The organism is Sphingomonas sp. 2SG (genome assembly GCF_005503285.1).
Lineage (GTDB): Bacteria > Pseudomonadota > Alphaproteobacteria > Sphingomonadales > Sphingomonadaceae > Sphingomonas > Sphingomonas taxi.
Genome location: NZ_SCMZ01000026.1, coordinates 1 through 57,671, shown reverse-complemented (window position 1 = coordinate 57,671; position 57,671 = coordinate 1). Strand labels below are relative to the sequence as shown.

The following is a 57,671-nucleotide window of genomic DNA, read 5'->3' as shown; positions in this document are numbered from 1 at the left end:
CCGCCGCTACGAGGCGCGCTACGCTTGGCGCGCCGCGGCGCTGACCGCGTCGGCCGACGATGCGACGCGGCTCGCCGCCAAGGCGGTGCAGGGGCTGCCGCGCAAATGATCGTCGAGCCGGCGCCTGCCAAGATCAACCTCGCGCTCCACGTCCGTCGTCGTCGTTCCGACGGCTATCACGAGCTGGAGACGCTGTTCGTCTTCGCCGCCGATGGCGATAGCGTGACGGTGGTGCCCGACGCGACCGACCGGTTCGCGATCACCGGGCCGTTCGCCGCCGCGCTCGCCGGTGCTGCGGAGGCGGACAATCTGGTGATCCGCGCCGCGCACGCCTTTCGCGCGGCCTTCGATATCGCGCAGCCGCATGCGATCACGCTCGACAAGCATCTGCCGATCGCCTCGGGAATCGGCGGCGGATCGACCGATGCGGCGGCGACGCTGCGGGCGCTCGCCGGGCTGCACGGCATTGCGCCCGACGACCCGCGGCTGTTCGTCATCGCCGAGGCGCTTGGTGCCGACGTCCCCGCCTGCCTGCTCGGCCGCGCGACGCTCGGCACGGGGAAGGGCGAGGCGTTGCTGCCGGTCGACGGGCTGGCGGGCATGCCGCTGCTGCTGGTCAATCCCGGCGTCGCGGTGAGCACCGCGGCGGTGTTCGCGAGATGGGATGGCGTGGACCGCGGCGGCATCGCCGCCGACGGCGATCTGCTCGCGCGTGCGCTGGTCGGGCGCAACGACCTGCAGGCGCCGGCGGTGGCGATCGCGCCGGCGATCGCCGCGGTGCTGACGCTGCTCGACGCGGCGGCGGGTGTGCGTCTGGCGCGGATGTCGGGCAGCGGTGCGACCTGTTTCGCGCTGTTCGAGTCGGTCGCGGCACGCGACGCCGCGGCGGCGCGCGCAGGCGCCGAGGGGTGGTGGACGCTGGCGACGACGCTGACCTGAGCCCGTTCTTCGCGGACGCCTTGCCTGCGCTGAATGGCGAAACACCCACAATCCTGCCGCGGCTTAGCGTTCCCCTCTTGTTCCAAGAGAACAAACGCCGTACATAGCGAAACAGACGCGTTGCCCCGGTGGCGCGCTTGCTCTAGCGAGGAACCTCCCGATGGCCGCCAATCTGAAAGTGATCGACACCGGCATGGCAACCGCATCCACCGACCGGCAGAAGGCGCTCGACGCCGCGCTGGCCCAGATCGACCGCGCCTTCGGCAAGGGCTCGGCAATGAAGCTCGGCGCGAAACAGTCGATGGAGGTCGAGACGATCTCCACCGGTTCGCTCGGTCTCGATATCGCGCTCGGCGTCGGCGGCCTGCCGCGCGGCCGCGTGATCGAGGTCTATGGCCCCGAATCGTCGGGCAAGACGACGCTCGCGCTGCACGTCATCGCCGAGGCGCAGAAGGGCGGCGGCACCGCCGCCTTCGTCGACGCCGAACATGCGCTCGATCCCGTCTATGCCAAGAAGCTCGGCGTCAACATCGACGAGCTGATCGTGTCGCAGCCTGACACCGGCGAACAGGCGCTCGAGATCGTCGACACGCTCGTCCGCTCGAACGCGATCGACGTGCTGGTGGTCGATTCGGTCGCCGCGCTCGTGCCGCGTGCGGAAATCGAGGGCGAGATGGGCGACAGCCACGTCGGCCTGCAGGCGCGTCTGATGTCGCAGTCGCTGCGCAAGCTGACCGGTTCGATCAGCCGCTCGCGCTGCATGGTGATCTTCATCAACCAGCTGCGCATGAAGATCGGCGTGATGTACGGCAATCCGGAGACGACGACGGGCGGCAACGCGCTGAAATTCTACGCCTCGGTCCGTCTCGACATCCGCCGCACCGGCGCGATCAAGGACAAGGAAGAGGTCACCGGCAACGCCACCCGCGTCAAGGTCGTCAAGAACAAGGTCGCGCCGCCGTTCAAGCAGGTCGAATTCGACATCATGTACGGCGAGGGCATCTCCAAGATCGGCGAGATCCTCGATCTCGGCGTCAAGGCCGGGCTGGTCGAGAAATCGGGTGCGTGGTTCAGCTACGACAGCGTCCGCATCGGCCAGGGCCGCGAGAATTCGAAGACCTATTTGCGCGAGCATCCCGAAATGGCCGACCGCCTCGAAAAGGCGATCCGTCAGCGCACCGAAAAGGTCGCCGAGGAGATGATGGCCGGACCGGAAGCCGACGACGACATCTGATGCCGGCGCATCGATAAGCACGAAACGAGAGGCTCGCCGGCAACGGCGGGCCTCTTTTGCTTGGCGAAGGACGCCACCCCTCTCCGGAGACTGCCGATGACCACCCATATCGACTGGATCGGCCGCGTCGGCACCGTCTGGGCGGAGGAATGGCGCCGGACCGAGCGCGCCTTCGCCGATCTCGCTCCACGGCTCGACGCCGCGATCCTCGCCGCCGCGCCGGCCGGCGCGATCAATGCGCTCGACATCGGCTGCGGCGCCGGTGCCACCGCCGCCGCGCTCGCCGCGGCACGCCGCGACGCGCGAGTCACCGGGGCCGATCTGTCACCCGACCTCGTCGCCGTCGCCGAGGCGCACCATGCGCGCGCCAACCTCAGCTTCCGCACCGCCGACGCATTGGTCGCCGCTGCCGGGCTCGCGCCGCTCGACCTGATCGTTTCGCGCCACGGCGTCATGTTCTTCGCCGATCCCGTCGCCGCCTTCACCCGTCTTGCTGCCGCGACCCGGCCCGGTGGCCGCTTGGTGTTCAGCTGCTTCGCCGCCGTCGCCGACAATCCCTGGGCGACGCTGATCACCCCCGCGCCGCAACGCTCGGCCAGCTACGTGCCCGGCCCCTTCGCCTTCGCCGATCCGGAGGCGGGCGCTGCGGTCCTCGCCGCCGCCGGCTGGGCCGACGCGACCGCCGTTCTCACCCGCTTCAGCTATCGCGTCGGCGCGGGGGAGGAGGCGGTAGAGGAGGCTGTCGCCTTCCTCACCCGCATCGGACCTGCCGCCTCCCGGCTCCGCGATGCCGCCGCGGAAGACCGGCCGGCGCTTCTCGCCCGCCTGCGCGCGGCGCTGACGGCGCAACGAAATGGCCCTGTCGTGGATTTCCCTGCGGCGGCCTGGCTATGGACCGCCCGCGCGACAGGGGAGACCGTATGATCATCGTCCACCATCTCGAGAACAGCCGCTCGCAGCGGATTTTGTGGATGCTCGAGGAATTGGGCCTCGATTATCAGATCAAGCGGTATCAGCGCGATCCCAAGACGATGCTGGCGCCGCCCGAGCTGAAGCGCGTCCACCCGCTCGGCAAGTCGCCGGTGATCGAGGATCTCGACGCCAATGGCGGCCGGGTGATCGCGGAGACCGGTGCGATCGTCGAATATCTCGTCGAGAAGGCGGACGGCCGGCTCGGGCCGCCGGCGCATCGCGAATCGGTGCTGCGCTACCGCTTCTGGCTCCATTATGCCGAGGGCTCGATGATGCCGCCGCTGCTGCTCAAGCTGGTGCTCGGGCGCATCCCGCTGATGGGCAAGGCGGCGGTCAAGCGCATCCAACCGATGATCGACGTCCATCTCGACTATGTCGAAGCGGAGCTCGCGCAACGCCCGTGGTTCGCCGGCGACGTGATGACCGCCGCCGACATCATGATGAGCTTCCCACTCGAAGCGGCGCGCAGCCGCGCCGGCCTCGATGCCTCGCGCCCGGCGACGATCGCCTGGCTCGAAAAGGTCCATGCGCTGCCGGCCTATCAGGCGGCGCTGGAGAAGGGCGGCCGCTACGCCTACGCCTGATGGCGGCTAGTGCCGGAAGCTGGTCGCCGCCGGTGCCGCCGGCCCATCGGCCACCGCGGGGTCGATCGTCGCGGGCTCGCGCGGATCGAACCCGCCCTCCCATTTCGCCACCACCGACGCCGCGACCGCATTGCCGATCACGTTGGTCGCGGTGCGCCCCATGTCGAGGAAATGATCGATCGCGAGGATCAGCAGCAGGCCCGCTTCCGGGATCTTGAACACCGGCAGCACCGCCGCGATCACGACGAGGCTGGCGCGCGGCACGCCGGCGATGCCCTTGGACGAGATCATCAGGAACAGGAGCATCGCGATCTGCGTGCCGAGCGGCAGGTCGATGCCATAGGCCTGGGCGATGAACAGCGACGCGAAGGTCATGTAGATCATCGAGCCGTCGAGGTTGAACGAATAGCCGAGCGGCAGCACGAAGCTGGCGATGCGCGGCGGCACCCCGAACTTGTCGAGCGCCTCCAGCATGCGCGGATAGGCGGCTTCCGACGAGGCGGTGGTGAAGGCGACGAGCAGCGGCTCGCGGACGTAGCGGATCAGATCGCGGATGCGCGGCCCGATGAACAGGAAGCCGATGCCGAGCAGGATCGCCCACAGGCACAGCAAGGCGAGATAGAAGCTGCCCATGAAGAAGGCGAGCTGGCCGATCACCCCGGCGCCGCGCTCGGTCAGCGTCGCCGCCACCGCGCAGAACACCGCGAGCGGCGCGACGCGCATGACGTAATCGGTGATCCGCAGCATCACCGCGACCAGCCCGTCGATCGCCCGGGTCAGCGGCGCGGCGCGCTCGCCGACCGCGGTGATCGCGACGCCGACGAAGATCGAGAAGACGACGATCTGCAGGATTTCGTTGGTCGCCATCGCCTCGACCATCGAGGCGGGGACGATATGGGTGATGAATTTGTCTAGGCTGAACGCGGCGGTGGCGATGCCGGCATCGGCGTCGACCGGCGGCAGCGGCAGGTTGATGCCGACCCCCGGCTGGATCAGATTGACCAGGATCAGCCCGAGCCCGAGCGACAGCAGGCTGGCCGAGACGAACCAGCCGATCGCCTTGGCACCGACCCGGCCAAGCGCCGACGTATCGCCCATCTGGGTGATGCCGCTGACCAGCGTGGCGAAGACGAGCGGCGCGATGATCATCTTGATGAGCCGCAGGAAGACGGTGGTGCCGATCGCGAAATAACCGGCGATGCCCTTCAGCCGCGCCGCCGCCGCGGCCGAACCGTCGTCGAGCCAGCCGTTGATCGCCAGTCCCACCACGATACCGAGCAACAGGCCGATCACGATAAACAAGGTCAGCCGTTTGGCCATGCACGAAACTCCAGGATTTGCCTCTAGGGAAGGGGATTGCGGCCGCCGGGTCAAGCGCCGTATCGCTGCATCATGGTCTTCAGCCCCTCGCGCCGTTCGCTCCTCGCCGCCGCCGCGGCGGTGCCGCTCCTGTCGTCGGGGCTGCTCCGCGCCGCCGAACCCGATCTGTCCGCGTTGCGCGACATCACGACGGGCGCGGTGCCGATCGGCCGCGACGAGCGCGCCCGCCGGCTGGCGCGGGCACAGGCGCTGATGGCGGCGAGCGGACTTGGCGCGGTGCTGATCGAGCCGGGCTCGTCGATGCTCTATTTTACCGGCGTGCGCTGGGGGCGCAGCGAACGGCCGACGCTGGCGATCCTGCCGCGCGAGGGCGAACCGCTGATCGTCACGCCCTTCTTCGAGGAGCCGTCGGTCCGCCAGACGCTCAGCGTCCCCGCCGCGGTGCGCGTCTGGCAGGAGGACGGCAACGCGCTGGCCGTCGTCGCCGGCTGGCTGAAGGAGCGCGGGCTCGACCGGCTGCCGATCGGCATCGAGGAGACGACGCGCGTCTTCATCCCGGCCGACCTCGCCCGTTTCGCCCCCGATGCACGACAGGTGAGCGCCAATCCGGTGGTGCGCGGCTGCCGGATGATCAAGACGCCCGCCGAACTCGCCTTGATGCAGTGCGCGACCGAGGTGACGCTCGCCGCCTATCGCTGGCTGGCGCCGCGGGTCGAGGCGGGGATGACCGGCAGCCAGATCGGCGCGTTGATGACCGCCGCGACCACCCGGCTCGGCGGCGATCCCGAATTCGCGCTGGCGCTGATCGGTCCCGCCGCCGCGCTGCCGCACGGCAGCCGCGAGGTGCATCGCATCGCCGCGGGAGAGATCCTGCTGATGGATTGCGGCTGCACCGTGCAGGGCTATCAATCCGATATCTCGCGGACCTGGGTGCCGCAGGGCAGCGCCACCGTCGCGCAGCGCAAGGTCTGGGATCAGGCGGCGCGCGGCCAGCAGGTCGCGCTCGCCGCGGCGCGGATCGGCGTCACCGCCGGTAGCGTCGACGATGCGGTGCGGCGCTATTACACCGGGCTCGGCTACGGCCCCGACTATAAGCTGCCCGGCCTGTCGCACCGTACCGGCCACGGCATCGGCATGGACGGCCACGAACCCGTCAACCTCGTTCGCGGCGAGACGACGCGGCTGGCCGCCGGCATGTGCTTCTCGAACGAGCCCGGCATCTACCTGCCCGGCCAGTTTGGCGTCCGGCTGGAGGATTGCTTCCACATGACCGCCGAGGGGCCGCGCTGGTTCAGCACGCCGCCCAAGTCGATCGATCGGCCTTTCGGATGAAGGACCAGCATATGCGGCTTTCCTGCGCTTACGCCCTTGCTCTGCTGTCGCTTGCAGGACCCGCGGTCGCGGCGCAGCCGCCGGGCTTGCCGAAGCGGGTCGGGACATGCGTGTTCAGCACGGTGCGCAACGTGTCCGCGCGGCTGGAGGATGGGTCGGGCCGGCCGGTGCCCGAGAGCGGTACGAGCATATCCCTTGCCAATGGCCTGTACGGTGTCTCCTACAGCCGCGTCGCGGCGGCACAGAATGCGCGGCGGGGGGATCGCGTGCTCGCCTGTCTCGTCAGCATTCCACGGCATTGCCCGCCCGGCGACGATCGCGGCCGGATCTATACGACGACCAACCTGCGCACGATGGAATCGTGGACGCTGCCCGACTCGCAGCACATGTGTGGTGGCGCGTAACGACGCTTGAGGGCGGGCCGTCTCTCGCCTAAGTCGCTTGGTCTATGACCTCGACCAACGACATCCGCCGCGGCTTCCTCGACTATTTCGCGAGCGCGGGCCATGCCATCGTGCCCTCCGCGCCGCTGGTGCCGCAGAACGACCCGACGCTGATGTTCGTCAACGCCGGGATGGTGCCGTTCAAGAACGTCTTCACCGGCCTCGAAAGCCGGCCCTACACCACCGCGACCAGCAGCCAGAAGTCGGTGCGCGCCGGCGGCAAGCACAACGATCTCGACAATGTCGGCTATACCGCGCGGCATCACACCTTCTTCGAGATGCTCGGCAATTTCTCGTTCGGCGATTATTTCAAGGAACAGGCGATCCACCACGCCTGGACGCTGCTGACGAGCGTCTGGGGTATTCCGGCCGAGAAGCTGACCGCCACCGTCTATCATACCGACGACGAGGCGTTCGGCCTGTGGACCAAATATCTGCCCGAAGAGCGGATCATCCGTATCGCCACCAAGGACAATTTCTGGGCGATGGGCGACAGCGGTCCGTGCGGCCCCTGTTCCGAGATCTTCTACGACCATGGCGACCATATTCCCGGTGGCCCTCCCGGTAGCCCGGACGAGGATGGCGACCGGTTCGTCGAGATCTGGAACCTCGTCTTCATGCAATATGAGCAGGAGGCCAATGAGATCGTCGGCGAACTGCCCAAGAAGTCGATCGACACCGGCATGGGGCTGGAGCGGATCGCCGCGGTGCTGCAGGGCGTCCACGACAATTACGATACCGACACGTTCAAGGCGCTGATCGCCGCCTCGACCTCGCTGACCGGCACCGATGCCGAGGGGCCGCGGCGGGCGTCGCATCGCGTCATCGCCGATCATCTGCGCTCGTCGGGCTTCCTCGTCGCCGACGGCGTGCTGCCTGCGAACGAGGGCCGGGGCTATGTGCTGCGGCGGATCATGCGGCGCGCGATGCGCCACGCGCATCTGCTCGGTGCCAAGGAGCCGTTGATGCATCGGCTGGTGCCGGCGCTGGTCGCCGAGATGGGCGCCGCCTATCCCGAGCTGGTCCGCGCGCAGCCGCTGATCGAGGCGACGTTGCGCCAGGAAGAGACGCAGTTCCGCAAGACGCTCGACAAGGGGCTGAAGCTGCTCGACGAGGCGACCGTCGACATGGCTGAGGGCGCGACGCTCGCCGGCGAGACCGCGTTCCGCCTCTACGACACCTTCGGCTTCCCCTACGACCTCACCGAGGATGCGCTGCGCGAGCGTGGGCTGACCGTCGATCGGGCGGGCTTCGACGCGGCGATGGCCGAGCAGAAGCGTGCGGCCCGCGCGGCATGGAAGGGCTCGGGAGCCAAGGCGTCGGACGATCTGTGGTTCGACATCGCCGAGGAGACCGGCTCGACCGAATTCATCGGCTATAGCGCCGACGTCGGCGAGGGCGAGGTGGTCGCGCTGGTCAGGGACGGTGCACGCGTCGATCAGGCGGCGGCGGGCGACACCGTCGCGGTGATCGTCAACCAGACGCCCTTTTATGGCGAGAGCGGCGGGCAGGTCGGCGACAGCGGCACGATCACGACCGACGGCGGCCTGAGGGCCGTGGTGACCGAGACTTCGAAGCAATTGGGCCGCGTCTTCGTCCATCATGCGGTCATCGAGGGCGGTGCGATCAAGGTCGGCGATGCCGTCCGTCTCCAGATCGACGTCGCGCGTCGCGCGCAGATCCGCGCCAACCATTCGGCGACGCATCTGCTGCACGAGGCGCTGCGCCAGCGGCTCGGCACGCATGTCGCGCAAAAGGGCTCGCTGGTCGCGCCCGAGCGGCTGCGCTTCGACGTCTCGCACCCGGTGGCGATGACGGCGGAGGAACTCGCCGACGCCGAGATCGCGGTCAACGCGCAGATCCGCGGCAACGGCAGCGTGACGACGCGGCTGATGACCCCCGACGAGGCGATCGCCGAGGGCGCGATGGCGCTGTTCGGCGAGAAATACGGCGACGAGGTCCGCGTCGTATCGATGGGCACCGAGGATGGCGGCAAGACCTATTCGGTCGAGCTGTGCGGCGGCACCCACGTCAATGCGCTCGGTGACATCGGCCTGTTCAAGGTGATCGGGGAGGGCGCGGTGTCGTCGGGCGTGCGGCGCGTCGAGGCGCTGACCGGCGAGGCGGCGCGCGCCTATCTCAACGGTCGCGACGAGCGGCTGCGCGAGGCGGCGAGCGCACTCAAGACGACGCCCGACGAGGTGCCGGCGCGGGTGATCGCGCTGCTCGACGAGCGGCGGCGGCTGGAGCGGGAACTCGCCGAGGCGAAGAAGGCGCTGGCAATGGGCGGTGGCGCCGGTGGTGCGGCCGCGGGACCGGAGCAGGTCGGCGGTGTCGCGTTCATCGGTCAGGTGCTCGACGGCTTCGAGGCGAAGGGGCTGCGTGGCGCGGTCGACGATGCCAAGCAGCGCCTGGGCGGCGCGGGCGTCGCGGTGATGGTCGCGGTCAACGACGGTCGCGCCTCGATCGCGGTTGGGGTGAGCGACGATCTGGTCGGCCGGGTCAATGCGGTCGACCTGCTGCGCCGCGGGGTCGCGGTGCTCGGCGGGCAGGGCGGCGGCGGCCGGCCCGACATGGCGCAGGGTGGCGGCCCCGACGGGGCGAAGGCCGCGGAAGCGGTCGAGGCAATCCGCGCGGCGCTGACCGAGCAGGCGGTCGCGGCCTGAAGATCGTCAGTTGGTGATGCGGCGGTGAGCGTGACGGTGCCGACGAGGCTCGACGTTCAAGCCTGAAGAAAGTCCTCCCCCTGGCGGGGGAGGACTTTGCCTGAATATTGATCCGGTCAATTCGTTTAGGTCGAAACGGGGAGGGCGGACCCTCCCCGATCCGTTACTTCGCCGCGCCGGTGGTGGCCGCCGCAAGCTGGTCGGCGGTGATGCCGGCGACGATCTTGCCGCTCGCATCGGCGCTGAAGCCGGCGATCGGCAGCTTCACGTCGCCCTTGGCGGTGGTCAGCGTGACGAATTGCGCGTCGGCCGCCTTGATCGTGCCGAGCGTCGCGCCGTTGAGGCCGGTCACCGACGTGCCGGGGGTCAGCTTGGACTTCATCGCCGCCTGCGCCTGTGCCTGCGAGCTCGCGACCGCGGCGTCGAGATCGGCCTTGGTCATCGCCATCGCGAAGCCCTTGTCGGTCTTGCCGATCGACGCGGGGGGGACGGGCACCTGCGCGGTGCCGGTGTTGAGGATCACCGCCTGCGGGGTGATGCTGGCGACGGTGCCGAGCGCCACGCCCGCACTGTCATAGATCGTCGCGCCGACGGTGGGCGCGGTGGCGGTGGCGGAACCGGTGGCGGTCGCCGCAGCGCCGGGGGCAGGCTGGGCTTGCTGTGCCAGAGCCGCGGCGGGCACCATCATCAGGCTGCCGATCGTCAGGGCCAGGGTACGCATTGGAATTCTCCCATCTTGGTCGTTGTGACGGGGTAACGATGGTGTTCCAAATGCGGTTCCGCCCGCCTTTCTCGGCGAGCGGAGCCTGAACCGGGATCAGCCGGCGATCGGCAATCGGACCGTCCCGTCCGCGGCACGCTCCAGCGGACCGTAAGCGATGACGGTTTCGAGCAGCAGCGGCTCGTAGAGATGCGGGAAAAGCTGGCCGCCGCGCGATTTCTCCCACTTCAGCGTGTCGCCGAAGCTGCCGAGGTCGATTGCGACGACGTGCAGGTCGCTCTGCCCGGCGAAATGCTTGTCAACCGTCTCGGTGAGCTGTGCCGCCGTCGACATATGGATGTAGCCGTCGGACAGGTCGACGGGCGCCCCGGCGAACTGCCGGTCCCGCTCCAGCACCGCCATCTGCTCGGCGGTCAGCACTTTATAGGCGGTGGTGGGACGCTCGCTCATGCCTCATCCCCGCTCTCGCCGTCGTCGCCGTCGTCGACCTGCTCGTCCATCGTCTGCGGGCCGGTGCCGTCGTCGACCACCAGATCGTCCCCGCCCGGCAGCGCCGGGGTGCTGCCCAATTCCTCGGCGATCACCGCCTCGGCCTCGTTCTCGGGCTCTTCCTCCTCGTCGATCCGCGCGGCCGAGACGACATGTTCGTCCTTGGCGACGCTGAACAGCGTCACGCCCTGCGTGTTGCGGCCGGTGACGCGGACGTCGCCGACCGACATGCGGATCAGCTTGGCCTGATCGGTGACCAGCATCAGTTGCTCGCCCGAATGCGCCGGGAAGCTCGCCACCACCGGCCCGTTGCGGCCGGCGGAGACGATGTTGGTGATGCCCTGGCCGCCGCGGTTGGTGCGGCGATATTCATAGGCCGAGGTGCGCTTGCCATAGCCGTTCTGGGTGACGGTGAGGATGAACTCCTCCGCGGCCTCGAACTCGGCCATCCGCTCGGGCGGCAGCGCCGCCTCGCGCTCGCCTTCCTTCCAGGCCGCGGCTTTCAGATATTGCTCGCGCTCTTCGGTGGTGGCGTGGAAGCCGCGCAGGATCGAGAGCGAGATCACCTCGTCGCCCTCGCCGAGGCTGACGCCGCGTACGCCGGTCGAGGTGCGGCTCTGGAATTCGCGCACGTCGGTGGCGGCGAAGCGGATCGCCTTGCCGTTGCGCGTGGCGAGCAGCACGTCGTCACTCTCGGTCAGCACCGCGACCCCGATCAATTTGTCGTCCGACCCTTCGTCGAAGCGCATCGCCAACTTGCCGTTCGACGGGATGTTGGCGAAGGCGTCCATCGCGTTGCGGCGGACGGTGCCGTTGGCGGTGGCGAACATGACGTGCAGGTCGCCCCAGCGCGTCTCGTCCTCGGGCAGCGGCAGGACGGTAGAGATCGTCTCGCCCGGCGCCAGCGGCAGCAGGTTGATCATCGGCCGGCCGCGCGTCGCCGGCCCGCCCTCGGGCAGGCGCCAGACCTTCTTGCGATAGACCTTGCCGAGGTTGGAGAAGAACAGCACCGGCGTGTGCGTCGAGGTGACGAACAGGCTGGTGATCGCATCCTCTTCCTTGGTCGCCATGCCGGCGCGCCCCTTGCCGCCACGCTTCTGCGCGCGGAAGGCGTCGAGCGGCGTGCGCTTGATATAGCCCTGCACCGTGACGGTGACGACCATGTCCTCGCGCTCGATCAGATCCTCGTCGTCGATGCCGTCGGCGGCAGCGGCGATCTCGGTCCGGCGCGGCGTCGCGAAGATCGAGCGGACGTCGACCAGCTCCTCGCGCATCACCTCGTAGAGGCGCTTGCGATTGCCGAGGATCTCGAGCAGCGCGGCGATCGAATCGGCGAGGCCCTTGAGCTCGTCGCCGATCTCGTCCCGACCCAAAGCGGTGAGGCGATGCAGGCGCAGATCGAGGATCGCGCGGACCTGCACGTCGGACAGGCGGTAGCTCTCGCCGACCTGGATGCCCTCGACCGCCTCGACCAGGCTGAGATAGGGGGCGATCTCGGCGACCGGCCATTCGCGCGCCAGCAGCGCGGCGCGCGCCTCCGCCGGGCTAGAAGAGCCGCGGATGATCCGCACCACCTCGTCGAGGTTGGTGACCGCGATCACCAGCCCGAGCAGGATATGCGCCCGGTCGCGCGCCTTGTTGAGCTCGAACTTGGAGCGGCGGGTGATGACCTGTTCGCGGAACTGGACGAAGGCCTGGATGATGTCCTTGAGGTTCAGCGTCTCCGGCCGGCCGCCGCGGATCGCGAGCATGTTGGCGGGGAAGGACCCCTGCGCCGGCGTGTGCCGCCAGAGCTGGTTGAGCACCACGTCCGGCGTCGCGTCGCGCTTGAGGTCGATGACGATGCGCACGCCCTCGCGGTTCGATTCGTCGCGGATGTCGCTGACGCCCTCGATGCGCTTGTCCTTGGCGGCCTCGGCGATCTTCTCGACCAGCGCGTTCTTGCCCTGCTGGAAGGGGATGGCGGTGAGCACGATCGAGCGCCGGTCGCCACGGCTCTCCTCGACGATATGGCGCGAGCGGACGATGATCGAGCCGCGGCCGGTATGATAGGCGGAGCGCGCGCCCGCCTTGCCGAGGATGATCGCACCGGTCGGGAAGTCGGGGCCGGGGACGATCTCGATCAGCTCGTCGATCGAGATCGTGCCGCCGGCCATCGTCGCATCGATATAGGCGATGCAGGCGTCGACCACCTCGCCGAGATTGTGCGGCGGGATGTTGGTCGCCATGCCGACCGCGATGCCGCCGGCGCCGTTGACGAGCAGATTGGGGAAACGCGCCGGCAACACCTGCGGCTCGCGCTCGCTGGCGTCGTAATTGGGCTGGAAATCGACGGTATCCTTGTCGAGATCCTCCATCAGATAATTGGCGGCGCGGGCGAGGCGCGCCTCGGTGTAGCGCATCGCGGCGGGCGGATCGGGATCCATCGAGCCGAAATTGCCCTGGCCGTCGATCAGCGGCAGGCGCATCGCCCAATCCTGCGTCATCCGCGCCAAGGCGTCGTAGATCGAGGTGTCGCCGTGCGGGTGGTATTTACCGATCACGTCGCCGACGATGCGCGCCGACTTGCGGTACGGACGGTTGAACAGGAAGCCGTTTTCCTGCGCCGAGAACAGGATGCGGCGATGGACCGGCTTCAGCCCGTCGCGCACGTCGGGCAGCGCGCGCGCCACGATGACGCTCATCGCATAGTCGAGGTAGCTCGACTTCATCTCGTCGACGATGGAAATCGTCGAAATGTCGGAGGGTTCGGCGAGGGTGGTCTCGTCGGCCAAGGCTATACGCTTTCGGATTGTTACAGAAGTGTGCCGATCTTGTAGGACCACCCGGACCGAAAGTCACGCGCGCACGCACATACGCGTGCGCGCGGGATACAGGAGTGGCGACGCTTATTTCTTGCAGGCGGTCTTGGTCGCGTTGCCGGCCTTGCTGCAATCGTAGGTGACGGTCTTGCCGGTGCTGGTCTTGGTCGTCACCATCCGGCCCTTGGCGGCGGAGGTGGTGCGCGTCGTCGTCTTGGCCGTCGCGGTGGGGCGGCCGACGGCGGGCTTGGTGGTGGTCGTCGTGCGGCTGGTCGCCACCGTCCTTGCGGTGGTCTTCGGCGTGGCGGCCTGCGTGGCGAGGGCCGCCGAGCCGCAGCACAGCGACGCGACGGCCAGCATGGCGAAGGGCAGGGACTTGGTCATGGCATCATCTCCAGCGGCGGACGCGTGGATCGCGTCGTCCTGCCGGCAAGGATGCGCGCGCCGGGCTGACGCGTAAATGGCTGAAACATGACGATTCTGTCATGTTCGGGGGGCGGTCTGCCCTGAGCGGTCGCCTTCCGGCGGGGGCAGGGCATCCGCTCGCCAAGCCCATCCCGTCACCCCGGACTGGTTCCGGGGTCCACTCCGCGGCAAGGCGCGGGGCTCGAGGGGTATCGCACTCCTGCGGCCCGGTGGACCCCGGAACCAGTCCGGGGTGACGTATTTCATGGTGGAGCGGATCGAGCCTCATGAATTGGAAGCGCGGCAGCGAAGCCGGGCTTCGCATCCAGCCGCGACCTAAGGCGCGACTTCCTTGCCCTCGAAGTCGAACAGCTTGCCGCTGTCGGTTACGGTCAGGCCGTCGATCACGTCGAGCAATTGCGACGCCGCGCGATCCGGCGTGAACAGCGTGCCCGGCCGCACATTGCCCTGGAACGGCTTCGACAGCGCGGTGTCGACCGTGCCCGGATGCAGCCCGACGACGATCGAGCGATCGTTGCGGCGCTTTTCCTCGATGCTCAACGTCCTAACCAATTGATTGAGCGCGGCCTTCGCCATTCGATAGCCGTACCAGCCGCCGAGCCGGTTGTCGGAGATGCTGCCGATCCGCGCCGAGAGGACGGCGAACACCGTCCGCCCCTGTTTGGGCATCAGCGGCAGCAGATGCTTGGCGACCAAGGCCGGCCCGACCGCATTGACGCGCAGCACCTGTTCGAGCCACGCCGGATCGAATTCGCGATAGCTTTTTTCCGGGCCGCGCTCCGCATCGTGCAGCAGGCCGGTGGCGAGGATGACGAGCGACGGCGCCGGCCCGGTGGCGATCCGCGCCGCGGCGGCGGCGATGCTCGCCTCGTCGGTGATATCGATCGGCGCGGCGCCCGAGCGCGACAGCGCGTGGATGCGGGCGTAGGCCGCTTCCTCGACCAGCGCCTCGTGCAGCGCGGCACCGATCCCGCCGGATGCGCCGATGACGACCGCGGCGCTCAACGCGAGAACCGCCATTGATCGTCGCTGCTCGCCGCGGCGTCGAACGCATAGCCGTCGCTGTCGAACCCACGCATCGCATCGATCTCGGTGATACGATGCTCGACCATCCAGCGCGCCATCATCCCGCGCGCCTTCTTGGCGTGGAAGCTGACGAAGCGGTCGCCGTCGCGGAAATCGATCGCCACCACGCGGACGTCGGCAGGCAGGTGGCCCGCGACCCCCGCCCAATATTCCTGGCTGGCGAGGTTGAGGACGACCCGCTCGCCATCGGCGGCGACATCCTCGGCCAGCGCCTTGCCGATGCGGTCGCCCCACCAGTCGGTCAGCTTCTTGTGCCGTGGCGCCCAGCGCGTACCCATCTCCAGCCGGTAGGGGCGCATCAGGTCGAGCGGGCGCAGCATGCCGTACAGGCCCGAGAGCAGTCGCAGATGATCCTGTGCGAAGGGGAGCGCCTCCTCCTCCAGCGTCTTGACGTCGAAGCCGGTGTAGACGTCACCGTCGAACGCGAAGATCGCCGGCCGTTCGGGCGCGTCCGCAAAGTTGCGGAAGCGGTCGGCGTTGAGCTTGGCCAGCGCCGGCGAGATGTGCATCAGCTCCGACAGCTTCTTCTGCGTCAGGTGCGATGCGGCGGCGGCGAGCGTCTGCGCCTCCTTGGCGAAACGCGGCCGGGTCGGCGCGAGATCGGGGATGGGCGACTCATAGTCGAGCGTCTTGGCGGGGGAGAGGACGGCGATCATCGTGCCCGCCGGTAGCCGCCCCGCGGCGGCCGTTCAATCGCCGTTCAGTGCGGATGCCGCAACCGGGACGGGCATGGCATCGCTTGAACGGCTTGCGACGGACCGTTACAGCCCCGCAGACGTTAGCGGCAGCGATGCCTCACTATCTGGAGAGAGAGTTAGCATGAAGACCCTTTCGAAGCTCGCGCTGGCCGCGGTGCTGGCCACCGGTGTGAGCGGTCTGGCGATCGTCGCCCCCGCGGCCGCCAAGGACAAGAAGGAAGAGCAGGCGGCTCCTGGCTTCAAGCTCAGCAAGCCGGTGCAGGCGATCGCCTTCCAGGCGCAGGAAGCCGTCAAGGCCCGCAATCCCGCCACCGCCGAGCCGCTCGTCGCGCAGGTCGAGGCCGCGGCCACCACCGACGACGACAAATATATCGCCGCCGCGCTCCGTTACGATCTGGAGAACACCAAGCTCGTCATCGCGCAGGAGGCCAATCCCAAGGCGCCGCTCGACGAGACCGTGCTCGCCAAGCCGCTCGACGCGCTGATCGCCGCCAAGAACACGCCGGCCGCCGACCGCGGCAAATATCTGTTCCGTCGTGGCCAGCTCGCCTACAACAGCGGTCAGTATCCGGTGGCGACCCAGTATTTCACCCAGGCGAAGGCGGCCGGCTACAACAGCCCCGATTTCGATCTGCAGCTCGCCAAGGTGAAGGTGCAGGCCGGTGACACCGCCGGTGGCCTCGCCGATCTCGACCGGTTCATCACCGCGCAGAAGGCGGCGGGCCAGACCGTGCCGGAGGCCTATTACCGCTTCGGCATCGCCACCGCGAACAACAAGAAGATGGCGCCGGAAACGCTCGCCTGGATGCAGAAGTACGTCGCGGCCTATCCGAATGCCCGGGTGTGGCGTGACGTCATCCTGCAATATGCCTTCGCGCAGAACAGCCTCGCCGCGCCGGACAAGGCGCAGACGGTCGATCTGTATCGCCTGCTGCGTACCGCCGGTGCGATGCCGGACCAGGCGATGTACGAGGATTATGCCAAGAACGTCTACGACCGCGGCAATCCCTATGAGGCGGCGGCGGTGCTGAAGGAAGGCATGGCCTCGGGCAAGATCCCGGCGACCAGCGCCTTCTCGAAGAGCCTGCTGACCGCGGCGAACACCGCGATCAAGGCGGACGGATCGCTGGCGAGCAGCGAGAAGACCGCGATGGCATCGAAGGACGGCAAGATCGCCGCGTCGACCGCCGACGCCTATCTCGGCCAGAACAACTATGCCAAGGCGATCGAATTGTATCGTGCGGCGCTGAGCAAGGGCGGGGTCGACGCCAATGAGGTGAACACCCGCCTCGGCATCGCGCTCGCCAAGTCGGGCGACAAGGCCGGTGCGCAGGCGGCGTTCGGTGCGGTCACCGGCAATCCGCGCGCGGGCATCGCCGCGTTGTGGAATACCTGGACGCAGGTCGGCGCCACGCCGGCCACGCCCGCCACGCCGGCCTGATCGACCGGTAACGACGGGAAGGGGGGCGGTCCGGCGACGGGCCGCCCCCTTTCGTTTGTCGGCCGCCGTCGCGGGTCAGTCGATGACGACGGGGATGCCCGAGGTCGACTTGGCGGTGCGGATGGTGAGCGAGGTCTTGACGCTGGCGACGTTGGGCGCGGGCGTCAGATGCGTCGTCAGGATCTCCTGGAAGCTCTTGAGGTCGCTGGCGACGATCTTCAGGATGAAGTCGATTTCGCCGTTTAGCATGTGGCATTCGCGGATTTCCGGGATGTCCGCGACATGCGCCTCGAACGCGGCGAGGTCGTGCTCGGCCTGGCTGCGCAGCGACACCATCGCGAACACGGTGATCGGAAAACCGAGACTGGCGGGATCGAGATCGGCGTGATAGCCGCGGATCACCCCGGCCTCTTCCAGCGCGCGGACGCGGCGCAGGCAGGGTGGCGCGGTCAACCCGACGCGTTCGGCCAGTTCGACATTGGTCATCCGCCCATCCTGTTGCAGGTGGGCGAGAATCTGACGATCGATCCGATCGAAGGACATTGCGTATCAAACTCCATAAACAGGCCGGATGTAAACGGCGGCTCCCCCTAAGCATAAGAAAATTGCGGCGCAACGCAATTGTCCCACTATGCGACGTGTTGCCGGCGGGCGGCAAATCGGCAGTTCCTCTCGCGTGCCCCGATCGTTAAGGGATCAGCGCGCACATCGTTGAGGTGGGGCGGTCTCCAGGAGTTGGTGTGCGTTTCGACGATAGCCTGAAAACGGTGCTTTCGGCCGACATGGAGAGTGGGTTCGGCGCGCAATCGGCGTGGCGGCAGCTGACCGACCTGATGGGCCGCGGGCGCATCGCTGCGGATGCGGCGTCGCTGGACCGGCTGCGCGGGCTGCGACCGGCGGTGCCGCTGGCGATTCGAGCGGCGAGTGCGCGGGCGTTGGCCTTCGCCCGCCCGCCCGCGGCGCTGATCGGCTTCTTCGCCGAGGATTCGATCGAGGTCGCCGCGCCGTTGCTGCGCACCGCACAACTGGCGGATACGGACTGGCTGGCGCTGCTGCCCCGGCTCGATGCACACGGCCGCGCCCTCCTGCGCCATCGCCGCGATCTCCCGGGCTCGGTCGAGCGCGGGCTCGCCAGTTTCGGCCCGGCGGATTTCGTGCTGCGTTACGACGCGCCGGCCGCCGCCAACGATCTGGCAGAGCCGACGCCGCCGGCGGACATCGCCCCCGTCCCGCATCTCCACCCGGTCGCGCCGCCGCCGCCCGAGCCCGATGCCGAGGGTGGGTTCCAGATCGCCGATCTCGTCGCGCGGATCGACGCGTTCCAGAAGCAGCGCGATCCCAACGAGCCGATCGCTGCCGCCGCGAGCGAGCCGCCGAGCTATTTCCACTTCGACACCGATCACCTCGGCATCATTCGCGCGGTGGACGGGGTGGCGCGGGGGGCGCTGATCGGTGCCTCGCTCGCAATCGGCATGCCGCAGGGGGAAGTCCGCGTCGATGCGGTGATCACCGGGGCATTGCGCCAGCGCCAGCGCTTCGCCGGCGCGCGGCTCGATGTCGGCGGCCATTCCGATGCGGCGGGGGCATGGCGGGTCGCGGGCACGCCGCAGTTCGATGCCGAGAGCGGCCGCTTCACCGGCTATGTCGCGATCGCCCGCCGGCCGCGCGCCGACGAGGAGGCAAGCCTCACCCCGCGCAAGATGGTGTCCGATTCGCTGCGCCAATTGGTGCACGAGCTGCGCACGCCGACCAACGCGATCGCCGGGTTCGCCGAGCTGATCGAGGCGCAACTGCTCGGCCCGGTCGCCCCGGTCTATCGCGAGCATGCGGTGACCATCCGCCAGCAGGCGGCGAGCCTGCTCGGCGCGATCGAGGATCTCGACACCGCCGCGCGGATCGAGGGCAAGGCGCTCGAGCTGCGGCCCGGCCCGGTCGTGCTCGAACCGCTGCTCGAACGGATCGCGCAGGATCTCGCGCCGCTGGCGGCGCTGCGCGGTACCGCGCTCGACATCCATCCGATGGGCGACCATGCCGCGCTGAGCGACGATCGCGCGCTGGAGCGGCTGCTGTCGCGGCTGTTGGCGGCACTGACCGCGGCGGCGGTGGCGGGCGAGCGGATCGACATCGCCGAGGCACCGGCGCCGGACGGACAGGTGGCGATCTGCTTCGCCCGGCCGCTGGCGCTGTCCGCGGACGGCGAGGAGGCGTTGTTGAGCCTCGACGGCGAGGCGGCGGGGCCGACCGATGCGGAGGGCGCGCCGCTGCTCGGCACCGGCTTCGCGCTGCGGCTGGCGCGCAACCTGGCGGTCGAGCTGGGCGGCGAGCTGGTGTTCGGCGAGGATCTCCTGACGCTGCGATTGCCCGCGGCGGTCGACGAGACGGTGGCGCAGGCGACGCGTTGATCGGGCGAGGCGGCGCCGTTTCGCCGTATCGGGTGCCGGCGCCGACGGACGACGCGCTCATCCGTTGGCCGGCTTCGTTCGGGCGCCGCTTCATCGTCTTCGTCGACGTCGAGGAGGAGTTCGACTGGTCGGCGCCGCTCGATCCCGGCCATCGCGCGGTCACGGCGATGCGCGCGCTGCCCGAGGCGCATGCGCGCTTTGCCGAGCGGGGGATCGGGCCGGCCTATATGGTCGATCATCCGGTGGCGAGCGATGCGGCGGCGGTGGATATCCTGCGGGAGATACTGGCGGATCGGCGCGCGTCGCTGGGCGCGCAGCTCCATGCCTGGGTGACGCCGCCTTATGCGGCGCCCACGGCGGGCGACAGCTACGCGGGCAATCTGCCGCCGGCGCTGGAGGCGGGCAAGCTCGACAGCTTGACCGGTCTGCTTACTGAAGCGTTCGGACGGCCGCCGCTCGCCTATCGGGCCGGACGCTATGGCATCGGGCCGGCGACCGCCGGGCTGCTCGCCAGCCGCGGCTATCGCGTCGAGAGCTCGATGCGGGCGCGCTATGACTATCGCGGCGATCTGGGGCCGGATTTCACCGCGGTGGGCAGCGAGGCATTCCGGATCGGGTCCCTGGTCGAGCTGCCGCTGACCACCGTGTTCACCGGTCGGCTGCGCCATTATGGCGCGACGCTCTATCCGGCGCTGGCGCGCGTGCCGCGCGGGCGCGGTGCGGCGGCGCGTGCGGGGCTGTTGCAGCGGGTGGCGCTGACGCCCGAAGATATGCCGATCGCCGATGCGCTTGCCGCGGTGCGCGTGGCGGTCGAGGAGGAGGGGCAGCGGCTGATCAGCTTCTCCTTCCATTCGCCGAGCCTCGTGCCCGGCCACACGCCCTATGTGCGCAGCCGCGACGATCTGGCGCGGTTCTGGACGTGGTGGGCGCGGATGTTCGACCTGCTCGACGCGCTCGGCGTTCGGCCGGCGGGCGTCGAGGACATCCTGGCGGCGGCGGATCGGACGACGGGCTGATGCCTGCCGCACAAGCAATGCCGGACCCGGCAGATGTTGCCGCAAGATGAAGATCACGACTTCAAAGTGCAACAAACCACCGTGGCGGCGATATCTTCCGCTTTGGACCAGTCCTGACAAGCAAGCATTGCTTTGTACGCCCTCGTCAGGGGCTATTTCCGTCGGATAGGCAGTCGAACGCGCCGTTCATCGTGCCGGATCGGGCGATTCATCGCCTATTCGATGGTAGCGCGACCTTTTCGGATTGTATTTTGTTCGTGCCGCTGCCAAGGGAGCGGCTCACCACGTGAGAGGGGAGACCATCATGGTTGCCAAGTATCTGATGGCTGCTGCTGCAGCCGCCCTGGCCGTTGCTCCGGCCGCTGCCGCTCCTGCCAACCCGGCAGCGAGCCTGTCGGTTGCCAAGTCGGTTCGCACCGGTTCGGTTTCGGCGAAGAAGAACGAGCTCGCCGGTGGCGGTCTGATCATCGCGCTCGTCGCGGCGGCTGCCGTCGTTGCGGGCATCGTGATCGTCGCCGACGACGACAACAGCGACAGCAACTAAGATCGTTCGCGGATCGGCGGCGTCCTTGCGGCACCGTCCATCGGAACGTGACGCAAGGGGGGCTTCGGCCCCCCTTGTTGATTCCGGGGGTCTGGCGGGTCGGCGTTGCGTGGGGGCGGAAGCTTCGCCTTTGCCGTCACCCTGAAGCTTGGCCGAGACCTCTACGAACGTCTGCATCTGGTGGATCAGCGCAGTGCTCCTGCAAAAGCAGGAGCCCAGAGCCAAGCTAGATAACGTCTTATGGCGTTCGAGACTCCTGGGCTCCTGCTTTCGCAGGAGCACTGGGCAGCTTTTGGCAGACCTGCGTTCGGCGTAATGGATCAATGGTGTCGAGGTCGTGGCGCGACCTTCCGAACTGCGTCGGTGATGCCTGTGACATGCTTGTCGTGTTGGACGACATGGACAAGATGGACACCTTAATGGAAACGATTCACGTCCGATCGTTTCCATTCTTGCACCTGTCTCGTGGTCGCGATGAGAAAGAGCGTGAGCGCCGTTTGCGGACGCCTATCACTGCAACGACGATGTAGGACAGACCGGCAAATTGGTCTTTGCCGGTCTGGGGGATGACGACAGCCGCGTCCTACGCGTGGCGCGGGGACATGCGAATCGCGCGACGAGCGTCGCAGGCGAACCGATACGGGGCGGCTGCGTCCGCCGCCCCGGCTGCGGTGCGGATCAGCGCGGCGTGGCGACCGGGCCGCCGCTGGCCTGAAACAGCGCGACGGTGTCGCTGAGCCGGGCGGCGCGGGCCTGAACCAATTGTGCGCGCGCCTGCGCGTCGGCGGCGGTGGCGTTGAGCAGCGCGAGCGTGCCGACGTCGCCGAGTGCGAGCTGGCGGCGGACGTAGGTCAGCGCCCGGCCCGAGGCGTCCGCCGCCCGCGTCGCCGCGTCGAGCGCATTGGCGTCGGTGGCGAGGCCGGTCAGCGCATCGGAGACGTCGCCGAACGCCTGCAGCACCGCGCTGCGATAGGTGGCCTTGGCGCCGTCGAGCGCCGCCTCCGCCGCGCGCTGCTGGTGGCGCAGCGCGCCGGCGTGGAAGATCGGCTGGGTGATGCCGCCGATCAGCGTCCAGAACGGATTGCCGTCCTTGAACATGTCGCCGAAGCGCTGCGCCGAGCCGCCGGTATTGGCGCTGAGCGTGATCTGCGGCAGTCGCGCGGCGATCGCGGTCCGCACGTCGGCACCGGCCCCTTCGAGCTGCGCGCGCGCCGCCAATACGTCCGGCCGCCGCGCGACGAGATCGGAGGGCAGGACCACGGGCAGTTCGGCGGGTAGCGTGAGAGCGGCGAGGGCGGGCAGTGGCGGCAGCGCATCGCCGGCGGGGCGGCCGATCAAGGCGGCGATGACGACCCGCTGGTGCGCCTCCTGCCGGATCAGCGGCGGCAGCGCGCCCTCGGCGGTGGCGAGCGCGGTCTGCTGCGTGGCGATGTCGGCGGCGCCGATCGCGCCGAGCTGCTGGCGGCGCAGCAGGCTGTTGAGGATGTCGCGGTTGACGGTGATCGCGGTCTGCGCCGCCGCGATCTGATCGGCGAGCGCGGCGCGCTGGATCACCGCCTGGACGAGATTGGCGACGACCGTGGTGCGCGCGGCGCCGAGCCGCTGGCGCTGGACCTCCGCGGCGGCGCGCGCCGAACGCACCCGCGAGCGCGTGCCGCCGAACAGGTCGAGGCCGTAGCTGACGTTCACCTGCGCGGTGTGCAGCGTATAGAGTTCCTGATTCTGGTCGGCGACCGGCGGCGACAGCGCGTTCGAGACACGGGCGCGTTCGGCCTGATAGCCGGCGTCGACCTGCGGCAACGCCGCGCCGGCGGCGGCACCGGCCAGCTCGCGCGCCTGACGCAGCGAGGCGTCGGCGCTGGCGATATCGTTGTTGTGCGCGAGCGCTTCGGCGACGAGCGCGTCGAGCTGCGGACTGGCGAAGGCGGTCCACCAGTCGACGCGCAGCGGCGCGGCGGTGAAGGTCTGCGCGGTGCCGGCCGCGGGCGCGATCGGCGCCGGCGTCGCCGCCGGGGGCAGCGGCGCGTGCGCGTCGAGATCGTGCGGTCCCGCGGCGCAGGCGGCGGTGGTGCAGGCGAGCAGCAGGGCGAGGGCGCGGCTCATGCCACCACCTCCGGGCCGGCGGCATCGCCATGCGGCGGGGCATGGCCCACGTCACGACCGTGCGCGCCGCGATCCTCCGGCGGCACCCGCTTCGAGAAGCGGTCGATCAGCACCGGCAGCACCAGCAGGATCAGCAGCGGCGCGAGCGCCATGCCGCCGACGACGACGAGCGCGAGCGGCTTCTGAACCTGACTGCCGATGCCGGTCGACAGCGCCGCGGGGAGCAGGCCGATCGCCGCGACGAGGCAGGTCATCACCACCGGGCGCAGGCTGTGGCGCACGGTCGTGCCGATCGCTGCGGCGCGATCGACGCCTTCGTCGACCGCATTGTTGAAGGTGGTGACGACGAGGATGCCGTCCATCACCGCGATACCGAACAAGGCGACGAAGCCGATCGCGGCGGAGATGCTGAACGCGGTGCCGGTCAGCGCCAAGGCGAGCACGCCGCCGACCACCGCCATCGGGATGGCGGAGAAGGCGAGCAGACTGTCGCGGATCGAGCCGAAATTGGCGTAGAGCAACAGCAGCATCAGCAGCAGGCTGATCGGCACGACGATCTCGAGTCGCGCGATCGCGTTGGTGAGATTGTCGAGCTCGCCCGCCCATTCGAGGTGATAGCCGGCGGGGAGATGCACCTTCTGCGTGATGCGCGCGCGTGCCTCCTCGACCGCGCCGCCGAGATCGCGGCCGCGTACCGAGAATTTGATCGGGATATAGCGTTCCTGATGCTCGCGGTAGATGAACGACGCGCCCGAGGTGAGGTGGACGTCGGCGACCTCGGACAGCGGTACCTGGATCGTGCCGCTGCTGCCGTCGGGGGCGGGCGCGCCGATGGTGATGCGGCGGATCGCCTCCAGCGAATCGCGCTGCTCCGATTTCAGCCGGACGATGATCGGGAAGTGGCGGTCGGTGCCGGCCTCGTAGAGATCGGCGGACGAACTGCCGCCGACCGCGGCGGCGACGGTCGCGTTGATGTCGTCAGGCGTCAGGCCGTAGCGGGCGGCGCGCGCGCGATCGACGTCGACGCGCACCGTCGGCTGGCCGAGCGACTGGAACACGCCGAGATCCTCGATGCCGCGCACCTGGCTCATCTGGTCCTTGATCTGGTTGGCGTATTTCTCGAGCATTGCGAGATCGGGGCCGAACAGCTTGATCGAATTGGCGCCCTTCACGCCCGAAGCGGCTTCCTCGACATTGTCCTCGATGATCTGCGAGAAGGAGAAATCGACGCCGGGATATTTGGCGGTCAGTCGCTGCGACAGTTCGGCGATCAGCGTTTCCTTGGTGACGCCGTGCGGCCATTCGCTGGCGGGCTTGAGCGGCACGAAGAATTCGGCGTTGAAGAAGCCGGTGGCGTCGGTGCCGTCGTCGGGCCGGCCATGCGCGGAGAGCACCGCGGTCGTCTCGGGATAGCTGGCGATGATGCGGCGGATGCCGTTCACCGCGGGCTCGCCCGCCTCCAGGCTGATCGAGCCGGGCAAAGTGGCGCGGATGTACATATTGCCCTCTTCGAGGTGCGGCAGGAATTCGATGCCGAGCGTGCGCACGCCGAGCACCGCGACCAGCAGCATCAGCGCGGCGGCACCGAGCGTCAGCACGCGATTGCCGAGCGCGAAGGCGGCGGCGGGTTCGTAGGCGCGGCGCAGCTTGCCGACGATCCACGTCTCGACCTCGGACAGTTTGTCGGGGAGGAGGAGGGTGGCGAGCACCGGTGCGACGGTGAAGGTCGCGAGCAGGCCGCCGCTGATCGCATAGGCATAGGTCTTGGCCATCGGGCCGAAGATATGGCCCTCGACCCCGGTCAGCGTGAACAGCGGCAGGAAGCTGGCGATGATGATCGCGGCGGCGAAGAAAATGCCGCGGCTGACCTCGCTGCTCGCGCCGAGCACCGCCGAGAAGCGGTTGGCGAGCGTGTAATGGCCGCGCCCGCTTTCGACGTGCGCGGAGCGTTCGACCATGTGGCGGAAGATGTTCTCGACCATGATGACGCAGGCGTCGACGACGAGGCCGAAGTCGAGCGCGCCGACCGAGAGCAGGTTGGCGCTCTCGCCCTGCAGCACGAGGATCAGGATCGCGAAGGCGAGCGCGAAGGGGATGGTGGCGGCGACGATGATCGCGCTGCGCAGATTGCCGAGGAACAGCCATTGCAGCGCGAAGATCAGCAGGATGCCGACCACCATATTCTCGAGCACGGTATGGATGGTGAGGTGGATGAGGTCCGACCGGTCGTAGATGCGGTCGAGATGGACGCCGGGCGGCAGCACGCCCGAATCGTTGATGTTGGCGACCTCCTTCTGCACCGCCTCGATCGTCGGCATCGACTGGGCGCCGCGCTGCATCAGCACGATGCCCTGCACGATATCGTCCTGATCGTTATAGCCGGCGATGCCGAGCCGCGGGCTGTTGCCGACCTTCACCGTGGCGACGTCCTTGACCAGCACAGGCTGGCCGCCGGCGCTGCCGACAAGGACGTTCTCGATCCCCGACGGGGTCTGGATCAGGCCGACGCCGCGGACGATCGCCGCCTGGCTGCCGAAGTTGATCGTCTGGCCGCCGACGTTGCCGTCGCTCTTGGCGATCGCGGCGAGCACCTGGCTGACGGTGACGTTGTGCGCGGCGAGCCGGTCGTTGTCGATCACCACGTCATAGGCGCGCAATTTGCCGCCCCAGCCGGTGACGTCGATCACGCCGGGGATGCGCTTGAACCGGCGTTGCAGCACCCAGTCCTGCAACGTCTTGAGGTCCATGACCGAATAGCCCTTGGGCGCGCTGATCTTGTAGCGGTAGATCTCGCCGACGGGGCTGGTCGGCGACAGCGTCGGCTGCGCGCCGCCGCTGAGCGGCGGCAGCTGCGACAGGCGGTTGATCACCTGCTGCTTGGCCTGATCGTTGGTCAGGTCGTAGCTGAACTGGATCTTGATGTCGGACAGGCCGAACAGGCTGATCGCGCGGATCGCGGTGAGGTGCGGGATGCCCGCCATGCCGACCTCGATCGGAATGGTGACGTTGCGCTCCATCTCCTCGGCGGAGAGGCCCTGCGTCTGGGTGATGACCTCGACCATCGGCGGGACGGGATCGGGATAGGCCTCGATATTGAGGTTGGCGAAGCCGATCACGCCGGCGGCGAGCATCGCGACGAAGACGCCGACGATGAGCAGCCGCTGGCGGAGCGCGAAGGCGACGATGCGGTTCATTCGCCGATCCCCGCTTCGTTGACGAACAGCGCGCCGGCGGTGACGATGCGCTCGCCGGGGGTGAGGCCCTTGACGATGACGACCTGGCCGTCCTGCGCGTCGCCGGCGACGACGTCGCGCGCGACGAGCAGGCCATCGGGGCGGACAACCCAGACGCGCGCCTGATCGCCCTCGTGGATCACCGCGGCGGCGGGGACGCGAATCGCGTCGCCGGCCTGCGCACGGTGGATCTGGAAGCTGGCGAACATCTGCGGCTTGAGTGCGCCGTCGGGATTGGCGATCGCGGCGCGCACCGGCAGGCGATGCGTCTGCGGATCGAGCGCGGCGCCGACGAGGTCGATGCGCGCCTGGAAACGGCGGCCGGGCAGCGCGGGGGTGGTGACCGTCGCCGAATCGCCGACGTGAATCGCCTCGGCATCGCTTTCAGCGACCTGCGCGACGAGCCAGACGCGCGAGGGGTCGGTGATCGTCAGCACCGGCTTGTCGCCGCCCTGGCTGACATATTCGCCTGCGGACACGTCGCGCGAGGCGATCAGGCCGCTGATCGGCGCGTGCAGCGTGGTGACGTCGTGGATGCCGGAGACTTCGCCGACGCCCTCGAGCTGGCGGATCTCCGCCGGCGACTTGCCGAGCACCGCGAGCTTGTCGCGCGCGGCGCCGAGCGCGGCGGCGGCGGTGCGGGCGGTCGCCTGTGCCGCGGCGAGATCGGTCTGCGCCTGCTGATAATCCTTCTGCGCGCCGCCCGCGGTCTCGTAGATCAGCCGCTGGCGTTCGGCGGTGCGCTGCGCGGTGGCGAGCTGCGCCTGCGCGTTCTGATAGGCTGCCCGCGCCGCGAATAGCGCGTTGCGGCCGTCGACGAAGTCGTTGGTGCGGACCAGCAGCAACGGCTGCCCCTGCGTGACGCGCTGGCCGGCATCGACGAGCACGCGGACGACCTGGCCGCTATAGGGCATCAGCACCGGTGTGCTGTGGTCGCCGTCTACCGTGATCGCGCCGCTGGCCAGCGTGCGCGCGTCCGACGCGCCCATGCCGACCCGCATCGTGGCGAGCGACGCCATCTGCGTTTTGGTCGGGCGAAAGGTGCCCGGCGGCGGGGGTGGTGGCGCGGTCTCCTCGTGATGGGTGAGCTTGCCGACGAGCATGACGAGCAGCACCACGCCCGCCAGCACCACCGCGACGATGCCCAGCCAGCGCCATTGCGCCGATCGGGACAAAGTGGTGGCGGGGGCGAGGGGTTCGGGGTGTTCGGTGGCGTGCATCGGGGACCTGCGCATGCGATGAAGCTTGGAGCCGATAGGCGGGCTGGCTTACAGCGTGCTGACGGATGCTGCGGCGCGGGAGGATGTTTGCGGATTTTGCTGATCGAGGACGATGCGGCGCTGGCCGACGCGCTGACCGGTGCGCTGCGCCAGCGCGGCATGACGGTGGACCATGCCGCGAGCATCGAGGAGGCGGAGGCCTATCTCGCCGCGATCGACCATGCCGCGGTGCTGCTCGACCTCGGCCTGCCCGACGGCGACGGGCTGGCGCTGCTGCGGCGGATGCGTGCCGGCGGCAACGTCCGCCCGGTGCTGGCGCTGACCGCGCGCGGCAGCGTCGATGCGCGCATCCGCGGGCTGCACGGCGGCGCCGACGATTATATCGTCAAGCCGTTCGATCCCGACGAGCTGCACGCGCGCATCCTCGCGGTGCTGCGCCGGCAGGGCGGCTATCTGGGCGTATCGCTGAGCTGCGCACGGCTTGTGTTCGACGTCGAGACGCGGGTGGCGCGGGTCGGCGAGACCTTGCTGCCGCTGTCGGCGCGCGAAACCGAATTGCTCGAGCTGCTGCTGCGCCGCGGCGGCAACGTCGTGCCCAAGCGGCTGGTCGAGGATCATCTGTTCGGCGCCGGCGGCGATCTCGGCTCGAACGCGGTCGAGGTCTATGTCCACCGGCTGCGCAAGCGGCTCGACGAGGCGGAGACCGGCGCGCGGATCGAGACGGTGCGCGGCGTCGGCTATCTGCTCCGCGCGGCGGCGTGAGGCTGCGCGCGCCGCGCTCGCTCGCCGGGCAGTTCGCGCTGCTCCACGGCGTCACCGCGCTGATCGCCGCGGCGATGCTGCCGCTCGGTGCCTTGATGCTGCATCGCGTCGCGCATCATTACCAGCGCGACGTGCTGCGCCAGCAGACCGAGGGGATCGCGACGCTGCTGCGCGACCATGATCCGGGCCAGGCGATCGAGGCGGCGGACATCCTCGCGGGCGGGCTGACGCTGACCGTGGTGGATGGCGGCCGGCACATCCTCGCGCAGCGCGGGCGGCCGCGGCCGGGAATCATCCGCGCGGTGCCGCTCGACGGGCAATTGCGGATCGTGCGGCGGGGGACGCTGGCGGCGGTGAGCCGGCCGGCGGGCGGGCGCTGGGTGGTGGTGGCGCAGGACGATGCCGCACCGGAGGTGGTGGCGGACGATATCGTCGACGCCTTCCTCGCGCGGTTCGCGCTGCTGCTGCTGCCGCTGGTCGTGCTGCTGCCGCTGGTCGGGGTCGGCCTGACGCGGCGGCTGACGCGGCGGATGACCGCGGCGTCGGACATCGCCGCGGCGATCGGCCCGCAGACGCTCGACCGGCGACTGCCGCACGGCACGCTGCCGTGGGAGGTCGAGCCGCTCGCCGCGGCGACCAATGCCGCGCTCGACCGGCTCGAACAGGCGTTCGCCGCGCAGACCGCCTTCGCCGCCGACGTCGCGCACGAATTGCGCACGCCGCTGGCGACGATCCGGCTGCGCGCCGATGCGATCCCCGACGAGGCCATCCGCCGCACGCTGCTCGGCGAGGTCGATCGCGCGGCGCGGGTGATCGCGCAACTGCTCGTACTCGCCGAGCTGGAACGGCCGATCGAGGGGGCGGGGGCGGCGATCGACCTGATTTCTGTGGCCGCCGACGTGGTCGCGGATCGCGCGCCGGCGATCATCGCGGGCGGGCGGCGGATCGCGCTCGACGATCGCGGCGCGCCGGTGTTGCCCGGTTATGCCGGGGCGATCGGCCTCGCGCTGGAGAATCTGATCGACAATGCCGCGCGGCACACGCCGCCGGGGACGCGGATCACCGTGCGGGTCGGGCCGGGGCCGGAGGTGAGCGTCGGCGACGACGGTCCGCCGATCGCCGCGGCGCATCTCGAACGGATGGCGACGCGCTTCTGGCGGGCCGGCACCGCGCGCACCGAGGGTTTCGGACTCGGCCTGTCGATCGTCCAGCGCGTCGCGGCGGCGCATGGCGGACGGCTGCACATCGGCGCCGGCGACGACGGCCGCGGGTTGCGCGCGACGATCCGCTTCAAGCGGACGGCGGGGGACGCCATCGCTCAGCCGTTCGCGGCCACCGCGGAGAGGCCCTGAACCAGCGCGTCGAAGACGGCGCGATAGCGTTCGCTGCGGCGCAGATCCTCGTGCATCACGATCCACATCGGCAGCGGCAGGTCGAGCGCGTCGGGCAGCAGGCGGACCAGCGCGGGATCCGTGCGGGCGATCGCGATTTGGCAGATGCCGATGCCGAAGCCGGCGCGGATCGCCGCCAGTTGCGCCGCCTCGCTGTCGACGCGGAGCGCGAAGGCGTCGCGGTCGATCCCCGGCAGATGGCGCATCGCGCTGCGGATGAACGGCGTCTCGGTGTCGAAGCCGATCAGGTCGTGGCCGCGCAGCTCGGCGGCGCTCTCCGGCATGCCGCGACGGTCGAGATAGTCGCGATGCGCGTGGAAGCCGACGTGGAGCGCGCCGATCCGCCGCGCGACCAGCGCCTGCTGCGTCGGTTCGACCATGCGGACGGCGATGTCGGCGCGCCGCTGCAACAGATCGTCGACCTCGTTCGACAGCGCCAGCTCGACGATCAGCCCCGGATGCTCCCGGCGCAGGGCGGTGAGGATCGGCGGCAGGTGCGCGACGCCGACCGAATGGCTGGCGCTGATCCGCACCACGCCGGCGACCGCATCGGGCCGGCCGGTCCCGGTCCGGCGCAGCGCGTCCGCCGCCACCGCCAGCGCTTCGGCATGCGGCCGCAGCGCGAGCGCGCGATCGGTCGGCGACAGGCCGCGCTGCGACCGAACGAACAACGTGCCGCCGATCGCGCGTTCGAGGGCATCGACGTGGCGGGCGATGCTTGGCTGGGTCATGCCGAGCGCGCGCGCCGCCGCGGACAGCGAACCCTCGCGCAGCACCGCGGCGAAGCTGCGGTAGACGTCCCAACTCGGTTCGCTGTTCATGCATTTTCGTATAGCAGCCCACCGGCCTTCGACAATTCCCGTGGCGCCGGATCGCGGCCATTTCCTTATTCGCACGATGATGGAGATGGTGATGACACAGCGGACGGCATTGATCCTCGGCGCGACCGGCGGGATCGGCGGCGCGGTCACGCAGCGGCTGCTGCACGACGGCTGGCAGGTGCGGGCGCTCGTCCGGCAGGGGTCGGCGCGGCTCGATCCCCGCTGCGTGCCGGTTGTCGGCGATGCGATGGACCCGGCGGCGGTCGAGGCCGCGGCGCGCGGCGCGGCGGTGATCGTCCATGCGGTCAACCCGCCGGGCTATCGCGACTGGCAGCAGCTGGTGCTGCCGATGGTCGATGCGACGATCGGCGCGGCGCGGACCAGCGGCGCGCGCATCGTCCTGCCCGGCACGGTCTACAATTACGGCCCCGATGCCGGCGACCCGATCGACGAGGATGCCCCGCAGCGGCCGGCGACGCGCAAGGGCGCGATCCGAGTGGCGCTGGAGCGGCGGTTACAGGCGGCGGCGGAGCGCGGCAAGGCGCGGGTGCTGATCGTCCGCGCCGGCGATTATTTCGGGCCGGGCGCGGCGAACAGCTGGTTCGCGCAGGGGCTGATCGCGCCCGGCGTACGACCCAAAGTGATCCGGCAGCCGGGGCGGCGTTGTGTCGGCCACCAATGGGCGTATCTGCCCGATGTCGCCGAGACGATGGTGCGGCTGCTCGATCGGCCGGGATCGTCCGCCTTCGAACGCTTCCACATGGAGGGTCAATGGGATGGCGACGGCCGGCGGATGGTCGAAACGATCGCGCGCGTGCTCGGCGACCCCGCCGTGCCGATCCGGCCGCTGCCGTGGTGGCTGCTGCGGCTCGCCGCTTTGGTCGCGACGACGCCGCGCGAGATGATGGAGATGCGCTATCTGTGGCAGCGGCCGGTGCGACTGGGCAATGCGCGGCTGGTCGCGGCGCTCGGCGCGGAGCCGCATACGCCGCTGGAGCGTGCGGTGCGGACGACGCTCGCCAGCCTCGGCTGCCTGTGAGCCGGGCGGTCGATCGCACCGTCGTGGCTTGACTTTGCCCGCGGGCCGCGGGGTTAGTCGTCGCCATGCGTGCCAAGAGCCTTTCCGATCTCGCCCGGTTGAGCGGCCTGTCGATCTCCACCATTTCGCGCGCGCTGTCGGGTCATTGGTCGGTCGCCGAGGGGACGCGGAACCGGGTACGCGATCTCGCCGAGGCGCATGGCTATCGCCCCAACGAGATGGCGCGGAACCTGCGCCTGCAGCGGACCAATGCGATCGGCATCGCCTGGCCGCTCGGCCATGCGGTCGGGCAGCATCTCACCGATCCGTTCTTCCTCAGCCTGCTGGGGCATGTCGCCGACGCGCTGGTGCTGCACGGCTATGACATCGTGCTCAGCCGGGTGCTGCCGGCGGGCGAGGACTGGCTCGACCGGCTGGTCGATTCGGGCAAGATCGACGGGCTGATCCTGATCGGCCAGTCGGATCAGGCCGAGACGATCGCGCGGGTGGCGCGGCGCTATCCGCCGCTGGTGGTGTGGGGCGCGGCGCTGCCGGACGCGGGCTATCCGACGGTCGGGTCCGACAATCGCGAAGGCGGACGGGTCGCGGCGCGCCATTTGCGCGGGCTCGGGCGGCACCGCTTCGCCTTCGTCGGCGATGCCGGCCTGCCCGAATTCGGCCAGCGGCTCGCCGGCTTTCGCGCGGAGCTGGCGGGAGCGGACGCCGCGATCGTGCCGGCGGCGGCGACGGTCGATGCCGCCGCCGCGGCGGTGGCCGCGTGGTGGCGCGGCGGCGGGCGCGCCGATGCGCTGTTCGCCGCATCCGACGTGGCGGCGATCGGGGCGATGCAGGCGCTGGTCGCGGCGGGGGTCAAGGTACCGGAGGAGGTCGCGATCGTCGGCTATGACGACGTGGCGATGGCGGCGCACGTCACGCCCGGCCTGACGACGATCCGCCAGGATGTCGCCGAGGGCGCGCGGCGGCTGGTCGCGGCGCTGTTCGAGCGGCTCGCCGGACGGGCCGCGCCGTCGAGCCTGCTGCCCGCCACGCTGATCGTGCGCGGCTCGACCGTCTCAGGCGGCGGCGTGGCGCGCCCCGCGGACGGCTAGGGTCGCGATCGCGGCGGCGATCATCAGCCCGCCGGCGAGCATGATGACGTGGCGCGGATCGCCGCCGAGCAGCGAGCGGTAGAGCAACGGCATCGTGACGCTCTCGATCATCATCGGCACGACGATGAACATATTGAAGATGCCCATATAGACGCCGTTGCGCTCGGCCGGGATGCTGTCGGTCAGCATGACATAGGGATTGCCCATCAGGCTCGCCCAGCCGAAGCCGATGCCGAGCATCGGCAGCAGCAACGTCCAGCGGTCGGCGCAGAAGGGGATGGCGAGCATCGCGACCCCGGCGAACGCGACGCAGGCGGCGTGGACGATCTTCGGCCCGGCGCGGCGGGTGAAGGGGACGAGCGCGAAGGCGGCGACGAAGGCGACGAAATTGTAGAAGCCGCCGAGCAGGCCGACGTCGAGCGCCGCCTGGCGGAAGCCGGCGCTGGCGGGGTCGGCGGTGTGGTAGAGCGAGGCGGCGAGGCCGTGCGCGATGAACTGCCAATAAGCGAACATCGCATACCATTGGCAGAACATCGCGATCCCCAGCCGGCGCATCGCCAGCGGCATCTCGCGGATCGCCACCGCGATGTCGGCGAGCGCGGTCGCCGCCGACAGCGGCCGGCGCCGCATCGCCGCCACCGCCGCGGCATCGAGCGGCAGTTCGGGCACCCGCCACACCGACCAGAGGATCGTGCCGAGCGACAGCGCCGCGCCGATCAGGAAGGCGATGCGGGTGATGTCGGGAATGCCGTTGGCGTCGACCGCGTCGCGGCTCATGCCGAGCGCGACGAGCAGCGACGGCGACAGATAGGCGAGCGTCTGCGCCAGACCGGTGAACGCGCTCTGCATCAGGAAGCCGAGCGGCCGCTGCCGCGCGTCGAGCCGGTCGCCGACATAGGCGCGATAGGGCTCCATCGTGACGTTGTTGGCGGCATCGAGGATCCACAACAGGCTCGCCGCCATCCACAGCGTCCGGCTGTACGGCATCGCCAGCAGCCCCAGCGAACACAGGATGGCGCCGATCAGGAAATAGGGCGTGCGCCGCCCCCAGCGACTCACCGTGCGATCGGACAGCGCGCCGACGATCGGCTGGACGAGCAGCCCGGTCACCGGCCCGGCGAGCCAGAGCAGCGGCAGCGTCGCCTCGTCGGCGCCGAGATAGCCGTAGATCGGCCCCATATTGGCCTGTTGCAGTCCGAAGCTGAACTGCAGGCCGAAAAAGCCGAGGTTCATCTGGACGATGTGCCAGACGCCGAGCCGCCCTGCCGTCGTGCCGCCTGTCCTGTCGTGCATCGTCGCCTCTCCCCCCGGGGCCGCCGTCATATCCGCTCCGCTTGACGATCACAATCGATTGTGAAAGGCGGCGCGGATCATCGGGGCAGGCAGGCCGCAGCGGGTGATACCGGCGGCACGGGAGGACGGACATGCACGGTTCACCAGCGGCGGGCGATGGCCCGGCGGATCGCGGCGCGGCGCTGATCGCCTTGCTCGATCCCTTGTATCGCGATCATCCGCAATGGGCGGCGGAGCAGGCCCGGCTGCGCGCGGTGCTCGATGCCGCCGCCGAGGCGCGCGCCTATGACCTGCGCACGCTCGATGGCGACCGCGCGGCGGATCCGCGTTGGTTCGGCGCGTCCGACATGATCGGCTACAGCTTCTACGTCGATCGCTTCGCGCGCAATCTGGCGGGGCTGCAAATGCGGCTCGGCTGGCTCAACCGGCTGGGCGTGCGGCTGCTCCACCCGCTGCCGATGACGCTGCCGCAGTCGGGCGACAGCGACGGCGGCTTTGCGGTCGCCGATTATCGCGCGGTCGATCCGCGGCTCGGCAGCGTCGACGACGTGCGTGCGATCGCCCGCGACCTGCACGAGCGCGGCATGGCGCTGGCGATGGACTGCGTGCTCAACCATTGCGCGCGCGACCATGCCTGGGCGCAGGCGGCGCTGGCCGGCGATGCCGAGAAGTGCGGCTATTTCCGGATCGTCGCCGAGGCCGGCGAGGTCGCCGCCTGGGAGGCTGGGCTGGACGAAGTCTTCCCCGATACCGCGCCGGGCAATTTCACGTACGAGCCGGCGCTCGACGGCTGGGTGTGGACGACCTTCTATCCGTTCCAATGGGATCTCGACTGGTCGAACCGGCGGTGTTCCGCGAGATGCTCGACGTATTGCTGTTCTGGGCGAACGTCGGCGTCGACGTGTTCCGGCTCGACAGCGCGCCCTATCTCTGTAAGCGGCAGGGCACGGCGTCGCGCAACCTGCCCGAGACGCACCGGCTGGTCGCCGCGCTGCGCGCCGGGCTCGACGCGGTGGCGCCGGGCGTCGCGCTGCTCGCCGAGGCGATCGAACAGACCCGCGAGGTGCTGCCCTATCTGGAGCCGGCGGACGGCAGCCGCGCCTGCCAGATCGCCTATCACAACGGCGCGATGGCGGCGCTGTGGACCGCGCTGGCGACCGGGGATGCGGCGCCGCTGGTCACCGTGCTCGACCGGACGCGGCTGACGCGGCCGGATACCGCGTGGCTGACCTATCTGCGCTGCCACGACGACATCATCTGGACGGCGCTGCGCGGGATCGTGCCGGAGGCGGTGCTGCGCGGCTGTTCGGCCTTCTTCGCCGGGGAGGGCAGCTATGCGCAGGGCCGCTCGTTCCAGGCGCGCGCCGATGCGCCGGTCGCGACGGTCGGCATGCTGGCGTCGCTGCTCGGCGGCGAGGGGGAGGCGACGCTGGCGCGCTATCGGCTGATGCTGGGGGTGCTGCTGGCGCTGCCGGGGATGCCGATGCTCTACATGGGCGACGAGATCGGCCTGCCCAACGACGACGAGGGCGCGGCGGCGCTCGACGCGCGCTGGCTGCACCGGCCGGCGATGGACTGGATCCGTGCCGAGGCGGCGGCCGGCGACGCCGGTCCGGGGGCGCCGTTCCTCCGCATCACCCGAGCTTTGCTCGCGGCGCGCGCTGGGAGCCCCGCCTTCGCCGCTGCGGCACCGGCGCGGGCCGAGGTGACGGCGGACGGCGTGCTGGTGATCGACCGCGGCGAGGTCGTGGTGTTCGCCAATTTCCACGACATCGCGCGGCCGATCGATCGCGGCGGCGACCGCACCGACATGCTGACCGGCGCGCCCGCGGGCGAGACGATCCCGGGCTACGGCCTGCTCTGGCTGGCGCGCGACTGAGCGCCAGTCACAGCATCTCAAGCGGCACCGGCCGGGCCGGGCGGGGGAAGAGCTGGTCGAGGCGGGCGAGGTCTTCGCGGGTGAGCGTCAGGTCGGCGGCGGCGCGGTTGGCCTCGACATGGGCGAGCGTGGCCGCCTTGGGGATGGCGATGACGTCGTCGCGGGCCAGCAGCCAGGCAAGCGCGAGCTGCGCCGCCGTCACGTCCTTCTCCGCCGCCAGCGCGCGCAGGCCGGGATGGGCGGCAAGGCGGCCCTGTTCGACCGGGCTATAGGCCATGACGGGGATCGCGCGCTGCGCCAGCCAGGGCAGCAGGTCATGTTCGGGGCCGCGGCGGGTGAGATTGTAGAGGATCTGGTCGGTGGCGCAGGCGGCACCGCCCGCGGCGATCAGCTCGTCCATATCGTCGGTATCGAGATTGCTGACGCCCCAGCGCAGGATCTTGCCCTCGGCGACCAGCCGCTCCATCGCCGCAACCGTCTCGGCGAAGGGCACGCCGCCACGCCAGTGGAGCAGATAGAGGTCGAGCCGGTCGGTGCCGAGCCGGCGCAGGCTCGCCGCGCATGCCTGCGGCAGCCGGTCGCGGGAGGCGTTCTGCGGATAGGCCTTGCTGACCAGGAACACGCCGTCGCGGCGGCCGGCGATCGCCTCGCCGACCAGCCGTTCGGATTCGCCGTCGGCGTACATCTCGGCGGTGTCGATCAGCGTCAGGCCGAGGTCGATCCCGGCGCGCAGCGCGGCGATCTCCTCGGCGCGGCGCGCGGGGTCCTCGGCCATCATCCAGCTGCCCTGGCCGAGCGCGGGAATGTGGGTGCCGTCGGGCAAAGCGATCGTCTTCATGGCGGTTCGAACGCCCGAGCGTCGATTTGGATCGACGGGGTCAGAAGCGCAACGACGTCTCCACGCCGATCTCGCGCGGCCGGCCGGCTTCGGCGACGATGCCGCCGCCCGATTGCGCAAAGCATCGGAGCCCGACACAATCGCGCGCGGACGATAGCGAACCCGACAGGGACGGTGTCCGGTGACGAGCAACGGGAGAGGGACGGCATGGGGTTGGCTTGGACGATGGCGGCGGGCATCGCGCTGGCGAGCGCGCCAGCCGTGGCGCAGGGCGGGGCTGTGCCGACCGGGCTCGATCCGCTCGGTCAGATGCAGCCGCTGGTGTCGCCGGATGCAGCGGCCTTTCACGTCACGCGGTTGCGCAACGGCGTGCAGTTCCGGCTGAACGGCGTAACCAAGTCGGTGATCTTCTATGCGCCGGACGTGGTGCGGGTGAACGCCAATCTCGGCGCCTCCTATTGGACGCAGCGCAGCCTCGTCGTCATCCGCACGCCCGGAACGGTGCCGTTCACGCTGCGCGACGCCACCACCACGCTCGATCTGATCGGCGCCAAAATGCGGGTCAGCATCGACAAGCGGACCGGCGCGCTGAGTTACTACGATGCCACGGGTCGACTGCTCACCCGCGAGCGGGCGGAAGCGCCGCAGGCGATCACGCGCCGCATCGTCTCGGACGCGCCGACCTATGAGGTGGAGAACCGGCTGATGCTGAAGCCGGGCGAGGGGATCTACGGCTTCGGTTTCACCGGCGACGACGCGGTCAATCGCCGCAACGCCGACCTGCTGCTCGTCCAGACCAATGTCGGCATCATCATCCCGGTGATGGTTTCGACCGAACGGTACGGCATCCTGTGGGACAGCTATTCGCAGATGCGCTTCAAGGACGATGCCGGCGGCGCGCGGCTCTGGGCGGAGAGCGCGCCGGGTGGCGTCGATTATTACGTCATGGCCGGCGACACGATGGACGGCGTCGTCGGCGCCTATCGCTGGCTGACCGGCGACGCGCCGATGTACCCCAAACAAGCGTTCGGCCTGTTCATGAGCAAGGAACGCTACCGCACCGAGGACCAGTTGATCGACGTCGCACGCACGTTCCGCAAGGAGCGCTTCCCGCTCGATTACATCGTCCAGGACTGGCAATATTGGGGCAGCGACAAGGACGGCAGCTGGTCGGGGATGACCTGGGACCCCAAGCGCTTCCCCGATCCGGTCGGGATGGCGCGAACGATCCACGACCTCAACCTGAAGCTGATGGTGTCGATCTGGCCCTCGGTCGGCGACGATACCGCGCTGGCGCACGATCTCGACCGCTACGGCCTGCGCTTCAAGCCCGAACATTGGATATCGAAGCACGCGCGGATCTACGACGCGTATAGCGCCAGGGGCCGCGAGATCTATTTCAGCCACATCAAAACGGGGCTGCTCGACAAGGGCGTCGACGCCTTGTGGATGGACGGAACCGAGGTCGAGGTGAGTTCGGCGATGTGGAACCCGGTCGACAACGTCCGCGACACCAAGGCGCTGGGGCGCAACGCGATGGGCGACTTCACCCGCTATCTCAGCCCCTATTCGCTGCTCACCACCGAAGGCACCTATCGCGGACAGCGCGCGACCAGTGACAAGCGCGTCTTCACGCTGACCCGCTCGGCCTGGGCGGGGGCGCAGCGCACCGCGGCGGCGTCATGGTCGGGGGACATCTATGCGAGCTGGAAGACCTTGGCGCAGCAGATCGCCGGCGGCGTCAACGTCACGATCACCGGCAATCCCTATTGGACGCAGGATACCGGCGGCTTCTTCGTCAGCGACTTTCCCGGCGGCGAGAAGAACCCGGCATGGCGCGAGCTGTTCGCGCGCTGGTTCCAATATGCCGCGTTCAACCCGATCATGCGCGTCCACGGCACCGACGTCGAACGCGAGCCCTATCGCTTCAAGACTCTCGATCCGGCGGTCTACAAGACGCTGCTCGACACGGTGAGCCTGCGCTATCGCCTGCTGCCCTATATCTACAGCCTCAGCGCGCAGGTGACCGCGGATCGTTATACGCTGATGCGCGCGCTGCCGATGGACTTCCCCGACGATCCCGCGGTGCGCAGCATCGACGACAGCTTCATGTTCGGATCGTCGCTGCTGGTCCATCCGGTGACGCGGCCGATGTACCATATCCTGCCGTCCGCGCCGACGACGGTGCCCGCAGACGCGCTGCGCACCGCCGACGGCAAGCCGGGGCTGGCGGTCCAATATTTCGCCGGCGAGGATTTCGAGACGCCGCGCGGGCGGACGATCGATGCCAAGGTCGATCACAACTGGCCCGATCCGCCGCTCGCCGAGCTGCCGCCGGGGCTCACCGGGCTCGATCATTTCTCGGCGCGCTGGGAGGGCGAACTGATCGCCCCCGAGGATGGCGACTATGAGATCGGGCTGGCGGGCAACGACGGCATGCGGCTGTTCCTCGGCGGCGCGCCGGTGATCGATGCCTGGACGCGCAGCGCCAGCCGCACGCGCGTGGTCCGCCGCACGCTGCGCCGGGGCGAGCGGATCGCGGTACGGCTCGACTATTTCCATCCCGAGGGCGGCCGCAACTTCCGCTTCGTGTGGCGCACGCCGACCGACTTGCGGCGTGACGCCGCCGCGCTGAGCGCGCCGCGCGATTTGACGATGCGGACGTATCTGCCGCAGGGTGCAGACTGGTACGATATGTGGAGCGAGCAGCGTTATGCCGGTGGTACCACGGCGGTGCGCGAGGCGCCGCTCGACGTGATGCCGCTGTACGTCCGCGCCGGGGCGATCGTGCCGATGGGGCCGGTGCAGCAATATGCCACCGAGCAGCCGGACGCGCCGTATGAGGTGCGGGTCTATGCCGGCGCCGACGGTCGCTTCACGCTCTACGAGGACGATAACGAGACCTATGCCTATGAGAAGGGGCAGGCGGCACGCTACGACCTGCGCTGGGACGATGCCCGGCGGACGCTGGCGATCGGGGCCCGGCAAGGCAGCTTTCCGGGGCTGATGCAGCGGCGACGGCTGACCGTCGTTCTGATCGGGGCGGGCGGGGTGTCGCATCAGCGTCGGTCGGTGACCTACGACGGACGCGCGACCAGCGTCCGCTTCGCATCTTCGTGATCGCAGGGTAAGGGCGCGGTACGTCCGCCAGCAGGAGGCTCTTCTCGATGACCCGTCCGTTCCGCCTCGTCGATGTGTTCGGCACCGGTGCCTTCACCGGCAATCCGCTCGCCGTGATCGCCGACGCCGATGGCCTGTCGGGCGAGGAGATGCAGGCGATCGCCGCCTGGCTGAACTTCTCCGAGACGAGCTTTCTGCTGCCGCCGCGCGATCCGGCCGCGGATTATCGCGTCCGCATCTTCACCATGGCGCACGAACTGCCGTTCGCGGGCCATCCGACGCTGGGCAGCGCGCATGCGTGGCTGGAAGCGGGCGGCCGGCCGAAGACGGACGGGACGATCGTGCAGGAATGCGGCGTCGGGCTCGTCGCGATCCGTCGCGGCGCGGATCGGCTGGCGTTCGCGGCGCCGCCGTTGGTGCGCGGCGGCATGCCGAGCGAGGCGGAGATCGACGCGGTGGCGGCGATCCTGCACCTCGACCGCGCCGCGATCGTCGATGCCGCCTGGGTCGACAACGGGCCGGGCTGGATCGCGGTGATGCTCGACTCCGCGGACGCGGTGCTGGCGGTGGAGCCGGTGCGCCATCATCCCGATCATGTCGACATCGGTATCGTCGGGCCGCACCCCGCCGGCGGCGAAGCGGCGTTCGAGCTGCGCGCGATCTTCAGCGACGCGCATGGCGGCTTGATCGAGGACCCGGTGACCGGCAGCCTCAACGCCTCGGTCGGCCAATGGCTGTTCGCGAGCGGCCGGGCCAGCGGCGGCTATGTCGCCGCGCAGGGCACGCGGCTGGGGCGGACCGGGCGCGTCCACGTCACGCAGGACGGGGCGGGGCAGGTCTGGGTCGCCGGCGAGACCCGCACGCTGTTCGTGGGCTAAAGCGGCGCGTGACGGAAGCCGGCGCGGATGATCCGCGCCGGCCCCATGCCGCCTAGAAGTGGACGTTCGCGCCGAAGCGGAAGGTCCGGCCGACCGCGCCGATCTGCGTATAGGTCGGGTTGTAGTTGGTCGCGGCGTAATTGCCCGCGTTGAGCGGCGCCTTGGCGTCGAGCAGGTTGATGACGTTGAAGTAGAAGTTGAACTTGTCGTTGACCTTGACGCTGCCGGTCAGGTCGACGTCGATGAAGCGGCGGACGTGGCAGTTGAAGTTCGGATCGCTGCCGCCATAGGTGCTGCCGCCGTTGCAATCGGTGGTGCCGAACTGGTCGAAGGCGACCGCCTTGTAGCCGGCCACGTAATAAGCGGTGCCGGTCAGCGTATAGGCGCCATATTCGACGCTGTTCTGCCAATTGCCGCGCCATTGCGGCGTGCCCGCTCCCGACGAGGTGATATAGGGCGCCTGCGTGCCGACGAAGTCGCTATAGGGCTGGTCGGCGCTCGGCTTGAATAGATAGTGGAGGATGTAGGTCGCCTCCGCGCGGCTGGTGACGTGCAGATCGTCGCTCGGATGGAGCTGGACCAGCGCCGACACGTCGATCCCCGAGGTCTTGAGCGCGGCGGCATTGGCGAAGGGCGAGTTGACGAACAGCGCGCGTTGCGGCGCGTTGGGGAAGGCCGGATCGATCGCATCCGGCGTCACCGTATAGCCGTTGGGCAATTGGGTGCCGGCATAATAAGCCGCGAGCGCCTGGTTCGACAGCGGACCGCCCGAGATCACGTCGGTCTTCTTGATGTTGTAGTAATCGGCGGTGAAGCTCAGCCAGCGCAGCGGCTGGACGACGACGCCGCCGGTGAAGCTGCGCGACAGTTCAGGCTTGATGTTGGGATTGCCGACGGTGTTGAACCCGATCGAGTAGCTCTGGTTGTAGGCGCTGCCGCCCGAACAGGTGCCGTCGGCCGCGACGGTGCCGCCATGCTGCGCCTGGATCGAGCAGGGCGCCTTGGCGGTGGTGAAGCCGATTACCGAACCCGACGTCTCGGCGAAGCTCGGCGCGCGGAAGCCCTTCGAGAAGGTGCCGCGGATCGCGAGCTGGCGGAACGGCGTGAACTTGGCGCCGATCTTCGGCGAGAAGCGATTGTAGCCCTCCTCGTAATGATCGAACCGGCCCGAGCCGTTGATCTCCAGGCTGGTCAGCACCGGCGCGTTGACTTCGAAATAGCCCGATTCGACCGTGCGGCTGCCGACGGCGGTATATTGGTTGAGCCCGATCGTGGTGAGGTTCGGGTTCTGGTTGGGATCGTTCTGCGCCTCGTAGCGGAACGAGCCGCCGACGCCGAGCTGCAGCGGACCGCCGGGCAGCGCGAACAGGTCCTTGGTCAGCACCGCCTGGATCATGTCGAGGTCGCTGGTCGCCTGCGTCCGCACCGCCGGCGACAGCGCGCTGCGCACCGCCGCGCTGTTCTGCGTCGGGTCGACGAAATTGTAGCTGCCGGTGTTGATCGCGTTGGTCAGTGCGGTGAGGTTGAGATAGCCGTTCTGGGTGATGTCGAGCCACGAATGCGCGACCGTCGCCGACACCGAATAGCCCCAGCCGTTGCCGAACCGGCCGTCGATCCCCGCCGCGCCGCGCAGCACGTGGTTCTTGTAATCCGAGGAGCCCGGTATGTCGCCGAAGCGGTAATAGATCGACGCCGGCTGGCCGGTGGCGGCGAAGGGGTTGTTGGGGTTGAGCTGACCGTTGCTCAGCAGCACCGGCAGGACGATGTTCTGCGTGTTGATCGGATTGTACGAGCGGATGTTGGCGGCGGTGCTCGACGCCTTCACCTCGTTCTGGAAATAGGAGGCCATGATATAGGCCTGGGTCTGGTCGTTGACCTGCGCCGTCGCATGAACGGTGACGCCGAAGCGGGTCTGTTCGGGCTGGATCTGGCCATAATCGGCGACGAGATTCTGCTGGCAGCCGTTGCCGGCGGTGCCGCTGATCGGCGTCGTCGAGCCGGTGCAGCCATTGGGGTTGAGCACCTGGAACGGCCCGGTCGCCAGTCCCGATCCGGACAGGACGTTGCCCGGCGTCAGCTGCGTCGTCGGCGCGACCACCGCGCTGGTCGTCGTGCCGGGGACCGCGGACCCGGCATTGTTGTTGTCGCCGCCGATCCCGCTCAGATCGGCGGTGTTGAGCGGGAAGCCGCGGTTGCGCGCCCAGATCGGGTCGTCATGCTGATATTCGCCGCTGATGTAGAGGTTGAACCCCTTGTCCTTGAGATGGCCGGTGCCGAGCGTCAGCGTCGCGCGCTGCTCGCCGCCGTCGCCGCGCTGCGACACGCCGCCCTCGACGGTGCCGTAGACCCCGGTGATCTCCTTTTTCATGATGATGTTGACGACGCCGCCGATCGCGTCGGCGCCATAGCTGGACGAGGCACCGTCCTTGAGCACCTCGACCCGGTCGACGATCGCGTCGGGAATGGTGTTGAGGTCGACGAACGAACGCTGGCCGTCGTCGGACAGCGGATAATTGGCGGTGCGCAGCCCGTCGATCACGGTCAGCGTCGAATTGACCGTCAGCCCGCGCAGCGACACGCCCGACGAGCCTGCGCCGAAGCCCGAGGAGAAAGCGGTCGGGATCGAGCCGCTGCTGTCCGCCGAGATCGAGCGGATCGCATCGGAGACGGTGGTGATGCCCGCCTTGGCGAGCGAGTCCGCGGTCAGCGTGGTGACCGGCGAGGGCGTCTCGGTATCGGTGCGGCGGAACAGCGATCCGGTGACGATGATGTCCGCGCCGGTGGCGGGGGTCGCCTGTGCGGACGGTTGCGCCGCTTGGTCGGGCGCGGCCGCCGCCGGGGCGGCGGTGTCCTGTGCATTGGCGTCCTGGGCGACGGCCGGGCTGGCCGTGATCGCCATGCCGATCATCGCGGCGGGCAACAGCACGGGCAGGGCCGCGCCGCGCATCAGGGACGTCCGGATCGGGGAAACTCGGGTCAAGGCTAGATACTCCACCTGACATCCGCGGGACCGGCGACACGGCCCATTGTCGTGTCGCTGTGCGGAAGCAGCACTCGCTGTCGGGCGAGTTAGGAGGGTGCCGAGCCCGGTGTAAACGACCGGAACGAGCGTAATTGCGGAAGCAGATACGGTGTTGCCCGGCCGCTACGGATAATGACGGTTGCATCATTATCCGATACGGACATTATAACTGTCCATTCTGCTAAGTCACGGACGGGGAACGAAAACTCGTTGAGCATGCAGCTGTAAGCAAATTGTCAGCGAAAAACTGTCATCGAGCTGTCATGTTGCTGGAAAGCGCTCCTGCCGGGTGCGCCCGGCTTCGTAGGGCTCTGTTGCATAAGATCCGTCGAGAGATCGCCGATGCGCGGGGTGGGAGTGGGCCAAGGGAATGTAACTCGAGCGGATATATCAACAAAATGGGACAGCAGCTTTGGCCCGCCGTTCACCCAAACCGCTCCGACAAGGATCCACCACGCCTTGCATTCCTGAAACACCATCGAGATTCGGGAATGGTTGTGGTTGGGGCGTTTCCAACCGTCAGTTCTGGACTGATAAGGCGAAAAGCCGCCGCAACGATACAAATGCCGCGGCGATGGCTCTTAATTCTACTCGGCCGGGCACCGCCAACTGATCAGCTTACCATTTTCATTATCGATCCGCTCGCCGACCTGAACGAAGCCGTTGCGAGCGAGCACTCTTTGTGCCGTTGATTGCTGGTGCTCGTTTCCGCCGTCATCGCCGTCACTCCTGGCGTGGGACGATCCGGTTGCGATCGGGACGGGGATGACCGGTCTTGCTAGCTTCGGTCGACCTCTGCGCGCTTGCGGGTGCTCCGGACCTTGAGCAGGTCATGGCGCGAGAGGATGCCGAGAACCCGATTGGTGCCCACCTCGACGATGGGAATGCGCCCGACCCCGCTCTCGACCATTAAATCGGCAACCTCGCCGATCGGCGAGTGCAAATAAGCGATCTGCTGCGACGAGTCGGACAGCGCTTCGGCAAGCGACGTCTCCGGTAGCTCGCCTCCGACCTGCCAGCGCAGCGCATCGGACCTCGACACCATCGCCACCAGTCGCCCAGCCGCGTCCACCACGGGATATGTCCGGTGCGTCGCGCCGTTCCCGAAATAGGCCACGGCATCCTTGATCGACATCGCCCCCGACAGAACGGCGGGATCGGGTGTCATCACCTGCTCCGCTTGCAGGAACTCGTGCGGATCGACCGTATATTCCTGGAGGATGTGGCGGCCGCGGCGAGCGATCTTCTCGGTGAGGATCGACCGGCGCATGATCAGGACGCTGATCGCATAGGCTCCGGTCGCAGCGGCGATCGTCGCCGGCAAGGCGTCGAAATGGCCCGTCAGCTCGACCGCGAACAGCGCGCCGGTAAGTGGTGCGCGCATGGCACCGCTCATCATCCCCGCCATGCCGACCATCGCCCAGAACCCTGTCGACCCGGGCAGGAACTGCCCAAGCAGGGCACCCAGGGCACCGCCCATGATCAGCAAGGGCGCAAGCACGCCGCCCGACGTTCCCGAACCCAGTGCGACCAGCCACACGATCGCCTTCACGACCAGCAGTGCCAGGATGACCCGCACCGCCAATGATCCGTCGAGCAGTGCCTGGATGTTCGAATAGCCTGCGCCGAGGACGCGGGCGTCGATCAGGCCGCCGATCCCGACGACGATACCGCCCAGCGCCGGCCACCACATCCAATGTACGGGCAGCCGGTGGAACGCGTCCTCGACGCGGTAGAGCAACGCGGATAGCAGAGCCGCCTCCAGCCCGACGAGGACACCCATGCCCAGTGCCAGACCTCCGGTCGGCCACCACGCCTGCACGGGTGCCGCCACGAACGGAAAGAGCGGTGCGGCCCCCAGCAGCATGGGCCGCCAAGCAAATGCCACCAGCGTTCCGATGACCACGGGAACGAAGCTGCGGGGCTTCCACTCGAAGAGGAGGACCTCGATCGCCAGCAGGATCGCGGCGATCGGCGTACCGAATATGCCGGTCATGCCGGCCGCAGCACCGGCAACCAGCAGCGTCTTCCGCTCGGCCGCGCTCAGATGAAAGCGTTGAGCGAAGAGCGATCCGATGGCACCCCCGGTCATGATGATCGGACCTTCCGCGCCGAACGGACCCCCGCTGCCGATCGAAATCGCCGAGGACAATGGCTTGAGGATCGCGACTTTGATCGACAGACGGCTTTCACCGTAAAGAATGGCCTCGATCGCCTCGGGAATCCCGTGCCCCTTGATCTTCTCCGAGCCGAAGCGCGCCATCAGGCCGATCAGCAGACTGCCGATGACCGGTATCGCGACGACCGCCAGGCCGACATGCGCGTTCACGATCTCAACCGGTGCGGCCGATATCCTGCCGAACCAGAAGAGGTTGGTGGCGAGCGCGATGAGCTTCAGCAGAACCCAGGCTCCGAACGCAGCGCCGGTGCCAACGACGACGGCCGCTCCGGCGAGCATAATCATGCGCCGGTCGGCGCTATGATCGGCAAGCCGCTTGGGTTCTGGAATGTTGATTGTGGACGCCGTCATACACACCCGCCGGTTCAGGAACGGCAACCGCTTATATCGCGACACGATATACTTCAACGCTTAGGATACTATCGATGATCGATCGGGATGAGTTGACTGACGCCGACTATGCCGCGCTCGCGGATTTTCGGTATGCGCTTCGGCAGTTTCTGGCGTTCAGCGAGCGCGGCGCGGCAAGCTGCGGTCTGACGCCTCAGCAACACCAGGCGCTGCTCGCCATCCGGGGGGCTGCGCATGCGAACGTCACCGTCGGCTATGTCGCCGAGCGTCTGGCCTTGAAGCCGCATAGCGCGACCGGGCTGGTCGATCGTCTGGAGACGCTTGGTCTGGTCACACGTCGGCCATCCCCCGACGACGGCCGACAGGCCTTGCTCGCACCGACGCAGAAGGCTCGAACGCTCTTGCGGGAGCTGTCGGAGACGCATCGCGAAGAAATCGTGCGGCTTCGCCCCATGCTGACCGAATTGCTCGCCCGCATGGATTGATCCAGTCTGCCAATCGCTCCGGTTGCGACATGTGTCGTATCACGATGTATCGCGCATCAGGGAGTCGGCGACATGCTGCCTGCCGAAGCTGAAGAGCAATATCATATTGCCGCGGAGAAGCTCGATTTGGCAGCGTAACCCCTCCGGTAAATCCGGGGCGGTTCACCGCGTATTAAGCCGAACCGGGATGGGCGCCACAGATATACGCTGCCTCGCCTACCTTAACACCCGACGTGATATTCAGCGGGTCGATCGGCCGGTGGTCATCGCCGCGCCGTGCGCAGCCGCCGGCGCAGCAGCATCGTCACGACCGGCCGGGGCAGTATCGTCGCCAGCCTCACGAGCCCGCTGGTCACCGCGGGAAAACGATAATCGCGGCGTTCGCGGCGTAGCGCGCGAACGATATGGGCGACGCCTTGCCGCTCCGAAATCTCGAACGGGGACGGCATGTCGTGCGTCCGCGTCCGTTCGGTCGCGACGAAGCCGGGATAGATGCTGACGAAGCGGATGCCGTGATCGGCGAATTCGATGCGGCACGTGTCCATCAGCAACCGCATCGCGCCCTTGGCGGCCGAATAGGGGCCTTGCAGCGGCACGCCCATCAACCCCGCGAGGGAATTGGTGTGCGCGACCAGCCCGCCGCGCTGTCGCATCATCTGGCGCAGTACGGGAAACAGGTAATGGACGCAGACATCGTAATTGCTCCGCATGTAACCGATGACTTCGCCCGCGCCGATCGTCCGCAGGTCGATATCGGGCGCGCCGCCGACGTTCATCAAGAGCAGGTCGATCTGCCCGAATTGCGCGATGGTCGCGGCGACCACCACCGCCGCCGCGGCCGCGTCGCGCGCGTCGGCGGGATGGATCGCGCATCGCCCGCCTTGCAAGAGGATCTCGGCGGCGAGGCTTTGCAATTTCGCCTCGCGGCGCGCGGTGGCGACGATCGTCGCGCCTTCGGCGGCCAGATGCAGCGCGACGCCGCGACCCATCCCGCTCGACGCGCCGACGATGAGCACGACCTTGTCCCTGAACATCATCGCCCGTCGCCGATCGGTTTCAGCCCGGCGAGCAGGCGCATCGTCAGTCGCGCGGTCGCACCCCAGGGCGGCCCGAGCCGTTCGAACATGTTGATCGGCCCCGCCTTGTGGACGCCGCGCGCATGGCTGAACCGGCGGAAGCCGTCGCGGCCGTGATACGCGCCCATGCCACTCGGGCCGATCCCGCCGAAGGGCAGGGTGTGCTGGCCGACATGGAGCAGCGTCCCGTTGATCGTGACCCCGCCCGAAGTCGCGCCGTCGAGGATCGCCCGCTGCGTCGCCGAGCCATCGGCAAAGCAATAGAGCGCGAGCGGGCGCGGGCGCGCACGGACGAAGGCCAGCGCCGCGTCGAGCGTGTCATAGGGCTTCACCGGCAGCACGGGGCCGAAGATCTCCTCGCGCATCAATGTGCAATCGTCGGGTGCGCCGAGCACCACCGTCGGCGCGATGCGATGGCTGGTGGATGCCGGGGCAGGGTGGGTCAGTATCTCGGCACCACAGCGACGGGCTTCCTCGATTGCATCGGTCAGACGCCGGTGGTGGCGCGCATCGATGACGTTGCTGTAATCATTGTTGTCGGCGATCGACGGATAGCGGCGCACCGCAGCCGCCAGCACGCCCTCGGCGAAGCGCCGCGCCGACGCCGCCGGCACCAGCGCATAATCGGGTGCGACGCAGGTCTGGCCGGCGTTGAGATAGCGGCCGAAGGCGATCGATCCGGCGGCGCGTTCGATCGCGTAATCGGGGGCGACGATCGCCGGCGACTTGCCGCCGAGTTCGAGCGTCACCGGTGTCAGATGCTCGGCGGCGGCGCGCAGGATATGGCGCCCGACATTGGTCGATCCGGTGAAGACGAGATGATCGAGCGGCAAGCCCGATAGGGCTTGCGCCACCTCGACCCCGCCGGTCACGACGGTCAGCCGGTCGGCGTCGAACCGTTCCGCGACCAGCCGGGCTAGCAGCGCCGCGAAGGCGGGTGAGGATTCGGAAGGCTTGATCAGCACGCGATTGCCCGCGGCGAGTGCATCGAGCGCCGGCCCGAGCGTCAGGAACAGCGGGTAGTTCCACGGCGCGATCACGCCGATCACCCCGAGCGGTTCGTACCGCACCCAGGCAGTGCCCGGTTTCAGGCTCAGATCGACGCGCCGCGGTTCGTCGCGCATCCAGTGTTTCAGATGGCCGCGGGCGTGGCGGATCGCGGTGATGAGCGGGACGATCTCCAATATGTCGGTCTCGCTCCGCGACCGGCCGCCGAAGTCGTCGGAGATCGCCTGCGCGAGCGCCGGGCGCCCGTCGAGCAGCAGGCCGTGCAGCGAATCGAGCAGCGCCCGCCGCGTCGCAAGGTCGGCGGCGGGTGCCTCGCGCGAGGCGCGATACTGGCGGTCGAAGGCGGCGTGCAACGCCTGCGCGTCGGGGGTCATATCCATCCTCTCCATCATGCGTCGCCGGGCGACACCTTGCGACCCTATGGCGCTCGATCGGATATAACAAGATCAACGCTCACATATAGATGTAGCGTAGATTATAAAAGCTGATAGGGTGATCGTATCGACTCGGTGAAGAAGTCGACACGATGGAGAGGAGCGACATGGTCGATCGCGAGAGCGTCGCATCGGCACGGACCGGTGCGTCCGCAGCCGATGCCTACCGTCTTTATGCCGATGCGCTCGCGGGCGAGCGGCTGCCCGCTGCCTTCGTCGATCTCGACGCGCTCGACCGCAACGGCGAGCGGCTTGGCGCGCGTGCGGCGGGACTGCCGGTCCGGCTCGTCACCAAGTCGATCCGCTCGGTGGCGATCCTGCGCTATCTGCTCGCCAGCTTTTCGTATCTGCAAGGCCTGCTCTGCTTCTCGCCCGCCGAGGCGGCGTGGCTGGCGGGGCAGGGGTTCGACGATCTCGTCGTCGCCTACCCGACCGTCGAGCGGAGCGAGATCGCGCTGGTCGCGGCGGCGGTACGCGGTGGCGCGTCGATCACGCTGATGGTCGATCATGTCGACCAGCTCGACATCATCGATGCCTGCGCGGCTGCGGCGGCGACCTCGCTGCCGGTGGCGATCGACATGGACGCGTCGACCGCTTTCCCCGGCGTGCATTTCGGCGTCTATCGCTCGCCGGTGGCGACCCCGGCGGCGGCGCTGGCGCTCGCCGCGGAGATCGCGCGGCGGCCCTATCTGCGGCTCGACGGGGTGATGGGCTATGAGGGCCAGATCGCCGGTCTCAACGACGCCGTGCCGGGCCACGCGGTGCGCAACCGCATCATCCGGACGCTCAAGGCGCGCTCGATCCGCGACGTCCGGCGGCGGCGGGGCGCGATCGTCGCCGCGCTGCTAGCGGCCGGACACCGGCTGCGCTTCGTCAACGGCGGCGGCACGGGCAGCTTCGAGAGCACCGCACGCGATCCCAGCGTCACCGAGCTTGCGGCGGGATCGGGCTTCTATCTGCCGGGGCTATTCGATCATTATGCGATCCGCCTCGGCGAGCCTGCCGCGGGCTTCGCGCTGCCCGTCACGCGCCGTCCGACGGCCGGGATGGTGACCTGTGCGGGCGGCGGCTATCCCGCCTCCGGTCCGATCGGGGCCGACCGGCTGCCCAAGCCGTGGCTACCGGCGGGCACGATGCTGATCACCAACGAGGGCGGCGGCGAGGTGCAGACGCCGGTGCGGCTCGCCGCCGCCGGCGCACTGCCGATCGGCGCCCCCGTCTTCTTTCGCCACGCCAAGGCCGGCGAGCTCTGCGAGCGCTTCGAGACGCTGCTGCTTCTGCGCGGCGGTGCGATCGTCGACCGCGTCGCGACCTATCGCGGCGACGGCCGCTGCTTCTTCTGACCTGCAACGACAGGATTGCGCCAACGGCAAAGGGGATGACGATGACACGGCACGGATTACATTACGGGATGCTCGCCATCGCGCTGGCCGGATCGACCGGCGCGCGCGCGCAGACCGCCGATCAGCCCGCGGCGCCGGCCGATGGCGATATCGTCGTCACCGCGCAACGTCGGTCCGAACGGTTGCAGGACGTGCCGATCGCGGTGACCGCGATCACCGGCGACGATCTGCGCGAACGCCGCATCGCCGACGTGCTCGACCTGTCGGGCCGTGTCCCTGGCCTGCAGATCCGTTCGGCGGACAATGGCGCCAATCCGCGCATCTTCATCCGCGGCGTCGGCCTCAACGACTTCAACCCGGCGACCGCCAGCGCGGTCGGCATCTACGTCAACGGCGTCTACGTCGCCTCGACGCTGGCGCAGCGCGACGCCTTCTTCGATCTCGGGCAGGTCGAGGTGCTGCGCGGACCGCAGGGGACGCTGTACGGCCGCAACACCACCGGCGGCGCGATCAACGTCACCACGCGCAAGCCGGGCGATACGCCCGAGGGCGACCTGTCGCTCGATTACGGCCGCTTCGATGCGGTGACGTTGCAGGGCGGGGTGAGCGCGCCGGTCGTGCCCGACCTGCTCGCGGTGCGCGTCGCCGGCCTCTACCAGCGCGACGACGGCTATATGCGCAACACGCTCACCGGCGATCGCGGCAACAACGTCGATCGCTGGGCCGTGCGCAGCAGCGCCCATGTCACGCCGTCGAGCACGATCACCGACGATCTCACCGTCAATGCCAGCCGCTCGAGCGGTGGCTCGCTTCAGGCATATTCTCGCTCGCTAATCCCGCAGACCGCGGCGGCGACCGGAGCGGACGGCCTGTGCGCGCCGGCTTTCTACACCTCCGGGCAATGCACCAACATCCTCGGCTACGCCAATACCAGCCGCAACCTCTACGAGGGCGCCTACCGGTTCGAAGGGCGCGACCGGGTCAGCCTCTATGGCGTCGGCAACACCGTGTCGGTCGATCTCGGTACGGTCAGCCTGATCGCGGTGACCGGATTCCAGCATGCCACCCGCAACGATCAGGAGGATACCGACGCCAGCCCGGTGCCGGTCGTCGCTGCCTCCTACATCATCCGGCAGGACACGGTCAGTCAGGAATTGCGGCTCCAGTCGAACGGCCACGGCCGGCTGCGCTATGTCGCCGGTCTCTATTATGCGCATGATCTGATCCGCAACGCCTCGTCGTTCGACGTCTTGCCCGGCCTGCGTTCGCCGACCGCGGACAATCCGAGCGGCGTCGATCTCGCCGCGGGGATCGGCGACTTCGCCTGGCCATCGCGGCAGGCGACCGACAGCTATGCCGCCTTCGGCCAGCTCGACTACGACCTGACGCCGCGGCTGACGTTGACCGGCGGCCTGCGGTATTCCGCCGATCGCAAGGACTTCACCTATCGCGCCGACGCCGCCGGCGGCAGCATCACCCTGTTCACCTTCGCCGATGCCAAGACATTCGGCGCGTGGTCGGGCCGCGCCGGCCTGCAATACCGGTTTTCGGAGGCTGCCAACGTCTACGCGAGCTACAATCGCGGCACCAAGAGCGGCGGCTTCTTCAGCGGCTTTGCACAGGATTCGTCGCTGATCGGTCCTTACAGGGACGAGACGGTGGACGCTTATGAGGTGGGTGCCAAGACGCAATGGCTCGACCGCCGGCTCGGGCTCAATCTCTCGGCCTTCTATTACGATTACCGCGATCTGCAGGTCTATACCTCGGTGGTGCAGGGGCTCATTACGACACAGCTCTTCACCAACGCCTCGGCGGCGCGAATCTACGGTGCCGAAATCGAACTGACCGCGCGACCGATCGACGGGCTCAACCTCGCCGCCTCGACATCGCTGCTCGACGCCACCTATCGCAACTTCATCTCGCAGGGGGCCGACTATTCGGGCAATCGCCTGCCATCGGCGCCCAGGGTCAGCGTCCAGGCGAGTGCCGACTATCGCAAGCCGATCGGCAGCGGTGCGCTCGTCGCGCGCGCCGATTTGTCCTATCGCAGCCGCGTGTTCTTCGACACGTCGAACGCCGCCCGGCTCGGCGACCCCGCGCGTGCCTTCGTCGACGGGCGGATCGGCTGGCAGTTCGCCGGGGACCGCTACGAGGCGGCATTGTGGGTCCGCAACCTGTTCGACGTACCGGTCATCTCCGACATCACGCCGCTGCCCGCGCTCGGCTTCGACGCGATCGTCGTCGGGCGGCCGCGGACCTGGGGCCTGTCGCTGCGGGCGCACTACTGATGGCGGCACCCACGACCCGCGCGGCCTATGTCGCCGCCTTCGTCGCCGGGGTCTATGGCATCCTGATGGCTGGGCTCGCGCCGCTGCTGCTCGGTACGCTCGTCACCGAGGGTCATCTTACCGCGGCGCAGCTCGGGCTGGCCGCGACCGCCGAGCTGGTGACGATGGGACTCGCCGCGGGCGCCGCCAGTCTGCTGGTCGAATGCGTGTCGCCGCGGGTGCTGGCGCCGATCAGCGTGGTGGCGATCATGGTGCTCGATGCCGCGACCGGCCGCGCCACCGGCATCGGCGTCATCCTGATGCGCGCACTCGCCGGCGTGCCGAGTGGCGTGCTGATCGGCCTCGTCACCGCGATGATCGTCCGGTCGGCACAGCCGGCGCGGCAGGCGGGCCTCTATCTCACCATCCAGACGGTGGCGCAGCTCGCCTGCGCCGCGCTGATCGGTGGGCTGGTCGCGCAACGGCTGGGCGCGGCGGCGGGATTTCTCGCCGTCGCCGCGCTCGGCGCGCCGGTCGGGCTCGTCGCGCTGTGGACGCCGGCACGGCTGTCACCGTTCGCCGCCGGACGGGGGATCGCATTGCCCGACGTCTATGGCTGGCTGGCGCTGGTCGCCGCCTTCTGCTTCTTTGCCGGCATCCTTGCCATTTGGATCTATCTCGAACCGCTCGCGCATCAGGCCGGGCTGTCGCCCGCCACCGCCGGGCTGGCGGTGGTGCTCGCACTGGCGGGGCAGGTGGTCGGCGGCGCGCTGGGTGCCGCGAGCGTGCCGCATTGGCCATGTCGCGTCGTCCTGCTCGGCTCGACGTTCGTGCTGGTCGTCGCCGCGGCGATATTCGCGACGTTGCCCGGCGCCACGCTCTTCCTCGCCACCGCAATCCTCTTCGGACTGCTCTGGGCCTTCGCCAGCCCGTATTTCACGCGGCTGCTGATCGACGTCGATCCCAGCCATCGCGCCGCCTTGCTCGGGTCGGCGGCGCTGCTGCTCGGCTGCGCGACCGGGCCAACGCTCGCTTCGCTGAACGTTGGCGATGTCGACGTGCGCGGCTGCCTGCGCCTCGGCACCGGGATGCTGACCGTCGCCGGTGGTATCGTGCTGCTGCTTCCCGTTCTCCGGCGACTGGGCGGGATCGCCTTCGCCCAACCGAAAGATCGATCATGACCGAATGGAGCAACTGGTCGGGCAGCGTCGTCGCGCATCCCGCCGCGGTCGCGCGTCCGCGCGGTCTCGACGAACTGGCGGCGATCGTCGCCGGCGCTCGACGGCTGCGTCCGGTTGGCGCGGGCCATTCGTTCATGCCGCTGTGCCAGACCGAGGGGACCTTGCTGTCGCTCGCCGATCTCGAAGGCGATGTCGAGGTCGCCGCCGACCGCCGCTCGGTCTGGGCACCTGCCGGCTGGAGCCTCGCGCGGCTGACCGACGCTTTGTGGGCGGAGGGGCTGTCGCTCTACAATCAGGGCGACGTCAATCCGCAGGCGCTCGCCGGCGCCGCCGCCACCGGTACCCACGGCACCGGCGAGACGCTCGGCAGCATCGCCACGCAGGTCACCGGTGTCCGGCTGATGCGCGCCGACGGCACGCTCGTCACCTGCGACGCGCAGACCGAACCCGCATTGTTCCAGGCGCAACGGCTCGGCCTCGGGCTGCTCGGCGTCGCCGTGGCGATGCGGATCGCGGTACTGCCGGCCTATCATCTCGAGGAGCGGGTCGAGCGCTGGCCGCTTGCCGTGGTGCTCGACCGGTTCGACGAGCTGGCGGCGGCGTCGCGGCACATGGAATTCTGGGTCTTTCCTTATGCGGACCACGTCATCCTCAAGCGGCTGCATCCGGTCGAGCCCGAGGGCCCTTATCGTCACGCCAACGACGTCAACGAGGGCGCCTTCCGCGTCGCCTGCAACATCTCACGGCGCCGGCCGGGGCTGATCCCCATGCTCCAGCGCGGCATGATGCACGCGATCGGCGGCCCGAAGCGCCGCGTCGGCCCCGCCTATCGGATCTTCGCGCAGGAACGGACCGTGCGTTTCGAGGAGATGGAATATGAGGTGCCGCGTGTCGACGGGCTGGCGACGTTGCGCGAGGCGCTCGGCTACGTCCGAAAGGCGCGGCTGCCGCTTTCCTTTCCATTCGAGGTGCGTACCGTCGCGGGTGACGATATCTGGCTGAGCCCGTTCCACGCCGGACCGTGCCTGTCGATTTCGGTCCATCAATATGCCGGCATGCCGTGGCGCGATGAGTTCGCCGCGGTCGAGTCGATCCTGCGCGGCGCGGGCGGGCGGCCGCACTGGGCGAAACGCCACACGCTCGATCCGGCAAGCGCGCACGCGCTCTACCCGCGGCTCGCCGACTTCCTCGCGGTGCGCCGCGACGTCGATCCGGAGGGCAAGTTCGTCAACGCCTTCTTCGGCCGGCTGTTCGCCATCAGGGGGTGACAGGGCGCGGCGACAAACGGCCGTTTGCCTTCGGCGGCGTGGCAAGCCACAGCGATCCCGTCATGGTCCAACCACGCCGACTTCCGATGCAGGAGCGCAGTCTCCGCCGCCGCGAGGCGATCCTCGTCGCCGCGCAGGAGCTGCTCGTCACCGAAAACCCCGAGGATCTCGCAATGCGCGAGGTGGCGCGCCGCGCCGGGATCTCGATCGGCTCGCTCTATCAATATTTCCCGTCGAAGCCCGCGATCCTGCGCGCGCTGGTATTGCGCAATCTCGAGAAGGTCGGCGAACTGCTGCGCACCGAGGTGGAGACGCTGCTCGCCGATCATGGTGGCCGGCCGACGATCGTACAGGCCGTCGACCGGATCATCGACGCGTATGTGAACCATTATCGCAGCCATCCCGAGACGATCGCGGTGTGGGCCGGGGCGCAGGCCGATCTGGAGCTGCGCCGACTTGACGTGATCGATACGCATGCCACCGCCGACTTCATGGTCGCGCCGATGATGATCCTGCTATCGTCGTCCGACCGCGATCGGATCCTGTCGGCGGCGCTGCTCATCACCGAACTCGCCGGCCATGCGGTGCGGCTGGCGCTCGCGGTCGAGTCGCCGATGACTGAGCGAATCGTCGCGCAATTCAAGACGATGGTCGTCGCGGTCCTCGAAGCCAATCGCGAGGCGGGTTAGCGCGGCGTCATGCTCCGCTTCACCTCCAGCCGCAGCCCGAGAAGGAAGGCGATTTCCGCCACGACGAACAACGGCCCGACGATCAGGCCGGACAGATCGTCGACGAACGCCGGTTTGCGGCGTTCGAAATAATGGCCGACGAATTGAAACGCCCAGCCTACCACGAAGGCGCCGATCCCGATCCCCAGCCACGCGCCGGTGGACAGGCCGGCGACCGCGACGCCCACCCAGCAGCTCAGCGCGAGCAATATGGTCATGACGAGCCCGAACCGCAGGTCGAGCCTCAGATAGAAGACCGCGACCGCCGCCGACAGCAGCATCGCCGGTGTCAGCGACATACCCCCGCCCACTGCGATCGCCGGCCGAGACGCGAGGATCGCGATCGCCAGCACGATCAGCGGTATGCCGAGCATATGCGTTGCGATATTGCGTTCGTCGCGATGATAGTCGGCATAAACGGACAAATGCCTCACGAGGTCGGTCATCGTGATTCTCCTCTGGTCTCAAATGACGATAGTTGATGCGTGCGGTTGCGACTGTCGCATGGGCGACATCGGAAGCGCGCGGTGACCCGCGACGCCATGCTGGCCATCCTCGCCGAGGGGGCGTGGTTCAACCGACTGTCGCCGTCCTTCCGTGCGGCGTTGCTCGCGGACGGGCGGGAGATGCGGTTTGCGGCGGGGGCGCCGGTCTTCTGGCGCGGCGACACCGCCGACGGGCTTTACGCGGTGCTCGACGGAGCGGTCGAGATCGGTGGGGTCGATGCGGCCGGTCACGCCGCGACCTTGATCCATGTGCAGCCGGGCATGTGGTTCGGCGAGATCGCGCTGATCGACGGCATGGCGCGCACCCACGACGCGATCGCGGTGCGCGAAACGATGTTGCTTTGCGTTCCGCGCGGACCGCTGTTTGCCGGTCTGGACCAGCGGCCCGGTCATTGGCGCGAATTGGCGTGGCTGACCACGGAGAAACTCCGTCTCAGTTTTCGGGCGGCCGAGGCCGCATCGCTGCTCAGCGCGCCGCAGCAGGTGGCGACCCGGTTGATGATGATGGTCGATGGCTATGGGGGCACGGGCGCGCGCCATACCACGCTAAGGCTTTCGCAGGAGCAACTCGCGGCGATGCTTTCGCTGTCCCGTCAGACGGTCAACCGCATTCTAAAAGCGCTCGAACAGAATGGCGTGATCGCCGTCAGTCATAGCCGAATAGACATCGTGAACCTTTCGTCGTTACGAAAAATCTGTGAACAACTGACAGGTCTTCCGTGATCCCAGGTGAAAGCTATGCTGTGTACAGGGTTTAGTGCTTGCCGATCTGCCGCCGCTTAGCTCGAGCGCCTCGTCAAGCGTGATTGTCCCGCCCACTATGGTCATTTACAACGAGGGTGATCGTGTCTGTCGGCGGCCGCGAGACCCGGACGGCAATCTGATCGAAATCTCGTCCTACGATGAATAGGTTCGTCACCGAATCACCAAGGCGACGACCGACATCAGGCCGGCGTTTGCCCGTTAAGCGATGGGCGGGCCGGGCAGCGGATCGATCGCCAGCACGAGACGACGTTCGCCAGTCGCGCTGATTGGTGGCGAGCG

Annotated in this window: 46 protein-coding genes and 1 pseudogene (1 of these 47 running past the window's edge); 27 read left to right on the top strand and 20 right to left on the bottom strand. The window is 68.7% G+C overall.

All coding sequences use genetic code 11. The annotated features are described in order from the left end of the window. The 5 genes from FFS23_RS12130 to FFS23_RS12110 all read left to right on the top strand — a co-directional run. Positions 1-109 carry part of the coding region annotated (locus FFS23_RS12130; RefSeq protein ID WP_137898786.1) for a tetratricopeptide repeat protein on the top strand (this coding region is incomplete at its 5' end). 1,208 nt of the annotated region lie to the left of the window's left edge, so 109 of the 1,317 annotated nt are shown. Continuing rightward, a complete protein-coding gene (locus FFS23_RS12125) occupies positions 106-939 on the top strand; it encodes a 4-(cytidine 5'-diphospho)-2-C-methyl-D-erythritol kinase (protein ID WP_137898785.1) in 834 nt (277 codons plus the stop codon). The genes FFS23_RS12130 and FFS23_RS12125, both read left to right, overlap by 4 nt. 160 nt (positions 940-1,099) lie before the next feature. Continuing rightward, positions 1,100-2,173 carry a recombinase RecA gene (gene recA / locus FFS23_RS12120; protein ID WP_038658396.1) on the top strand — a complete coding sequence of 358 codons (1,074 nt, stop codon included), beginning with the start codon at positions 1,100-1,102 and terminating at the stop codon, positions 2,171-2,173. Positions 2,174-2,269: 96 nt separating this feature from the next. Further along, complete coding sequence (locus FFS23_RS12115) at positions 2,270-3,097, top strand: class I SAM-dependent methyltransferase (RefSeq protein WP_137898784.1); 828 nt, start codon at positions 2,270-2,272, stop codon at positions 3,095-3,097. Beyond that, entirely contained in the window at positions 3,094-3,729 is a 636-nt protein-coding gene (locus FFS23_RS12110) for a glutathione S-transferase family protein (RefSeq protein ID WP_038658401.1), read from the top strand. Before FFS23_RS12115 ends, FFS23_RS12110 begins: the two co-directional genes overlap by 4 nt. A 6-nt stretch (positions 3,730-3,735) precedes the next feature. Here the strand turns inward: FFS23_RS12110 and FFS23_RS12105 are convergent, their stop codons facing one another. Further along, positions 3,736-5,049, bottom strand: a complete 1,314-nt coding sequence (locus FFS23_RS12105; RefSeq protein WP_137898783.1) for a dicarboxylate/amino acid:cation symporter — start codon at positions 5,047-5,049, stop codon at positions 3,736-3,738. Between the two features lie 72 nt (positions 5,050-5,121). On the opposite strand from FFS23_RS12105, the gene FFS23_RS12100 reads away from it, so the two are divergent. The 3 genes from FFS23_RS12100 to alaS are packed head-to-tail and all read left to right on the top strand — an operon-like array spanning position 5,122 to position 9,490. Beyond that, positions 5,122-6,381, top strand: coding sequence for a M24 family metallopeptidase (locus FFS23_RS12100; protein ID WP_137898782.1), 1,260 nt, complete (start codon positions 5,122-5,124; stop codon positions 6,379-6,381). A gap of 11 nt (positions 6,382-6,392) precedes the next feature. Next, positions 6,393-6,785 (top strand): hypothetical protein, encoded by a 393-nt coding sequence (locus tag FFS23_RS12095; RefSeq protein ID WP_038666114.1) that lies wholly within the window; start codon positions 6,393-6,395, stop codon positions 6,783-6,785. Between the two features lie 44 nt (positions 6,786-6,829). Continuing rightward, on the top strand, positions 6,830-9,490 hold the full coding sequence (gene alaS, locus FFS23_RS12090; RefSeq protein ID WP_137898780.1) for an alanine--tRNA ligase: 2,661 nt from the start codon (positions 6,830-6,832) through the stop codon (positions 9,488-9,490). A 163-nt stretch (positions 9,491-9,653) separates the two neighbouring features. On the opposite strand, the gene FFS23_RS12085 is transcribed toward alaS, so the two are convergent. From FFS23_RS12085 to yaaA, 6 genes are all read right to left on the bottom strand, one after another. Then, positions 9,654-10,211, bottom strand: a complete 558-nt coding sequence (locus tag FFS23_RS12085; RefSeq protein WP_137898779.1) for a hypothetical protein — start codon at positions 10,209-10,211, stop codon at positions 9,654-9,656. 96 nt (positions 10,212-10,307) lie between these two features. Then, entirely contained in the window at positions 10,308-10,661 is a 354-nt protein-coding gene (locus FFS23_RS12080) for a DUF952 domain-containing protein (protein WP_137898778.1), read from the bottom strand. Beyond that, positions 10,658-13,474 carry a DNA gyrase subunit A gene (gene gyrA, locus FFS23_RS12075; protein ID WP_137898777.1) on the bottom strand — a complete coding sequence of 939 codons (2,817 nt, stop codon included), beginning with the start codon at positions 13,472-13,474 and terminating at the stop codon, positions 10,658-10,660. Before gyrA ends, FFS23_RS12080 begins: the two co-directional genes overlap by 4 nt. Before the next feature lie 114 nt (positions 13,475-13,588). Then, entirely contained in the window at positions 13,589-13,885 is a 297-nt protein-coding gene (locus tag FFS23_RS12070) for a hypothetical protein (protein WP_038658422.1), read from the bottom strand. Between the two features lie 357 nt (positions 13,886-14,242). Next, on the bottom strand, positions 14,243-14,947 hold the full coding sequence (locus tag FFS23_RS12065; protein ID WP_038658426.1) for an SDR family NAD(P)-dependent oxidoreductase: 705 nt from the start codon (positions 14,945-14,947) through the stop codon (positions 14,243-14,245). Then, positions 14,929-15,669 (bottom strand): peroxide stress protein YaaA, encoded by a 741-nt coding sequence (yaaA, locus tag FFS23_RS12060; protein WP_137898776.1) that lies wholly within the window; start codon positions 15,667-15,669, stop codon positions 14,929-14,931. Before yaaA ends, FFS23_RS12065 begins: the two co-directional genes overlap by 19 nt. Before the next feature lie 163 nt (positions 15,670-15,832). Between yaaA and FFS23_RS12055 the strand changes: the two genes are divergently transcribed. Then, the gene (locus FFS23_RS12055; protein ID WP_038658433.1) at positions 15,833-17,152 is read left to right on the top strand and encodes an outer membrane protein assembly factor BamD; all 1,320 of its coding nucleotides are present in this window, start codon (positions 15,833-15,835) and stop codon (positions 17,150-17,152) included. Between the two features lie 75 nt (positions 17,153-17,227). Here FFS23_RS12055 and FFS23_RS12050 read toward each other — a convergent pair whose 3' ends face one another. After that, entirely contained in the window at positions 17,228-17,695 is a 468-nt protein-coding gene (locus FFS23_RS12050; protein ID WP_038658436.1) for an Lrp/AsnC family transcriptional regulator, read from the bottom strand. A gap of 197 nt (positions 17,696-17,892) precedes the next feature. On the opposite strand from FFS23_RS12050, the gene FFS23_RS12045 reads away from it, so the two are divergent. The 3 genes from FFS23_RS12045 (at position 17,893) to FFS23_RS12035 (ending at position 21,114) form a co-directional block, all read left to right on the top strand. After that, positions 17,893-19,554, top strand: a complete 1,662-nt coding sequence (locus FFS23_RS12045) for a sensor histidine kinase (protein WP_349303960.1) — start codon at positions 17,893-17,895, stop codon at positions 19,552-19,554. Between the two features lie 32 nt (positions 19,555-19,586). After that, positions 19,587-20,570 carry a polysaccharide deacetylase family protein gene (locus FFS23_RS12040; protein WP_249340649.1) on the top strand — a complete coding sequence of 328 codons (984 nt, stop codon included), beginning with the start codon at positions 19,587-19,589 and terminating at the stop codon, positions 20,568-20,570. 304 nt (positions 20,571-20,874) lie between these two features. Beyond that, complete coding sequence (locus FFS23_RS12035) at positions 20,875-21,114, top strand: hypothetical protein (protein WP_171009465.1); 240 nt, start codon at positions 20,875-20,877, stop codon at positions 21,112-21,114. A gap of 678 nt (positions 21,115-21,792) precedes the next feature. Here FFS23_RS12035 and FFS23_RS12030 read toward each other — a convergent pair. Genes FFS23_RS12030 through FFS23_RS12020 form a run of 3 tightly spaced genes read right to left on the bottom strand, consistent with a single transcriptional unit; the run spans position 21,793 to position 27,670 of the window. Then, complete coding sequence (locus tag FFS23_RS12030; protein WP_137898775.1) at positions 21,793-23,217, bottom strand: efflux transporter outer membrane subunit; 1,425 nt, start codon at positions 23,215-23,217, stop codon at positions 21,793-21,795. Beyond that, positions 23,214-26,411, bottom strand: a complete 3,198-nt coding sequence (locus FFS23_RS12025; RefSeq protein ID WP_137898774.1) for an efflux RND transporter permease subunit — start codon at positions 26,409-26,411, stop codon at positions 23,214-23,216. The genes FFS23_RS12030 and FFS23_RS12025 overlap by 4 nt, the downstream gene beginning before the upstream one ends. Next, the gene (locus FFS23_RS12020; RefSeq protein ID WP_137898794.1) at positions 26,408-27,670 is read right to left on the bottom strand and encodes an efflux RND transporter periplasmic adaptor subunit; all 1,263 of its coding nucleotides are present in this window, start codon (positions 27,668-27,670) and stop codon (positions 26,408-26,410) included. Before FFS23_RS12020 ends, FFS23_RS12025 begins: the two co-directional genes overlap by 4 nt. An 87-nt stretch (positions 27,671-27,757) precedes the next feature. On the opposite strand from FFS23_RS12020, the gene FFS23_RS12015 reads away from it, so the two are divergent. Further along, entirely contained in the window at positions 27,758-28,432 is a 675-nt protein-coding gene (locus FFS23_RS12015; RefSeq protein ID WP_038658449.1) for a response regulator, read from the top strand. Then, complete coding sequence (locus FFS23_RS12010) at positions 28,429-29,784, top strand: sensor histidine kinase (RefSeq protein WP_249340648.1); 1,356 nt, start codon at positions 28,429-28,431, stop codon at positions 29,782-29,784. The genes FFS23_RS12015 and FFS23_RS12010 overlap by 4 nt, the downstream gene beginning before the upstream one ends. On the opposite strand, the gene FFS23_RS12005 is transcribed toward FFS23_RS12010, so the two are convergent. Beyond that, positions 29,751-30,644, bottom strand: a complete 894-nt coding sequence (locus FFS23_RS12005; protein WP_137898773.1) for a LysR family transcriptional regulator — start codon at positions 30,642-30,644, stop codon at positions 29,751-29,753. The genes FFS23_RS12010 and FFS23_RS12005 overlap by 34 nt on opposite strands. Before the next feature lie 91 nt (positions 30,645-30,735). Between FFS23_RS12005 and FFS23_RS12000 the strand changes: the two genes are divergently transcribed. Next, a complete protein-coding gene (locus FFS23_RS12000) occupies positions 30,736-31,683 on the top strand; it encodes an NAD-dependent epimerase/dehydratase family protein (RefSeq protein WP_137898772.1) in 948 nt (315 codons plus the stop codon). 65 nt (positions 31,684-31,748) lie between these two features. Continuing rightward, on the top strand, positions 31,749-32,771 hold the full coding sequence (locus FFS23_RS11995; protein WP_137898771.1) for a LacI family DNA-binding transcriptional regulator: 1,023 nt from the start codon (positions 31,749-31,751) through the stop codon (positions 32,769-32,771). On the opposite strand, the gene FFS23_RS11990 is transcribed toward FFS23_RS11995, so the two are convergent. Continuing rightward, the gene (locus FFS23_RS11990) at positions 32,736-34,064 is read right to left on the bottom strand and encodes an MFS transporter (protein WP_137898792.1); all 1,329 of its coding nucleotides are present in this window, start codon (positions 34,062-34,064) and stop codon (positions 32,736-32,738) included. The genes FFS23_RS11995 and FFS23_RS11990 overlap by 36 nt on opposite strands. Positions 34,065-34,195: 131 nt before the next feature. Here FFS23_RS11990 and FFS23_RS20645 point away from each other — a divergent pair. Both FFS23_RS20645 and FFS23_RS20435 read left to right on the top strand, forming a co-directional pair. Next, positions 34,196-34,864 (top strand): annotated as a pseudogene (locus FFS23_RS20645) (alpha-amylase family glycosyl hydrolase); the annotation flags it as partial. After that, positions 34,861-35,943, top strand: coding sequence for an alpha-amylase family protein (locus FFS23_RS20435; RefSeq protein WP_349303959.1), 1,083 nt, complete (start codon positions 34,861-34,863; stop codon positions 35,941-35,943). The pseudogene FFS23_RS20645 and the gene FFS23_RS20435, both read left to right, overlap by 4 nt. A gap of 7 nt (positions 35,944-35,950) precedes the next feature. On the opposite strand, the gene FFS23_RS11980 is transcribed toward FFS23_RS20435, so the two are convergent. Further along, positions 35,951-36,781, bottom strand: a complete 831-nt coding sequence (locus tag FFS23_RS11980; RefSeq protein ID WP_137898770.1) for an aldo/keto reductase — start codon at positions 36,779-36,781, stop codon at positions 35,951-35,953. Positions 36,782-36,988: 207 nt separating this feature from the next. On the opposite strand from FFS23_RS11980, the gene FFS23_RS11975 reads away from it, so the two are divergent. Together FFS23_RS11975 and FFS23_RS11970 are read left to right on the top strand one after the other, a co-directional pair. Beyond that, the gene (locus tag FFS23_RS11975) at positions 36,989-39,901 is read left to right on the top strand and encodes a TIM-barrel domain-containing protein (RefSeq protein ID WP_137898769.1); all 2,913 of its coding nucleotides are present in this window, start codon (positions 36,989-36,991) and stop codon (positions 39,899-39,901) included. 47 nt (positions 39,902-39,948) lie between these two features. Continuing rightward, positions 39,949-40,779 (top strand): PhzF family phenazine biosynthesis protein, encoded by an 831-nt coding sequence (locus tag FFS23_RS11970; protein ID WP_137898768.1) that lies wholly within the window; start codon positions 39,949-39,951, stop codon positions 40,777-40,779. 52 nt (positions 40,780-40,831) lie between these two features. Here FFS23_RS11970 and FFS23_RS11965 read toward each other — a convergent pair whose 3' ends face one another. After that, positions 40,832-43,726, bottom strand: a complete 2,895-nt coding sequence (locus FFS23_RS11965) for a TonB-dependent receptor domain-containing protein (protein WP_137898767.1) — start codon at positions 43,724-43,726, stop codon at positions 40,832-40,834. Positions 43,727-44,579: 853 nt separating this feature from the next. After that, on the bottom strand, positions 44,580-46,265 hold the full coding sequence (locus FFS23_RS11960; protein WP_137898791.1) for a chloride channel protein: 1,686 nt from the start codon (positions 46,263-46,265) through the stop codon (positions 44,580-44,582). A gap of 140 nt (positions 46,266-46,405) precedes the next feature. On the opposite strand from FFS23_RS11960, the gene FFS23_RS11955 reads away from it, so the two are divergent. After that, the gene (locus FFS23_RS11955; RefSeq protein WP_137898766.1) at positions 46,406-46,816 is read left to right on the top strand and encodes a MarR family winged helix-turn-helix transcriptional regulator; all 411 of its coding nucleotides are present in this window, start codon (positions 46,406-46,408) and stop codon (positions 46,814-46,816) included. Positions 46,817-47,079: 263 nt separating this feature from the next. Here the strand turns inward: FFS23_RS11955 and FFS23_RS11950 are convergent, their stop codons facing one another. Then, positions 47,080-47,853, bottom strand: coding sequence for an SDR family NAD(P)-dependent oxidoreductase (locus tag FFS23_RS11950; RefSeq protein WP_137898765.1), 774 nt, complete (start codon positions 47,851-47,853; stop codon positions 47,080-47,082). After that, on the bottom strand, positions 47,850-49,280 hold the full coding sequence (locus FFS23_RS11945) for a coniferyl aldehyde dehydrogenase (RefSeq protein ID WP_212742952.1): 1,431 nt from the start codon (positions 49,278-49,280) through the stop codon (positions 47,850-47,852). The genes FFS23_RS11950 and FFS23_RS11945 overlap by 4 nt, the downstream gene beginning before the upstream one ends. 146 nt (positions 49,281-49,426) lie before the next feature. Here FFS23_RS11945 and FFS23_RS11940 point away from each other — a divergent pair, with 146 nt between their 5' ends. From FFS23_RS11940 to FFS23_RS11920, 5 genes are all read left to right on the top strand, one after another. Continuing rightward, positions 49,427-50,677 (top strand): alanine racemase, encoded by a 1,251-nt coding sequence (locus tag FFS23_RS11940; RefSeq protein WP_212742951.1) that lies wholly within the window; start codon positions 49,427-49,429, stop codon positions 50,675-50,677. A 41-nt stretch (positions 50,678-50,718) separates the two neighbouring features. Then, positions 50,719-52,965, top strand: a complete 2,247-nt coding sequence (locus FFS23_RS11935) for a TonB-dependent receptor (RefSeq protein ID WP_212742950.1) — start codon at positions 50,719-50,721, stop codon at positions 52,963-52,965. After that, complete coding sequence (locus FFS23_RS11930) at positions 52,965-54,125, top strand: MFS transporter (RefSeq protein ID WP_137898764.1); 1,161 nt, start codon at positions 52,965-52,967, stop codon at positions 54,123-54,125. Before FFS23_RS11935 ends, FFS23_RS11930 begins: the two co-directional genes overlap by 1 nt. Further along, positions 54,122-55,393, top strand: a complete 1,272-nt coding sequence (locus tag FFS23_RS11925) for a D-arabinono-1,4-lactone oxidase (protein ID WP_137898763.1) — start codon at positions 54,122-54,124, stop codon at positions 55,391-55,393. Before FFS23_RS11930 ends, FFS23_RS11925 begins: the two co-directional genes overlap by 4 nt. Positions 55,394-55,455: 62 nt before the next feature. Beyond that, entirely contained in the window at positions 55,456-56,082 is a 627-nt protein-coding gene (locus FFS23_RS11920; RefSeq protein WP_137898762.1) for a TetR/AcrR family transcriptional regulator, read from the top strand. Here the strand turns inward: FFS23_RS11920 and FFS23_RS11915 are convergent. Then, a complete protein-coding gene (locus FFS23_RS11915) occupies positions 56,079-56,567 on the bottom strand; it encodes an Mpo1 family 2-hydroxy fatty acid dioxygenase (protein WP_052075450.1) in 489 nt (162 codons plus the stop codon). The genes FFS23_RS11920 and FFS23_RS11915 overlap by 4 nt on opposite strands. An 81-nt stretch (positions 56,568-56,648) precedes the next feature. Here FFS23_RS11915 and FFS23_RS11910 point away from each other — a divergent pair, with 81 nt between their 5' ends. Then, positions 56,649-57,350, top strand: a complete 702-nt coding sequence (locus FFS23_RS11910) for a Crp/Fnr family transcriptional regulator (protein ID WP_212742949.1) — start codon at positions 56,649-56,651, stop codon at positions 57,348-57,350. Between the two features lie 73 nt (positions 57,351-57,423). Here FFS23_RS11910 and FFS23_RS20275 read toward each other — a convergent pair. Beyond that, positions 57,424-57,671, bottom strand: a 248-nt coding sequence (locus FFS23_RS20275; protein ID WP_212742948.1) for a hypothetical protein, incomplete at its 5' end; no start/stop codon positions are given.

Coding starts and splice junctions, on each gene's coding strand:
- FFS23_RS12125 (WP_137898785.1), top strand. CDS start 106: ATGATCGTCGAGCCGGCGCCTGCCAAGATCAACCTCGCGCTCCACGTC.
- recA (WP_038658396.1), top strand. CDS start 1,100: ATGGCCGCCAATCTGAAAGTGATCGACACCGGCATGGCAACCGCATCC.
- FFS23_RS12115 (WP_137898784.1), top strand. CDS start 2,270: ATGACCACCCATATCGACTGGATCGGCCGCGTCGGCACCGTCTGGGCG.
- FFS23_RS12110 (WP_038658401.1), top strand. CDS start 3,094: ATGATCATCGTCCACCATCTCGAGAACAGCCGCTCGCAGCGGATTTTG.
- FFS23_RS12105 (WP_137898783.1), bottom strand. CDS start 5,049: ATGGCCAAACGGCTGACCTTGTTTATCGTGATCGGCCTGTTGCTCGGT.
- FFS23_RS12100 (WP_137898782.1), top strand. CDS start 5,122: ATGGTCTTCAGCCCCTCGCGCCGTTCGCTCCTCGCCGCCGCCGCGGCG.
- FFS23_RS12095 (WP_038666114.1), top strand. CDS start 6,393: ATGCGGCTTTCCTGCGCTTACGCCCTTGCTCTGCTGTCGCTTGCAGGA.
- alaS (WP_137898780.1), top strand. CDS start 6,830: ATGACCTCGACCAACGACATCCGCCGCGGCTTCCTCGACTATTTCGCG.
- FFS23_RS12085 (WP_137898779.1), bottom strand. CDS start 10,211: ATGCGTACCCTGGCCCTGACGATCGGCAGCCTGATGATGGTGCCCGCC.
- FFS23_RS12080 (WP_137898778.1), bottom strand. CDS start 10,661: ATGAGCGAGCGTCCCACCACCGCCTATAAAGTGCTGACCGCCGAGCAG.
- FFS23_RS12070 (WP_038658422.1), bottom strand. CDS start 13,885: ATGACCAAGTCCCTGCCCTTCGCCATGCTGGCCGTCGCGTCGCTGTGC.
- FFS23_RS12065 (WP_038658426.1), bottom strand. CDS start 14,947: ATGGCGGTTCTCGCGTTGAGCGCCGCGGTCGTCATCGGCGCATCCGGC.
- yaaA (WP_137898776.1), bottom strand. CDS start 15,669: ATGATCGCCGTCCTCTCCCCCGCCAAGACGCTCGACTATGAGTCGCCC.
- FFS23_RS12055 (WP_038658433.1), top strand. CDS start 15,833: ATGAAGACCCTTTCGAAGCTCGCGCTGGCCGCGGTGCTGGCCACCGGT.
- FFS23_RS12050 (WP_038658436.1), bottom strand. CDS start 17,695: ATGTCCTTCGATCGGATCGATCGTCAGATTCTCGCCCACCTGCAACAG.
- FFS23_RS12035 (WP_171009465.1), top strand. CDS start 20,875: ATGGTTGCCAAGTATCTGATGGCTGCTGCTGCAGCCGCCCTGGCCGTT.
- FFS23_RS12030 (WP_137898775.1), bottom strand. CDS start 23,217: ATGAGCCGCGCCCTCGCCCTGCTGCTCGCCTGCACCACCGCCGCCTGC.
- FFS23_RS12025 (WP_137898774.1), bottom strand. CDS start 26,411: ATGAACCGCATCGTCGCCTTCGCGCTCCGCCAGCGGCTGCTCATCGTC.
- FFS23_RS12020 (WP_137898794.1), bottom strand. CDS start 27,670: ATGCACGCCACCGAACACCCCGAACCCCTCGCCCCCGCCACCACTTTG.
- FFS23_RS12005 (WP_137898773.1), bottom strand. CDS start 30,644: ATGAACAGCGAACCGAGTTGGGACGTCTACCGCAGCTTCGCCGCGGTG.
- FFS23_RS12000 (WP_137898772.1), top strand. CDS start 30,736: ATGACACAGCGGACGGCATTGATCCTCGGCGCGACCGGCGGGATCGGC.
- FFS23_RS11995 (WP_137898771.1), top strand. CDS start 31,749: ATGCGTGCCAAGAGCCTTTCCGATCTCGCCCGGTTGAGCGGCCTGTCG.
- FFS23_RS11990 (WP_137898792.1), bottom strand. CDS start 34,064: ATGCACGACAGGACAGGCGGCACGACGGCAGGGCGGCTCGGCGTCTGG.
- FFS23_RS11980 (WP_137898770.1), bottom strand. CDS start 36,781: ATGAAGACGATCGCTTTGCCCGACGGCACCCACATTCCCGCGCTCGGC.
- FFS23_RS11975 (WP_137898769.1), top strand. CDS start 36,989: ATGGGGTTGGCTTGGACGATGGCGGCGGGCATCGCGCTGGCGAGCGCG.
- FFS23_RS11970 (WP_137898768.1), top strand. CDS start 39,949: ATGACCCGTCCGTTCCGCCTCGTCGATGTGTTCGGCACCGGTGCCTTC.
- FFS23_RS11965 (WP_137898767.1), bottom strand. CDS start 43,726: ATGCGCGGCGCGGCCCTGCCCGTGCTGTTGCCCGCCGCGATGATCGGC.
- FFS23_RS11960 (WP_137898791.1), bottom strand. CDS start 46,265: ATGATTATGCTCGCCGGAGCGGCCGTCGTCGTTGGCACCGGCGCTGCG.
- FFS23_RS11955 (WP_137898766.1), top strand. CDS start 46,406: ATGATCGATCGGGATGAGTTGACTGACGCCGACTATGCCGCGCTCGCG.
- FFS23_RS11950 (WP_137898765.1), bottom strand. CDS start 47,853: ATGATGTTCAGGGACAAGGTCGTGCTCATCGTCGGCGCGTCGAGCGGG.
- FFS23_RS11945 (WP_212742952.1), bottom strand. CDS start 49,280: ATGGATATGACCCCCGACGCGCAGGCGTTGCACGCCGCCTTCGACCGC.
- FFS23_RS11940 (WP_212742951.1), top strand. CDS start 49,427: ATGGAGAGGAGCGACATGGTCGATCGCGAGAGCGTCGCATCGGCACGG.
- FFS23_RS11935 (WP_212742950.1), top strand. CDS start 50,719: ATGACACGGCACGGATTACATTACGGGATGCTCGCCATCGCGCTGGCC.
- FFS23_RS11930 (WP_137898764.1), top strand. CDS start 52,965: ATGGCGGCACCCACGACCCGCGCGGCCTATGTCGCCGCCTTCGTCGCC.
- FFS23_RS11925 (WP_137898763.1), top strand. CDS start 54,122: ATGACCGAATGGAGCAACTGGTCGGGCAGCGTCGTCGCGCATCCCGCC.
- FFS23_RS11920 (WP_137898762.1), top strand. CDS start 55,456: ATGGTCCAACCACGCCGACTTCCGATGCAGGAGCGCAGTCTCCGCCGC.
- FFS23_RS11915 (WP_052075450.1), bottom strand. CDS start 56,567: ATGACCGACCTCGTGAGGCATTTGTCCGTTTATGCCGACTATCATCGC.